Origin of the sequence: Mechercharimyces sp. CAU 1602 (genome assembly GCF_024753565.1) — a bacterium.
Lineage (GTDB): Bacteria > Bacillota > Bacilli > Thermoactinomycetales > JANTPT01 > Mechercharimyces.
The window spans coordinates 1-47,672 of sequence record NZ_JANTPT010000005.1; the positions used below are offsets into that span (position 1 = coordinate 1).

Genomic DNA, 47,672 nt, shown 5'->3' on the forward strand with positions numbered 1-47,672 from the left:
ACACGATCGTTAAGCCCTCCCGCGCCGATGGTACTTGGGACGCAGGTCCCTGGAAGAGTAGGTCGTCGCCAGGCTACATAAACAAACAAAGCCCTCACTTTAATCGAAGTGAGGGCTTTGTTTTTATAAGGAATGTAAAAGTATCGAAGTAGCCTGATTCCTATTAGGAAGTCAGGCTACTTCATTTACTTTAAAGAGACCATTGTCCTGACAAATACAAGCAAGCACCCAGTATAGCTTAGCCAGCCTGTGCTGAGTGGTTGAAGTTCGTATGAGGAGGCTACGTCACCAAAAAATGATTCTGTCGATAACTGCTAGTGAGGAGGCTCTCACAAGAGCGTACAGGATGTTTTCGTCTTTGCCTAAACATTTAGTAGGAACCCCCTCATTTGAGTTGTCTAGCTTGATCTTGTCCTGCTGTGTACAGTAGAAAAGTATTCTTTCTATCTATTGAGATGCTTTTGTCTCTAAGCTATGCCCGAGCTCTTGTGCCCGTTGCTTCGCTCGTAATACGGCTTCTTGTAAAACTTCTTTCCATTGCTTCTCTTCTAATGTTGCTATCCCTGCTTCGGTTGTTCCACCAGGCGAGGTTACTTGCTTGCGGAGTGTTTCAGGTGATTCATCAGCCTGTTCTAACATGTGCGCGGCTCCTAACAGCGTTTGTATCGTCAGTGTGCGTGCTACATCTGGATCCAAACCTACTTGTGTACCGGCTTCAGTCAACGCTTCCGCCACATAATAGATATAGGCAGGTCCGCTTCCTGAGAGTGCTGTCACCGCATCCATCTGTTCCTCTTCTATCTGGATGACGGAACCGATGGAAGTGAGAAGAGCTTCTGTATACTGTAGGTCCCGAGCAGAAGACCAGCTTCCCTTACAGATGGCTGTGGCAGATAGTCCGATCGAGCTGGACGTATTGGGCATGACGCGAATGACAGGGAGGCGGTAGGGAAGAGCCTTTTCAATGACAGAGGTATGCACACCAGCGGCAACGGAGATGATTCTTTGATGTTCTTGTAAATAAGGTTTCCAAGTCTTAATAGCATCAGAAATATCTGCAGGCTTTACCGCGAGAATGAGGGTATCAGCACTTTGAACGGCTTCTGCTTGCTCCCATGTCTCTTCAATTTGATGCGCCTGACAAAGACGTTGCAATTTCTCTTTATTAGAGCGATTGATGATACGCACATCCGTAGGAAGAATGACTCCCTTTTTTAAAAAGCCTTGGAGCAGGGCATTGGTTATTGCACCCGCGCCTATAAAACAGATGATGTTGTTTTGTTCCATTGTTCATGCTCCTTTTCAACACAAAAAACCCTTATTCGTATAAGGACGAAAGAGGGTTTTCTTCCGCGGTACCACCTTGGTTGGCACATTTGAGGTGCCCGGCTCAGCTGCGCTTTAGATCCGCATTCCTTGATAACGGAGAGTACTCCGGTGCGGCTTTGTCACCGACCGCTGTTGTAGGGTGGGTTCCGATTTCCTCTGTGGTAAACCTTCCAGCCACTGGGTTTACTCTCTGTTATACATAGATAGGAATCGTACTGGTCCTAGTCATCGCGTTTAGACCATCACAATTGTTATTTTTATAATTATGCATCTGTATAAGAAAGATGTCAAGAGATGATAACTTAAATATTATGTCTTTTCTTGTTTTAAAACTCTTTCGTTTTGGAAATAAAAGATAAGGGAGAGGAAAGGCTAGTGATGATGAGGTGATTGATGATGGAGCAGCCCGATGTAGGAGAGCAGGTAGGAATATCAAGTATGAAAAATGATAAAAGTCTATTCCGAATATGGGAAGATTCTGTTGTACTACATAGAGGTGAACCTTTGGTAGTAGCAAAGAAAAATATGAGGGTGACGGAGAAGAACGGCCAGCAGCAATGGGCAACAGAAGGATTGGCGATCGGCTTTTTTTCTCAAACCCAGTGGTACCATATCTGGCTTATGTTTAAAAACTCCGATCATTATCATTTTGTTGCTCATGTCGGCTCTCCATATAGCTACATAGATCAGAAGATTACTTATGTTGACTATGATGTAAGTGTGCTTGTAACGAAAGGATACCAGTATCGCTTCGTGGAGCAGGATGAGTTTTTACTCAATCGGGAGAGGCTTCACTATTCACCAGAGATCGTAGAACAAGTAAAAACTGCTTCTTATCAGCTTGAAATCGCCATTCTAACCCGTGAGCCGCCTTTTTCTGACAAGAGCGTGCAAGCGTGGGTTCATCAATATTTTCTTCAGAAACAATAACATGCAGGAGTGGGACGATGGGTTATGATCAAAATGGGAAGAAAAACGTTACCGTGGGTTCGCTCGCTCTTCTTTGCATCGCTGCTGGCTTTATTGGTTAATCAATTTGGATTTGTTCTCTCTGTGGTGAATGGTTATTCAATGGAACCGACACTGGAGGATGGGGATCGCTTGTTGGTTAACAAATTAGCGATGGTAGTAGATTCCCCTGAGTTGGGAGATGTGATTACCTTCGAAGATCCGGGGAAAGAAAACCGTTATCTTGTTAAACGTGTGGTTGGGTTACCAGGGGATCGTATAGAGGGTAAAAATGGAAGGGTATATCGCAATAATAAACCCTTGCGAGAACGGTATGTAGAGAGTACATTAGAAGATGGGGATTTCGGACCGATTGTTGTACAAGCAGGTACACTGTTTGTGTTGGGGGATAACCGGACACAGAATGCAAGTCGCGATAGTCGCTATGAAAGTGTCGGCTTAGTGCCCATGGATAAAGTGGATGGTAAAGTGATGCTGATTTTATGGCGACCATCACTCGCGGCATCATTATAAAAGGTTGACGGGGGACGCTACAAAATTTGGAATACTGAAAACTGTCAAAAACCGTTCACAAATTGGTTTTCCGACAAGCATTTTCATCCCGCATAATAGGAATGGATGGGGACTTGTCTATTATAAAACCAATAGTGTCCCAGCGCCACCCCCACCGGCCCATGTAATTTTTGCAATAACAACACACGAGAAACAATTTGAATTGGGGGATTTTAACATGGATTTGCTTAATAAAACGCGTCGTATCTCGCGTATCCTACAAAAAAACGTAGGACATCACTTGGTGGATTTTGACGAAGTTGCACAAGCATTATGCGATGTAATCGGAGCAAACATCTATGTGGTGACACCAGAAGGCAAGATTCTTGGACTGGCTGTTAACCATGAGATTGAAAATACACGCATGGAGAAGTATCTGAAAGAACGTCAATTCCCGCAAGAATACGCTACATTGTTGATGGAGGTTAGCAAAACTTCATCCAACCTAGCAGTGGATAGTCCATATACGGCATATCCAACAGAAATGAAAGATATGTTCCGTACAGGCTTTACAACTTTGGTTCCGATTATTGGTGGTGGGGATCACTTGGGCACATTGGTTCTCTCCCGCTTAAATGATCAATTTGTCGATGATGACTTGATTTTGGGTGAGTATGGCGCAACCGTAGTTGGAATGGAAGTTCTGCGTGAACGTGCGGGACAAATTGAAGAAGAGGCACGTAGTCGTGCAGTGGTACAGTTGGCAATCAACTCACTCTCGTTTAGTGAATTAGAAGCTGCTGAGCACATTTTCAAAGAATTGGATGGTCATGAGGGCTTGCTGGTTGCAAGTAAGATCGCTGACCGTGTGGGAATTACTCGCTCTGTCATCGTAAATGCACTTCGTAAGCTAGAAAGTGCTGGTGTAGTGGAATCACGCTCCTTAGGCATGAAGGGAACGTATATCAAAATCCTTAATCCACGTCTGCTGCCAGCATTGGAAAAAGCACGTCACTAAAAAAGTGAAAAAGCTAATCTCTCTTTTAAGAGGGGTTAGCTTTTTTGTTTTTTTCTTTTCCAGCAATGAGAAGTGGTTGAGTCTGGTATAATGATAAGGGTAGTTGTTTACGCACGTAGCGAAAAATCATAGTTGGCGGTCTTTTATGTACAAAATGCCCTATATATGTAAAAGGGATTAAGTACGCCTCAGATCAAACTTACTATTGTGGACATAGTGGTTATACAGTGGGGTGAATCATCGAACAATAACAGCCTTAAAAATGCTGAAATGCTTGCTTTAGCAGGAGTTGAGTCAATTGGACAGTATGAAACGATATATACGATTTGTGCGTCCGTATCGTAAAGAAATTGTAGTTACGATGATCATTGGAGTGTTTAAGTTTGGTATCCCTCTATTACTTCCTTTACTCTTAAAGGTGGTAATGGATGACTATCTATTAAGTGATATGCCAGCAGCAGAGAAGATCAATAGTTTACTCTGGTTGATGGGTGGAGCTCTCTTTCTTTTTACAGTGGTACGATTACCGATTGAATATTTTCGACAATATTTCGCGCAATGGACAGCAAGCAAAGTATTGTACGATATACGAAATCAATTGTTCGATCACATACAACGATTATCTTTGCGCTACTATCATAACCAAAAAGTGGGGCAAATCATTTCCCGGGTAATTCACGATGTAGAACAAACCAAGGAGTTTGTTGTTACTGGATTGATGAATATATGGCTCGACCTAACAACTTTGTCGATTGCAGTCGCAATTATGTTATGGTTAGATCCATGGATGACCTTGGTTTCGTTAGCAGTCTTCCCACTCTATGGTGTGGCGGTGAAGTATTTTTATCAAGGGTTGCGCTGGCGAACAAAAGAACGTTCACAAGCGCTTGCTGAAATGCAGGGTCACCTGCATGAACGGGTACAAGGCATTTCTGTTGTTCGCGCTTTTAATCTGGAAAAGTACGAAAACAATCAGTTTGAGAAGCGAAATCAGACGTATTTAAATAAAGCACTATCGCAATCAAGATGGAACGCACAAACGTTTGCTGTTGTAAATACCATCACCGATCTTGCTCCCCTTTTGGTGATTACCTTTTCCGCTTACCAGGTAATTCAAGGGAATTTATCTATCGGGGAAATGACGGCATTCTATGGTTATATGGGGCTTATCTATGCTCCAGTGCGTCGATTGGTCAACTCATCAACTACATTGACACAATCACTAGCTTCTATGGATCGGATGTTTGAGTTTATTGACGAACAGGTGGATATCCGTGATCATCCTGATGCGAAAGTGATAAAGAACTCTAAAGGTGACATCACATTAAAGCAAGTCTCGTTTCGTTATAGTAAGAGTAGCCCTTGGATCTTAAAAGAGATTAATATGCAGATGAAACCGGGCAGTACAGTCGCTCTTGTCGGTCCTAGTGGCGGTGGGAAATCATCGCTGGTTTCCCTCATCCCCCGTTTTTACGATGTAGAGAAAGGGCATGTATGTTTGGATGGTATCGACATTAAAAAGGTTTCCCAAAAGAGCTTGCGCGACCACATAGGCATGGTGTTGCAAGATAATATTCTTTTTAGTGGATCGATCATTGATAATATACGAATGGGTAAGACCGATGCAACGGAAGAAGAGGTTATAACTGCAGCACAAAAAGCTAACGCACATGACTTTATTATGAGTTTACCCAATCAGTATGCAACAGAGATAGGCGAGCGAGGTGTAAAGCTATCTGGAGGACAAAAACAGCGAGTTGCCATTGCACGTGTTTTTCTTAAAGATCCTGCAATCCTTATTTTAGATGAAGCGACGTCGGCACTAGATTTACAATCAGAACACCTGATTCAAGAGTCACTAGCGCGCCTCAGTGAGGATCGGACGACCATACTGGTTGCTCATCGCTTATCCACGATAACACATGCTAACTGTATCTATTACATTGATCAGGGTGAAGTGTTAGAGTTTGGTACTCATGAAGAATTGATGTCATCAAATGGGCGGTACGCACAATTATATAATATTCAAAATATAGACGGAGCCCAAACATCCATGTCTCGGTAACGATCATGGAGAGCTTGGTACGGGTGGAGGCGAAAAGCAATGCCACAGCATTTTCGGGTTAATTACGAATGGGACGTGGTAGCCATTCGTAAAGAAGTGAGGGAATTTGCGCGCGAAATTGGGTTTGATGAATTGGATCAGACACGCATTGTTCAATCGGTTTCGGAACTAGCGCGTAATATCGTTCATCACGCAGACGAAGGAACCATCTCGATTGAGAAAATCGAACAAGAGGGTAAGTATGGCTTACAAATACGGGTGCAAGACTGTGGGCCTGGCATTGGGGATATCGAGGAACTGATGCGGAAAATCCTGTCGCCTATTAACATGGAAGCATCAGGGCTTCTGCACGTGAAAGAGTTGATGGATAACTTTATTATCCGAGAAGAAGGAGAAGGAACTATTGTTGAAGTTGTCAAATGGCTTGAAATGACAAGCACGGCCACAGACGCCTAAGCACAGTGGATGGTTGACTGCAAGTGCAGACAAGCTATGGCTTCCTTTTTGTTGACATCTTATGAACCTTTTCTGCTATACCTTGACGCTTCAGATTGCGTTCAACTAAAATATATGTGATCATGAACCGTTTACGTTTCAATAGAGACCTTTGATGTCGTTAAGTCATCTGTATTTCTGTTGGAGCAGGCTTATTGTTATACGATACCACTGGAAAGGAGGGCAAGCCGTGGAACGACCACTTATACAAGACTCTACCACTCCCTTACTTGCAAGCGAGGGTGTTGGAAAGAAGGGTGAAACAGGTTTGATTGCGGATCTTTGGACCTTGACCAAACCAGGCATCAACGTTTCTAACTCCTTTGCTATGCTGACCGGCTTCTGGTTAGCCGGTCCAGGATTTCAAGATATCGGACTTTTACTGTTTACGCTGCTTGGTACCGCACTGGTGATTGCAGGTGGGTGTACGTTAAACAACTTTATTGACCGTGATATTGATCCATTGATGGACCGCACACGAACGAGGCCAATTCCAGGTGGGCGAATTACTCCTGCATTGGCATTTTGGTTTGGTACCCTATGCACCGTGTTGGGTTTAAGCGTGCTCGTAATATTGGTCAATCCAATGGCGGCCATGTTGTCGTTAGTTGGCTTCGTGGTATATGTATTCATATACTCACTCTGGCTAAAACGGACTACGACACTCAATACAGTGGTTGGTAGTATATCAGGAGCTGTTCCACCGATGATTGGTTGGGTTGCGTTGACAGGAACCTTGGATCTACCTGCATGGATCTTATTTTTGATTATGTTTCTTTGGCAGCCACCTCACTTTTTCGCGATTGCTATGCGGAAAGTGGATGATTATCGAGCTGCAGGAATACCGATGTTACCTGTAGTCAAAGGATTTAAAGAAACCAAATGGCAAACTCTTGGTTTCGTCCTACTGCTAGTTCCAGCTTCGTTGATGTTATTTTTTACTGGCGTGGTGAGCTGGATCTATTTAACAGTAGCAGGTGTATTAGGTCTCTTCTATATCATCTTCGCCGTGCAAGGTATCTTTACGAATGATGATCAGGGATGGGCAAGGAAAATGTTTATTTACTCGCTAATCTATCTAACTGGGTTACAGATAGTGATGTTGATTGATGCGACAGGCCCTTTCTCTTCATAACCCATAAGTAGGAAAGTATTTGATAGAAAGAGAGGTTAGAATGGTGATGATTAGGCGTCGGAGTTGGTTTAAATTACCACTCATCTTTGGCTTGTTGATGCTCGTGCTATCGGGGTGTTCAGATATTGATACACTCTCTACCCTGAAGCCGGCGGGACCAGATGCGAAAGAGCAACTAAACATGATGTACCTCAGTCTTGGAATAATGGTTATTGTTGTTGCGATCGTATTTGCGATTTTCACTTATGTTTTATTGAAATATCGTAGAAAGCCAGGACAGACAGAAATTCCGAAGCAAGTGGAAGGAAACCATAAGTTAGAAATTATATGGACGGTTATTCCGATTATTTTACTGGCCATTCTTGCTGTTCCAACGGTGAGCTCAATATTCAATCTCGCAGAAAAACCAGCAGAGGGAGAAGATGTGATCAATATCCGTGTGACCGGACATCAATATTGGTGGGAGTTTGAATATACCGATCTCGATATTCGCACCTCACAAGATTTATATATTCCAGTAGGAAAAGAAGTGCAGTTGGAGTTAACTTCTGATGATGTTATTCATGCATTCTGGGTTCCAAGCTTGGCGGGGAAACAAGATGCTACTCCAGGCAAGATTACACCTCTTCGGATTGAAGCGGAACGTGCCGGGACGTTCCAAGGGAAGTGTGCTGAGCTGTGTGGAGCATCACATGCGCTTATGGACTTTAATGTTGTAGCAACTGAAGAAGGTGAATTTGATGAATGGGTTGCCAACATGCAAAATCCAGAGTCAGAGCCGCAAACGGAACTAGCTGAACAAGGAAAAGAATTATTCTCTCAAAGTTGTATGGGTTGTCATGCTGTTCGTGGAACGGATTTCAAAACAGAAGGAATGTCTGCTCCTGACTTGACTGGATTTGGTGAGCGCAGTTCGATCGCTGGTGTTTTGGATCATGATGAAGAAGCTTTAAAAGAATGGTTAGAAGATCCAGAGGCAGTGAAACCAGAGACGATTATGCCTGGCTTTGACCATTTTACAGATGAACAAATGGACGCTATGAGCGAATACTTATTAAATCTAAAGTAAGATCGGAAGACGAGATAAAACCAGTGAAATGAGCGACTTGGATAGAGCGTGTCATTGATCACTGGAACAAGGGGAGGGATACCATGGCTACGTTTATAATTGTTACCGTACTAGTCTTATTTCTAGTTGCGATTTGGACAGGTGGTTACGACAATAACTTCCTCCAACGCGTACGCGGTAGCCAGGCGTGGGACTGGATAACAACAGTTGACCATAAGAAGATCGGTATTATGTATCTTGCAGCAGGTACGGTCTTCTTAGTGATTGGTGGAATTGAAGCGCTTCTCATGCGGATGCAGCTTATCATTCCTAATAACGATTTCCTGTCGGGAGATTTGTTTAACCAACTACTCACAATGCATGGCACGACTATGATATTCTTAGCGGCAATGCCGTTATTATTTGGTTTAATGAACTATATTGTGCCGTTACAAATCGGGGCACGTGACGTTTCATTCCCATTTTTAAATGCGCTAGGGTTCTGGTTATTCCTAGCAGGGGGAACTTTGCTTAACTTAAGTTGGTTTTTCGGTGGTGCACCGGATGCGGGTTGGACGAACTACGCACCTATTGCACTTAACGATTACAGCACAGGACCTGGAATTGACTTCTACGTTCTTGGACTTCAGATTTCAGGTATCGGAACGACCATGGGTGGGATTAACCTGATCGCTACGATCATCAATATGCGTGCACCTGGTATGAGCTTTTTCCGAATGCCGATGTTTACGTGGACGACTTTCATTGCATCTGCATTGATCTTGTTCGCATTTCCGGCGCTAACGATTGGACTGGCGCTGATGATGTTTGACCGCCTCTTTGGCACAGCTTTTTTCGATGCAACACGAGGTGGGGATTCGGTAATCTGGGAGCATCTGTTCTGGATCTTTGGTCATCCCGAAGTGTATATCGTAATTCTACCTGCATTTGGAATTATGTCGGATATTATTAGCACCTTTTCACGCAAGCGTTTGTTTGGGTACAGTTCAATGGTATTTGCAACCTCGCTTATCGGATTCTTAGGCTTTATGGTGTGGGTGCACCACATGTTTACAGTAGGTTTAGGGCCGATGACGAACTCAATTTTTGCTGTCGCTACGATGGCAATTGCGGTACCGACAGGAATTAAGGTGTTTAACTGGTTATTTACCCTGTGGGGTGGACAGATTCGTTTTACAGCGGCGATGGTATGGGCACTTGGTTTTATTCCCACTTTTGTGTTGGGTGGGGTAACTGGGGTGATGTTGGCCGTTGTACCCGCTGACTTCCAGTTCCACGATACCTATTTTGTTGTTGCTCACTTCCACTATGTACTCATCGGTGGTACTGTATTTGGTCTCTTCGCAGGAGGCTACTACTGGTGGCCGCGGATGTTTGGTAAAAAACTTAGCGAAAAGCTAGGCTTATGGCACTTCTGGCTATTTTTTGCCGGTTTCCATATGACTTTCTTCCCACAACATTTCCTCGGTGTTTTCGGAATGCCGCGTCGGGTATTTACTTATCAGGCCAACGAAGGAATGGATGCGATTAACTTTGTTAGCACCATTGGCGCTTTTGCGATGGCTCTTGGTACGATTATATTTGTTTACAATATTTATCGTACAACGCGCTTTGCAGAAAAAGCACCAGCAGATGCATGGGATGATGGGCGTACATTGGAATGGGTAATTCCTAATCCAACCCCAGAGTATAACTTTGCTCAATTACCACGTGTTCGTTCTAATGATCCACTATGGGCAGAAAAAATGGCAGGAAATAAAACAGTGGAAGCAGCAGAACCACTCGGTCCCATTCATATGCCGTCTGCTTCCTATGTGCCTGCACTAATGTCGCTCGGTTTCTTTATCGCAGGATTTGGCTTTATCTTGCGCGCAAATGAAATTGGTGCGCTCGGATTAGTAGTCGTGGTGATTGCGATGTTTATGCGTTCCTTCGATCAAGACCATGGTTATCATATTGAACAAGAAGAGGTAGAACGTGTGGAGAAGGAGGCGAGAGCATGAGTCAACTAGATCCAAATTTGGATATGTCACCAAAGATGCCAGATACGATCGAGTTTTCTACCATGGAAGGTAAAAACAAGATCTTAGGATTTTGGCTGTTACTGGGAGCTGAGACTGTTCTCTTTGCTTGCTTGTTCGGAGTTTATCTCGCTTTAAACGGAAGTACTGCAGGCGGACCTTCAGCCGAAGAGTTGTTTAGTCTGCCACTCGTCGGAGTAGCCACGTTCTTGCTATTGTTTAGTAGTTTAACCAGTGTGCTTGGGATTATTGGTATGCATCGTAATAACCTCAAGTCGATGTTGTTCTGGTTCGGAGTTACAGTTCTTTTAGGCTGGGGCTTTCTTGGTCTGGAGATCTACGAGTTTTACCACTATGTACATGAAGGACTAACTTTGTCCGGCAGTGCTTTCGGTTCTGCATTTTACGTGTTGTTAGGCACACACGGAGGCCACGTTTTATTTGGTTCTATTTGGATTTGCACACTAATGTTTCAGGCGCGTAAACAAGGAATCAATTCCTTTACTGCACCTAAATTTTACGTGGCCAGTCTCTACTGGCACTTTGTTGACGTAGTCTGGGTGTTTATCTTTACGGTTGTTTATTTGATGGGGAAGGTGGGGTAATCGATGGCAAAAGTAGAATCTGCTACGAATAGTGTCAGCAGTCATGCGGGTAGTGGAGAAGAGAAAAAGCAAATCTTATCCTTCGCTATTATGATCCTTTTGACAGTGGTCGCCTTTGCGATCGTGATGTTGGAGATAGTTCCAGCAGCGCTAATCATTCCCATTATCTTGTTTTTAGCAGTGATTCAAGTGTTTTTACAGCTCTTTACCTTTATGCATTTGAACCAAAAGGGAAGTGCGGCTGCGATTATCTTTATCTCTACTGGAATGTTTGTGGCTATTATCTCTGCTGTTGGGATAATGATTTTGAAGTAATGGATTCTTACAGGTCCCCGTCCTCTTTTCTAATAAAGGGGAGGGGGATTGCTTTTATAACTGTGTGAGATTTGAAGGAGAACAGAAGGGGGGAGAAAAAATGGCAGGCAATCCTTTTTTTGCTCAGTTTACCTATCTAGAGAATTGGGATGTGGTGTATAGTCTTATCTTAGTGGTAATTGGTATAGGTTATTTGTATTTAGTAGGCCCGTATCGAGTCTCTAATGGGAAAGAAGTTGTCGAAGGGGAAAAGAAGTTCTACTTTATATTAGGGCTATGGGTCTATTATATGGCACAAGGAAGTCCTCTTGCCATGATGGGACATGAGTTGTTTAGTGTTCATATGTTGCAGATGTCCTTATTGTATTTGGTGGTGCCCCCACTCATCTTAGCTGGGTTACCAGCATGGGTAGTGCGACCAATTGTAACACATCGCTTGATCAAGCCAGTGTTTCGCTTTTTCACGTCTCCATTAATTGCCTTGGTTTTATTTAATGGATTCATCTCTATTTATCATTTTCCATTTATCTTTGACAGTGTGATGTCGAGCAGCTTGCTCCATGTTATCTCCCATCTTCTATTGTTACTTGCATCATTTGCTATGTGGTGGCCACTTTTGTGTCCTATACCAGAATTGGATCGCCTGAGTGGTTTACAAAAGATGGGTTACATCTTTGCAGATGGCGTACTCCTTACCCCAGCATGTGCTATGTTAATTTTTGCAGGTACGCTCCTATATGATTCGTATCAGGGTTCACATGTGTTTCCAATGGTAGAGACTCTTGCTGACCAACAGTTGGGTGGCGTAATCATGAAGATCATGCAGGAAATCTCTTATGGAATTGTATTGGGTACTGTTTTCTTTCAATGGGTGGCAAAAGAGAAAGTGAAAAATGAAAAGGAGAAGATTGTTAAGCGAGACGAGTCTAATGAATACTCTTTTCAATCTACCTCTCTCTAGTCAAATAGGGCGTTAGTGATCGTTTAAAGAAACCCCTACTGTCATAAAGGACAAGTTCCTTTTTATGATAGTAGGGGTTTTTATTTGGATATTTATCCGTCAGGTTGAAAAGAATAGCAGTTGATGACCCGGTGAAAAGGAGTGAAGTGTTTGGATAAAACTTTTCCACAGGCGTCCCAGGGCCTGTCAGTCTCTGTCCCTTCGAATCGAGCTAGCTGGGGCGATTTCATAGAATTAACCAAACCGGGGATCAATCTCTCCAACTTGATTGCCGTATTTACGGGCTATTGGCTAGCAACTAGTGGAAATATCCAGGGTTGGACATTGGGCTTCACCTTACTAGGAGCTGCACTTGTGATTGCAGGTGGTTGTATATGTAATAACGTTATTGATCGCGATATTGACCCACTGATGTTTCGTACTAGTGAACGGGCAGTTGCGTGTGGGCGAATCTCGGTTGCGCTTGCGCTTACGATTGCTATAGGGATGACGATTACTGGATTGATCGTTCTTTGGAAGTGTGCTCACCCACTTGCTGCACTTCTAGCCTTACTCGGTTTTGTCGTCTATGTCGGGATATACAGTGCATGGTTAAAGCGAACGCATTGGAGTAATACCATCATTGGTGGTATGGCCGGGGCAGTTCCGCCAATGATTGGGTATGCAGCAGATGCAGGAAAGCTAGATGGTGTCGCGTGGGGATTATGCCTGCTCTTATTGTTGTGGCAGCCTCCGCATTTTTACGCCCTTTCCATGCGAAGAGTTAAAGAGTATCGTCAGGCAGGCATACCAATGCTTCCTGTAATCAAGGGCTTTTTATCAACAAAACGGCAAATCCTTCTCTTTGTAATCTTATTGTGGTTAGCCAGTTTAATGATGGCTTGGTCAACGGCATTGGGTAGTTTTTACCTGGGTGGGGCGCTTGTTTTGGGTGGTATCTATCTGTTTCTAGCTAGTAAAGGTTTTTTTACACAGGAAACAAGCAAGTGGGCACGTGTGATGTTTCGTTATTCGCTCTACTATTTGTTAGGGATATTTATCACAATTATTATTGATGTGTTGTAAGTAATGAGATGTATGTTGATCGGAGGAGGAAGGGGATGCGTCAAATGAAGAAGTGGCTCGTTCTTCTGTGTTCATTCTTAGGAATCAGTGTTAGCGCAGGTTGTACAGATGCGAACTTGTCCGTGCTAGACCCTGCTGGACCCGTAGCAGAAGAACAGTTATGGCTGATGAAATTAAGTATAGCGATTATGGTAGTTGTCTTTCTGGTCGTATCGGTCGTCTTTGTCTATGTGGTGATCCGTTATCGAGAAAAACCAGGTGATACTTCGATTCCAAAACAGGTGGAAGGCAGCACGATACTGGAGTTGACGTGGACCATTATCCCAATCATTTTGCTGGTGATATTATCTATACCGGCTTTTCGAATTACGTTCTCCCAAACAGAGATACCACCTAAAGAAGAGTCGATTACGATCAACGTGATCGGTCATCAGTATTGGTGGGAGTATATCTATCCTGATCAGGATATTCGATCCTCACAGGATCTTCATATCCCTACTGGGAAAAAAGTGAATCTAGTGCTTAGATCAGATGATGTTATTCATTCGTATTGGGCACCTAACCTGGGGGGAAAGCAGAATGTAATTCCAGGAAAAGACGTCCCTCTTGTCTTGCAGGCGGATAAGCCTGGTATTTATAAGGGAAAGTGTGGGAAAATATGTGGCTCTGGACATGCATTAATGAACTTTCGCGTAGTCGCACAGACGCCTGCGGAGTTTGATAGCTGGGTTCAAGGGATGAAAAACCCAAAGTCTAAAGCAACTTCTGAAAAAGCAGCGTTGGGTGAAACCTTGTTTAGTCAAAATTGTATGGGTTGTCATGCTGTAAGTGGAGGAGGCTTTAAGTCACAAGGCGTGGTAGGTCCCGATTTGACTGGTTTTAGTCAGCGTCTCCTGGTGGCAGGAGTAGTGGAAAATAACCGGGAAAATTTAGGGCTTTGGCTTGAAAATCCACAGTCAATCAAGCCGGGCAATCGTATGCCTGCATTTGAATTTCTAACAGATGAACAGCGGGATGGCTTGATTGAGTATTTGATGAACCTGAAATAGGAGGCGAACGATGAAGTGGCGACATTAATTATTGTCATCGTGTTGTTATTGTTCCTCACAGCGATTTTTTTGGGAGGATATAATTTCCGCCCTACAGAGCGGTTTGATGGCAGTACGATATGGGATTGGTTGACGACAGTCGATCATAAAAAAATCGGGATACTCTATGTCGGGTCAGGACTTATCTTTTTTCTGATTGGAGGCGTGGAGGCGCTCCTTATTCGACTACAGTTAATTGTGCCTGATTCGGGATTTGTAACACCCGAAACATATAACCAGCTGATGACTATGCATGGAACCACCATGATTTTCTTGGTGGCGATGCCCCTGTTGATTGGAATAATGAATTATGCGATGCCGCTACAGATTGGAGCGCGCGATGTTGCATTTCCGTTTTTAAACTCCCTTGGGTTTTGGCTCTTCTTCGTGGGTGGGTTGTTACTAAACTTAAGTTGGTTCTTTGGAGGAGCTCCAGATGCAGGTTGGTCTTCCTATACATCCTTAGCCCTTAACGATTACAGTCCTGGACCTGGGGTGGATTATTATGTGCTCGGATTGCAAATCTCGGGGATTGGTTCGTTGATTGGGGGAATCAACTTTATCGTTACGATTGTAAATATGCGGGCACCTGGTATGACGTATTTACGGATGCCACTTTTTACTTGGACCACTTTTGTTACTTCGGCACTGCTTCTCTTTGCGATTCCGCCGTTGACAGTGGCGCTCCTTTTGCTCATGCTGGATCGCTTGTTTGGAACGGGCTTCTTCTCCGTTGCTCTGGGAGGTGAAGTGGTCATTTGGGAACACTTATTCTGGATTTTTGGTCATCCGGAAGTGTATCTCGTGGTTTTACCTGTATTTGGTGTATTTTCAGATGTGATCAGTGCATTTTCCAAGAAAACCTTGTTTGGATACTTGTCTATGGTATTTGCGACGGTATTGATTGGCTTCATCGCCTTCATGGTATGGGTTCATCATATGTTTACAGACGGACTGGGTGCGATGGCCAACACGATTTTTGGAATTGCGACCATGGCAATTGCGGTACCGACAGGGATTAAAATATTTAACTGGCTGTTTACAATGTGGGGAGGTAAGATTCGTTTTACGACAGCGATGTTGTTTTCAGTCGCCTTCATCCCTACTTTTGTCATGGGAGGAGTTACAGGAGTGATGTTGGCAGTTGTTCCAGCAGACTGGCAATTTCACGATTCTTACTTCGTGGTGGCTCACTTCCACTATGTATTGTTAGGGGCAACTGTGTTGGGCCTGTTCTCCGCTCTATATTACTGGTGGCCCAAAATGACCGGGAAGTTATTAAATGAAACATGGGGAAAGTGGCATTTTTGGCTCTTCCTCTTTGGTTTTCATCTCACCTTTTTGCCGCAGCATTTTCTGGGTCTGTACGGGATGCCACGACGAGTGTACACATATGAATCCAGTCCGATGGTTGACAACATCAACATGATTAGTACGATTGGTTCGCTGGGAATGACATTGGGGACGATTTTTTTCCTCTACAATATTGTTGTAACACAGAAGCGTGGTCAACGAGCGGGTGCTGATCCATGGGATGGGCGAACATTGGAGTGGACTATTCCTTCACCGACACCGGAGTATAACTTTGCTCAGTTGCCGTTAGTGGAAAGCTATGATCCATTGTGGGAAGCAAAAATGAATGGGGATGGTAAAGTCCCTGCAGCTGAACCACTCGGGTCCATTCATATGCCTTCCTCTAGTTATCTTCCGCTCTTTATCTCTATTGGAATGTTTGTTGCAGGCTATGCTTTGATTCTTCATTCCTATTTTGTCGCTGTGATTGGAATGATTGTTGTCTTTGCTGTAATGGGAGTGCGTTCATTTGAAGTTGATCATGGATATCACCTTGAGGCGGAAGAATTAACAGGCTCATCTAATTTGAGTGGGAAAGGGGTTCATGGTCGATGAGTGTGATGAAGTTGTCTAAGCAAGATATGGATCCATCAATACGGTTGGAGACAGCTACTTTGGAAGGGAAAAATAAGATATTGGGTTTTTGGCTGTTTCTAGCGGCGGAGACGGTTTTGTTCTCCTGTTTATTTGGTACTTACCTCGCTCTACGAACGCATGCTAATGGTGGACCTACTACACAGGAACTTTTTCAACTACCCTTGGTAGCGATTGCTACGTTTATCCTATTGACGAGTAGTTTGACCAGCGTGTTGGGAATCGTGGCTATGCACAAACATGATGTGAATCGGTGTTTTAACTGGTTGTTCGTGACGGTCTTGTTTGGTCTTTCCTTTCTAGGGCTGGAGATCTACGAGTTCGCACATTATATTCATGAGGGCTTAACCATGTCAACGAGTGCATTTGGTTCTTCCTTCTATACATTAGTAGGAACCCATGGTTCTCATGTGCTCTTTGGTTCCATCTGGATCTCATTTATTTTGATCCAACTAAAGTCGCGCGGACTTAATACGGATACCGCTCCCAAAGTGTATGTTGCAAGCCTTTACTGGCACTTTGTCGATGTAGTATGGGTGTTTATCTTTACTTTGGTATATTTATTGGGAACGTTGGAGTAGGGGGAAGTAGCAATGACTTCGGTTGAGGTATGGCGGCAATTTTTAATGCCAGGTATGTGGGATCTACGTCTCAATCTTTTGCTCTTCCTGGTTGGTTTAGGGTTAACGATTCAGATGGTAATGGAAAGACGAAAGCCGGTGTGGGAGCGAAAAATTTCCGGAATGGAGGTAGCCTTCTCTCTAACTGCCCTTCTCCTCTTTTATATGGCGGAAGGGAGCCCCATTAAAGTGATTGGACATGAGTTGTTTAGCTTTCATATGGTAGAGATGTCTATGCTATATCTCGTGTTACCTCCATTTATCCTATTAGGTGTTCCGAAAAAAAGCTGGCGCTCTTTATGGAATAGGGGTGGTACTCGCCTTGTCATGCAGATGGGTACGCACCCGATTATATCACTCATTCTTTTTCACGCCTTTCTTTCTTTGTATCATGTACCATTAATATTTGAGCAAGTGATGGCAGTACCACTACTTCATGCTAGCGCCCACCTGATTTTGTTGTTGACAGCCATGTTGATGTGGTGGCCAATCATCTGCCCTATATCAGAGCTGGATCGCCTAAGTGAGATTCAAAAAGTAGGGTATATCTTTGCTGCTTCGGTTCTATTAACGCCGGCGTGTGCTTTGATTATTTTTTCACAACACCTGCTCTTTCCTTCTTATATGGGTTCATCGGTTTTTGCTGATGTAGTGGCGTTGGATGATCAACAATTGGGCGGAGTTTTAATGAAAGTGATTCAGGAGATTGCGTACGGATCTGCGCTCGGATATGTGTTTTTTTCATGGGCACGTAAAGAACGAGCACGAGATCGGAAAGAAGAAAGTTTACGTCAAAAAAACGTCCGCCGCGATCCCTATCCCAAAATGTAGATTTTTATCGTTGTTAAAGTAAGAGAAGATGGAGCAGAAGAAATCCCTATCCTGCACTAGGATAGGGATTTCTGGGTGAAAGGATGGAAGGTTATTTAAAGTACATGAGTGAAAAGGCGATAATAATACTGAAGAGAAAGCCAGTGAGAATAAAAATACGCTGCATCTGACTCCCTTTTTCATTGAGGTGCATAAACGTATACAACTGAAAAAAAACCTGGACCCAAGCAAGCACAAAGATCGTCCAAAAAATCCATGTGATGCTCAAGTTTTTAGTTGCAACGATTAAAAAGGACGCAACAGTTAAACCTAACATAATAAAGAAAGAGAAAATAAGCTTACCACTACTCGCTGAAGATGTATCTGCCATCTCTACTGTTCACTCCTGAAAAAAGAGGTTCGTTTTTAAGTATGTGTAACCAAAGAGACAAGTATCCGTCAGTGGCAATGTTTTATCTAATTAAAATATGGATATGACTCCATTCTGTTTGTCATCGTCAAACAATCGCCAAATCTTATGCATGAAAGTCGTTGCAACGAATGGGGTGGGTCGGTACACTCGAAAGAGAAGATTTATGATATAACATTAACCTTAATGGGAAGTAAGGTAGATAAATACGATGGAAGTAAAGGAGTGAAGTGATGCGAAAGGCGATCATTTTAACGAGTATCATTTTGATTATGGCAGCTGTCATTATGATTGCATTTGCCAATATAACAGCGCCCGACAAGCCGGTGGTAGAGAAGAAAGAAACAGAAGAACCGGTACAAGAGGAAGCGCTTAACTGGGAGGTTCCGGCTTTCTCATTAACTAATCAGATGGGGGAGACGGTTTCGTTAACTGATTTCAAGGGGAAAGTATGGCTTGCCAACATGGTGTTTACGCGTTGCCCAGATGTATGCCCTCCAATGACTAGCAAAATGAGTGGTGTACAGCAAACACTGAAGGAGAAAGGGTTGGATGTGGAAATTGTCTCATTCAGTGTCGATCCTGAGTATGATCAACCGAAACAGTTGCAAGAGTTTATTGAAAAGAATGGAGTAGACACAAGTAACTGGTCTTTTCTCACCAATGAAGGCGATTATGAAAAAATGAAATCCTTTTTAACCAGCACCTTTCGCTCAGCTGTGGAGAAACAAGAAACAGGTTCAGAGGATCTACCTGTTCTTGTTAGTCACTCGACCAATTTCTTCTTAGTCAACAAAGAAGGTAAGATTGTGGATCACTATGATAACCTGGATCCAGAAACAGAAGAAGTGATCCGTGCAGTGGAAAAACTGAAAAATAAGTGATAAATGAACCTCAGATTGTGTGCCCTAGTGTCAAGGCAATCTGGGGTTTTCTATTATATATATAATGTGTCTAAATATTGAACTTAATAAAAATTGGTAGAAAAATGGACTAAAAAATATGGTAACTCTCGAAATACTATATGTAAGGTTAAGGGATACATATAGATATATTTAGAGGGGGAAACAGTAGTGTTTAAACGTAGTATTGCAATCATGATGGCAGTCATGATGCTATTTACTCTCGCCATACCGTCGGTATTTGCTACCACGGAAGAGGCGAAATTGAAGGTTGCAGTAAACAACGATGGAACGATCACCGGAACTTTTGATAAGACAGTAAAAGAAGCAGAGGGTGTCTGGATAGTACGTGTAACGAGTGACGAAAAAGATTTGCGTATGCAAGAAGTGTCTCAAATCAAAGATATAAAAGGCATGTTGGATATGATGTCGGCTAGCGAAAATGTAGAAATTAGTGGAGATGTCGATAACACAACCACAGGTACTAGTTATACGTCTACTCAAAAGTTCGCTGAGCTTAATAAAGAAGGGAAACATTATATCCATATCAGCTTTGCGGGTCAAATTAATGGAGAAGAAACCGTTCGTCATTCTGAAATTCTTCCGTATGAAATGAAGCTTAACGAAAAAAAGAATGATGACGAAAAAAAGAAAGATGATGGGAAAAAGATCGACGCAGAAACCTTAATCCAAGCAAAAGTAAATGAAGAAGGTACAGTTACTGCCTCGTTTGTCGACTCTGTGCAAACAGCAAACGGTCGTTGGGCTGTCCGTGTAGCTCCTGACCTTGAAACACTCTGGTTAGAAGAAACCTATCAAGAGAATAATTTACTGCTGGATAACCTGCCAAGCGGAATGGCAACAGAGTTTTCTGCTACAGGACTGACTGAACTTTCCTATACTACTATTAAGACGTTTAACGAGTTTAATATAGTAGGTAAATACTATGTTCAGGTCACTTTCGGAGGAACTGTTAATGGTGAAACCGGAGTGATTCATTCTGAGCCAATGATGTATGAAGTAAAACAGAAGGAAAACGAGGAGAAAAGGGATCATAACTTCAGCATTTCAGCGGACCACGAATGGGATGAGGGTGTGTTTTACCTTTATGCCAACGTAATGGATCTCAATGCTGATCAAGTTGAAGAAGGTGAGTTTACCTTTGAAATAGAAGGCCTAGAGACAAAAAAAGTGAAGCTGGATGGAATGAGTGGTTCAGTTGAGTATGCCCTTAATAATGAGTTGATGGAGGGTACAAAGTATAATGCTCATATCACCTTTAAGGGTGTAGTCGATGGTAAAGAAGTGGAAGAGGAGACCTCATATGCATTTGGTGTTCAGGGTTTAAAAATCTCCTATGAGAAAAAAGATGGAAAGCATGTTTTTGCAGGTGAATTGTTAGAGGCGATCGGTGCTGAGGGTGACTGGTACATGGTGATCGCGGATGCAGAGACGAAAGAGGTAGTTGAGCAATATGAGCTATTAGATGCAGAGGGAATCAAGCAGGAAAATATTGTGGAAGAGTTGTCTCATGGGAAGTATGTAGCAGGTATGTACTTTGAAGGTCAAACCGAAGATGAATATGAAAACCTATGGGACGTTACCCATTACAGTGAAGTTGAATTCGAAGTATCGAAAAAAGGGGTAGAAATTATCCCTGAGAAAGAAGAGAAGTCAACGATTGTAACGGATTTAAAAGAAAAAGAAGAAATTAAAGAGCAGTTGAAAGGCGGTAAGTTGCCGAGCACTGCTACGGAAGAACCAAAAGGGATGTTGTATGGATTAATCGCAGCTGCATTAGGATTGTTTGTTCTTGGATTTGTATTTCGTAAGAAAATTGTAGGGATGTTCCGTTAAGATAGCAGTTAAATATACATGTAAGACTGGCTTTTTAGCCGGTCTTTTTTTGAGTGCGCTTGGCATGGGCGCGATCTATAGTGTGAAAGTCATGAAGCCATTCCGGTCTACTTGATTGGAGAGTCAGTCTATCATAAATGTGACTAAAATGTGAACATCATTTAAGATTGATAGAAAAGTGAACTAAAATTAATAGAAAAGTGAACTAAAAATCTTAGTATCTCTCGAAATACTATTATGTAAGGCTAAGGGATTAATATACTATATAGGTTTACTAGGGGGAAACAGTAGTGTTTAAACGTATAGTTGCATCTATGATGGCAATCATGATGCTATTTGCACTTGCCATCCCGTCTGCGTATGCGACTGCGGGAGAGGCAAAAATTGAAGTGACGGTTACAGAGGATAAAGTAGTAGCTCAATTGGCTACCGTAACGGGAGCTAGTGGGGTATGGTCACTCTCCGTAGCTGACAAAGAAGATGTTGAAGGATCTGTTCTTCAAACTTCTACAGAGGTTGGCGCGACAGAATACACTTTTGAAAATGTCGAAGAGTTAAAAGCAGCAGGTACGCACTATGTAACGGTTACATTTGCGGGAACTGTAGACGGCTTAGCAACAACACTTAACTCGGCTGTGACGGAAGTAAAGGGAGAAGTTAGTGCAGGAGAAGGTTCATCTGATGAGGAGAACCAAGATCCAACTGAAAACACTAACACCACTAACACGGATGAAACCACAACTGAGAACACTGATGGGGTAGTAGAAGAAGAGACCACCGCTACAGAAGAGGTAAAAGAAGAAGCAAAGGAAAAGAAGCTTCATATCTCCGCTAGTAGTGAAGAAATAATTGCTACTAAAGAGTGGGAAGATGAAGAGACCGGTGAAGTATTCGAGTATACGGATGCTGTCGCGCGGGTAAATGCACAGCTAGACGGAATTGGTGAAAACAAAAAAGGTAAGACGAAGAAAGTAAAAGGAACATGGACATTTGAAATTGATGGAAAGCCAGTGCAAACTGTAAAATCGACCAAAGATGGGAAAGGATTTGCGGATTACACTCTTTGGTATGAGGAAGATGACTTCTTTTTGCAAAGTGGACAAACCGTCAATGTTAAGATCTCGTTTGATGGTAAAGTAGGTGGCAAGAAAAAGTCGGAGTCGATCGACTATGAACTCGTATTACGTGATGTGATGGCTAGTTACGATTACGCAAACGGAAAAAACATTGTAACGGGTGAATTGCTAGAGTCCAAATCAGCAGCAGGCGATTGGCTATTTGAACTTATCAGAGTAGATGTAGCCGAAGGATTTGATGAGTTAATTGAAAATGGTGCTTCTGAAGAAGAGATTGATGAGTACTATGAAAAGTACTTTACTGAAGATGCCTATAAGCTTGTTACTTATGAGGGTGTAGAAGGCTTGACGAAGTCCCATGAGTTTGGAAATTTAGAAGAAGGAAGTTATATTTCTTATGTTAGATTTGACGGCACGATTGATGGCAAAAAAGCATCATATATAAATGTTGTTGAATTTGATATTGAAGGAAAAAAAGGAACAGAAGTTCCAAAGGGTGAAGATGAAGAAGTAGTAAAAATTGATCCGAAACAAGATGGAGATACGATTGTAGAACAAGTAGCAAAAGGCGGTAAATTACCAAGCACTGCTACAGAAGAACCGAAGGGGATGTTGTACGGTTTGATTGCAGCTGCTCTTGGTTTGATGGTTCTTGGCTTTGTGTTCCGCAAGAAGCTCGTTTCTATGTTTCGTTCATAGAGCTAAATAGAAGAGCAAAGAAGTAAAGAAAGAACCGGCCCAGAGGCGTGTGATTTCGCTGTGGCCGGTCTTTTTTTTCCAAAAATCGGGGCTGAAAATTAGAGTAAAAGTGTACTAAAAATTTGCTTCCCCTTCGAAAATATAATATAGGATAATATATTCACTATAAATGGTATGGTTTTAGGAGGCACATATGTTGAAACGAAACGTCGTCTTATCTACTGCTTTAGCGCTAGGATTGATGGTAAGTGCATCACCTGCTCTGGCTAATGAAGCAGATGATAAAGGAGTAACAGAGATTACAGAAGAAAAAAGTGTGGAAGTAGTTGTAGGAGAAGTAGCAACGGATGCTACTGAAGACGCAGGGGCAGTTGAAGAAGAGCTTAGCGTTTCAGAGCCAACCGAAGAGGCAACAGGTGAGAATGCGACGCAGACTGATAAAGAGCTTGAAAATAACGATGAAACCGTTCATAGTGAAGATAGTGGGACTACAGTAGAAGAGAATTCAGCAGCAAGCGTGACGGAGCAAGAAGAGGGTGCTGTAGTTGAACATGAAAAGAAAGCTGATGAGAAAGAAAAGAGTGTTGAAGCCCCAGCAGCCAAGTGGACGATTGCTAGCATGCACTCTTTTGAGACGATAGACGAAAAGACATATCTTCGCCTATCTGTAGCTATACAAGGTAAGGAACAAGCAAAAGTAGCAGGTTCATTTACGGTTACGATTCCAGGACAAGGAAGTAAAGTAGTGAAGAGCAACGCAGAAGGGATGGCCTTCGTCGATTACCTGCTGAATGAAGAAAGTTCTTTACTCATGGGTGAGCAATATCATGCACATATCACTTTTACCGGGACCATTGGTGAGCTTTCTTATGTGAATGCACCGCTTAATAGTCAACACCTCATCAGAATGCCTGGTTTGGAGTTGTTTTTTGGAGAAAAATCGACTGATACAGATGCAGAGTTCGGCGGTAAAATTATTCAAGGGGAAGAAGCAAGCGGTGACTGGACCTTTACAGTAGAAGAGGTTGAATCTGGTGAAGTGATCGCTCGTGAAACATTGTTAGGTGTGAAAGGCTTACAACAATCATATCTATTCCTTGATTTAGCCAATATGTTGACAACAGGAAAGAGCTATTGGTTTACTGTTAATTTTGAAGGTGAAGTGGATGGCGTGTTTTTGGCGATGGATAGCTCCTTTTCATTAGAATTGAATGAAGAAGAGGTTGAATTGCCAGCAGCAACAGAAGAGGAAGAGCAAGTGGAGCAAACAGAAACGTTGAAAGAAACCAAGAAGGGGATAGCGAAGGAAGAAAATCTTAGCCAGCTTACCGACGCTAAAGAGAAAGAGAGTGTAAAAGAAGTGGCTAAGGGTGGTAAGCTACCGGAAACAGCAGCTACAGAGCCACATCAGATGCTTTTTGGTGCACTACTTGTTATGCTGGGAGCTCTCCTACTCGGGTTTGTTTATCGCAGATTGTCGACTCATCCCCTTCGCTAAGAATCAGATCCAACTAAGATGAGGATGGGTGTGAATGAGAGCCGTATTAGGTTTGATTGGTTGTGCACTTTTGATCGGTGGACTATATCTATTCTTGAGCAATGGGCTCTCCTTTTGGGAACAGTATCAAGTGGCTGAGGTAGATGTGGAAGCGGCACGTAAGGTGGATCAGAACTGGGATGATCGTAAGCTGCTCCCTGTCATAAAGGGAGAGGACCAACAGATGAATCCACTGCGGGGCGAACAGATTGGGAAACTAATCATTCCGCGTGTCGGTTATAACCTGCCGATTGTGGAAGGAACGAGTGATGCGGATCTAAAAAAAGGTGTGGGCAGATATATAGGAGAAGGAATGGTTTTCCCCGGTGAACAGGGCCATGTTTCTCTAGCTGGTCACAATAATACGGTTTTTTCCGAGTTGGGTGAACTGGAGAATGGTGATCGCATCACGATTAAAATGAATAGTAAACAGTTTGTTTATCAAGTGCATAAAACCTATATTGTGGATGCGGACGATACCAACGTGTTAGTGCCGACAGAAGATGCAACCCTAACGCTTGTGACGTGCTATCCCTTTGGGTTATTATCCGAAGCAAAAGAGCGTTATATCATCGAAGCAAAGTTGATTGAAGCAAAGTAAGTACAAAGGCCTTTACATCGAAAGATGTGGGGCCTTTTTTATTTTTTAATCAGAAGGAGATGGTATTCACTTATTTCAAGGCTTATATGCAAATAAAAAAATAAAAATTAATTATAATGTAACAATTTTGCTAAAGTGAACTAAAAAGGGATTGTTGTTTCGAATAAGGTAATATAAAGGTTTTTTATTCCATCTATCAAGTATTTTATAAATGGAAATGAGGTTATGTGATGACGAAGAAATTGGTATCTGCTTTTATGACACTGATTATGGTGTTTACTCTTATGGTACCGTTGGCAATAGCCACACCTTCCGAGGAGTTGGAAGTAAAACTGGATTTGGTGAAAGGAAAGTTGAACGCACATGTTCTCCCGAGCGGACAGACCGATGGATTCTACTCATATTCGATTTATGAGAAAGGTGGAAACAGAGCTAGTTGTGACATTGATTGTACTCCCGCTGGTGGAGAGATTGCAGGTGCGAGGTTAGATGTGGATATTAGCACTGCGATTGCAAAAATGGATATGAAGAAATCTTATGAAATTTATGTTGAGTATAAGTTTGGTGAACAAGGTCCTGCAATCAGTAAAACGATAGATCTAGTCTTCCCAGATAAAATGAAGATCGATGCGAATTTTAATGAGAAGACCGGGAAGATCAAAGGTAAAATGATGAAACGTGATCTCACCTATGGTATGTGGAACGTGTTTGCCAAGAAGAAAGGCGAAGGGGAAAAGAAAATCTCATTGTTGCGCTCTGATAAGAAAGTTTGGAACAAAAAAGAGTTTAAAGCTGATATCAGTGATGCATTGTTTGATTTGGAAGCGGGAGAGTACACTCTCACTGTAAAGTTTACAGAGCTTTTCGCAGGTGGACTGAAGCGGGACTCTAATAAAGTGAAATTTAACTATGTGGTAGAGGAAGTACCAAACATCGATATTATGACCATTCCACTGTATGATGACCATGGAGGATTAGAAGGGTATGATGTGCGTGCTTCAATCAACGATGATCGTTTTACCGATCAAGTGAAGGGAACATGGTATTACAAATTTATTGATGAACAGAGCAGTATCGTTGTTGATGAAGATGTATCTGATCACAATACTGGGTACCAGTGGGTGAACATTTATTATAATACACCCGGAAAGTATACCGTACAAGTCGACTTTGCAGGAACGAACGATGGAAAGCCGGTAGAGCTAACTGGTGAAAAAGAGTTAATTATTCCAAACGACTCAGATTCATCTACGGTAGGGATTGATGCTTCTCACTCCTTTGTCGATTTCATGAATCCAGAGGGTGGAGTAGAAGATGTAATGGCAGTGATCGATGTGGAGTTATACAACTTGCCTGCAGGTGAAGTAGATGGGACATGGACTTTTGAAGTTGTAGACAAAGATAATTTCAAAACGTATAAAGGTCAGGAAAAGCAATCCGTTCAGTATTCTTTGGAACAATTTAAGGAATTGGAAATGGGCAAAGGCTACGAGATTATCATCACATTTTCTGGGAAGGTTGGGAAGGAGCACGATATCGAAGTAAGTACTTCGTATGTGTTGCCGATACCTGGATTTGAAACTAACTATGAGTGTAAAGATGGCAAGATAACGTTAAGTGGTGCTGTTCTTAATGGGAAGTACATCGAGGGAGATTGGTACTTTAATCTTTGGAAAGATGAGAAGCACGTTGCAGGGGGTGAACTGCTAGATCATAGCGGACAATTGCAGGCATCGTATACTTTTGATCAATTAGGTGCTGCTGATTTAGCTACGATTACATTTGAAGGAATGATTGATGAAGAAGAGATTGTTCTGTGGTCTGTACTCCCAGTGAATGAGGGATGTAAAGCGGATCCTGGAGATAGTACTACTGTTATTACCAATCCAGATGACGGAAAAGAGATTGTGGATGATATTAAGGGAGGGAAGCTGCCAAGTACTGCAACAGAAGAACCGAAAGGAATGCTATATGGTTTGATTGTCGCAGTGTTAGGCTTGATGGTTTTGGGATTTGTCTTTCGTAGCAGAATCGTGGCCTGGTTTCGGTAAATAAAGAAAATAACGCAAGTGATTCAGTGTAAATAGGTAATCTAACCTCTTCATTTTTGGTGAAGAGGTTTTTTATTAAGTATTGAGTAAACTTAGTGATATTTTCTATTTCTTTTCACTAAAGTACACTAAATAATTTTTTGGTTACGAATAACTAGATGATAAGATAGAATTACTACCTTGAAATCCAAAATAAAGAAGGGGATTACACAATGTCGAGAAAATTTTTAGCTAATTTTATGGCAGTAGTCATGGTGTTTACATTACTAGCACCGATGACTTTTGCTACACCAAGTGAAGAGTTGAATGTCGAGGTAGATTTAAAGAGTGGAGAATTGAAAGCGGCATTGCTCACGGGTGGACAAGCAGATGGTCTTTACTCATACTCTATATCTGAAAAAGGTGGCAACCAAATTGCTTCAGCTGAGCATGTCTTTGAAGGCAAAACCCTCCATGAAAATATTAGTGATGTGCTCTCTGAGATGGATCTAAAGAAATCTTACGAGATTCGGGTAGAGTACCAAGCAGGTAAAGATGGGGATATGATTAGTAAAACCATTGATTTCCAATTCCCGGACAGGGTGAAGATTGAAGGGATATTTAAAGCAGAAGAATCTATCATTACGGGTGAATTGACAAATCGCGAGTCAGCGTATGGCGGTTGGTATATTACTGCCAAGAAAAAGGGTGAGCAAGAGGAGACCTTACTACATACCTCTGACAAGATTTCCTGGGGTGATGATAAGGGGTTTAAAGCTGAAATTCATGATGCGCTACGTGAACTTGAGGCAGGTGAATATACCTTAACCTTAATGTTTACGGAGAATGTAGCTGGATTAAAGAGAGATTCCAATAAGTTGACATTTGATTATGTGGCGGAGGAAAAGTCAATATCACAACCTAAAGTGGAGGTCGAGACGCTTCCGTTGTATGATGCTAACGAAGAATTAGAAGGCTACGATGCGCGCGCGACCATAAAGGGTAAAGATTCTACAGCTGAAGTACATGGAAAGTGGAACCTTCAATTCGAGGATGAGCATGGGGAAACATTATATCGTAAGGAGATAGATAGTAAGGATGGCATGAATTCAATATCATTGAAGGCTTACATGGAGGATGCTAATCTAGCGATCAATGTAATAGTAGACTTTAAAGGAAGGGTAGATGGAGTCCCAGTGGAGTTAAGTAAGATACAAGAGATTACGATACCCGACAACACTATGAGTGTAGATATTGAGTCCTCTCATTCTTTTGAGTATATCTCTAGCCCAGATGGAGAAGAGGAGCGCTTGTTGGCAGTAGTCGATGCCAACCTAAAAAACCTACCCGAGGGTAAGGTTGAGGGGAAATGGGAATTTAGTGTTGTAGATTATGATGTTTCAAGAGGAATGCAAGGTTCAGATCAACAGTCGGTAGAGTTTGATGAGCTTGGTATGGGTATGACTTATAATGTTCTGATAAGTTTTAAAGGTACGGTAAATGGCGAGAAGATTAATGCGGAAACCATTCACATTTTAGCGATACCAAAATTTGAAGCTGGTTATGACTGTAAGGATGAGAAAGTAACACTTAACGGTGAGGTATACATCGATACGACAGCCGAGTTCCTTAACGAAGATTGGTCACCTGAAATGGCTGAAGGAGATTGGTATTTTTCTCTCTGGAAAGATGATGAAAATATCGCTAGTGGAGAAAAATTAGGGGTGAGTGAGTGGGGAAGTTCGTATACTTTCGCTAGTATGGGAGAAGCAGATACAGCTGCTGTAGTGCTTGAGGGAACGGTTGATGAGCAAGAAGTTATTATGTGGTCAGTGTTCCCTGTAAATAAAGAGTGTAAAAAAATCCCGGGTAGCGGGAAAACCGTGATCGACAACGCAGAAGATGGAAAGAAAGTTGCTGAAGATATCAAAGGGGGCACATTGCCGAAAACTGCAACAGAAGAACCGAAAGGAATGCTATATGGTTTGATGGCAGCAGTAGCGGGTCTAGTTTTGCTTGGCTTTGCTTTCCGTAAGAAGCTGGTCTTACTTTTTCGTTGAGCTGTATGTATAAGCGATAGGAAATGCTGAAGACGGATGAAAAGAGTAACCCCCTCATTCTTGAGGGGGTCTTGTTTTGTTCTGGTATTTTATTCTGTCGAGATAGAAGGATCAGCCTGTACGCTATCAGGAATGACTTGCAAGAAGGAGGAGTCTAAGGCTGTTAATAGTGCAGTAATTTTCTCCGCTTCTTTAGCTTGTTCTGCTTTTCCTAATTCCTGTATATATAGAGTGAGCAATTCATTTAGATCTTCTTTTCCTTTTGCCGATAGGGGTTGTAGGCTTACTTTCGCGCCTTTGGCGATACGACGTTGGAGGGCCTCTTCATCCAACCCCAATTCAGGTTGTAGTCGCAAATAGACTACTCCTCCAGTCATTCCTGCACAAATCCACGGGCCAGGGTCACCTAGTACCACAGCTCTTCCCTCCGTCATATACTCAAAAGCGAACCCTTTGATGTTAGCACGATTACCGATCATTCCAAGAGAATCGGTCAAGGGCTGTTCGATTTGACCACCGATGATGATATCGGCACCTGACAGACGGATTCCGGCACGAGAGTCCGCGTTTCCTTGTACGATGAATAATCCTTTTTGCGCACCATAGCAGAAGCTTTTTCCGACGGAACCGTTAATCAGTTGTCCGTTTGCATTTGGAGATTTTAAGATAGAGACTCTACCTCCGAATGAGGTTTTACCAACTCCATCTTGCGCACCTCCCTGGACGATGACGTTCATTCCCTCTGCTTGGAAAGAGGAGAACCCATTACCAGGGACAGAACCCTCAGTAAATTGCAAGTTGGTTTCAGGGAGTTTGCGATAGCTGCCATCCAACCGATTGCGTACTCGTGCGCCGGACAAACTACTGACCAGGACACGTTCAGCACAGTGGGCACCAGCATAGGCGTAAGTTCCTCCTGCCTCGATGACGACACTGTTAGCTAAGGTAGCTTCTGCTTCTCCTCCAGCAGCGATCAACATATCTGATTGAATTGTTGTAGCTGCAACTTCGGCTCCATCTAGTTCCTTCCAGGTATCAGGTGTGGGATGTAAGAGGTCGTCTAAGCTCAAACGGGTGAGAGCTCGCTTCTGTACCAGAAGGTCAGAGCGTCCTACAAGGTCTTGTGTCCGCTCGAAGCCGAGTTGAGCCGTTAAGCGCTGTACTTCGCTACCTAGTGCGGTAAAGAGCGTCATCAAGCCTTGCACAGCTGCTTCTGACTGGCGTGGGACAAAGCGACGTAAGCCATGCTCTTTCGCCTCTTCCTCTGATTCGATTTGGGTCGCGATTCCGACATGACAAGTATCGAGATGACAGCCGCGGCAGGCTGTACAACCAATGGCCATCATGGCAAGCGTTCCAAAACCGATTCGGTTTGCACCTAATAATATCAGTTTGATGACATCGAGTCCGCTTTTAACCCCTCCGTCAGCCCAAATCTCTACTTGGGTGCGGAGATTGGCTTCTACTAATGCAGTATGAGCTGCTTTGACTCCGATTTCTGCGGGCAGGCCTACATGTTGCAATGCATGGATACGGGCTGCACCCGTACCACCATCAAACCCACTCAAGGTAATGATGTCTGCTCCTGCTTTCGCTATCCCGACAGCAATAGTTCCGATATTAGGGACGATAGGTACCTTAACGATAACTTTGGCTTTATTGTTGGCGGTTTTTAATTCAGTGATGATTTGGGCTAAATCTTCAATTGAGTAGATGTCATGATTATTGGAAGGAGAGATAAGGTCTACTCCCGTATTGGCATTACGTGCGGCTGCCACTTTGGCAGATACTTTTTTCCCTGGCAGGTGTCCTCCTTCACCAGGCTTGGCCCCTTGTCCGATTTTAATTTCCAGGATATTGGCCGAATTAGCTAGCTCCACATTAACTCCGAAGCGACCGGATGCGATCTGGTGACCCCGTGTGCGTGGATATTTGCCCAGCATATCTTTGATCTCTCCACCTTCACCGTTGAGACTCACCATATTTAAACGATCAGCCGCTTCTGCATAGGCACGGAATGGGATCTCGCCTTGCGAGCCGAAAGACATTGAACTGATGGCGAAGGGAAAGGCATGATCACCGATAGATAGATCAACGCTGTCTGGTGTTACGGTCGTCGGACCATCATTCTTTAGGTCAAGGACATGACGTAAACTGATCGGAGTCTTCTCTTCGATCTCAGTTAGTTTGGTAGCAAACTCCTGATAGTCAAGGGTGCCAGCGGCAACTTGGGTGAGCGGCTTCCACAAGCGTGGCCATGCGTGAAACGTGCGTGCAGGTCGTACTTTCTCCTTGTGATAATCCTCATAGCGCATGAGAGCATCTGTGTGAAAATCGTCCCACGATCTACCTGCCTCGTTTGTACCTGCGTAATTTACAATCTGCAGTACATCTGCTACTTCTTGATGCAAACCAATGGCGGAGAATAGGCGTGCGTAACCCCGTAATTCATGGATACCAATAGTGGAGAGAATCTTCTCCAGTCCTTTGTTGATCGCTTCAAACAGTTGGGTCTCCGATTTTTCTTCTTTGTCAGCGATACTAGCAAACATAAGTGATGGCGAAATCGCATCAGCTCCCAACCCTAAAGCGATAGCAATATCGTGTAGATTGCGGATAGCTGATGAACGAAGAACCAGGCTGGTACGACGACGTAACGTATCTTCACCCTGAGCAACGGTTGCCAGCTTTAATGACTGGTCAACTTTAGAAATTGCTAAATGAGGATCTAAGAAGAGGCGATCTTGTGTATGACAGCCCTCATCACTGAAGATTAAGCATGTCATCCCTGCTATAACGGCTTTCTCTGCTTCTCGAGCGAGAGCATCTAATCTCTCTGGAATGGTCTCTTCTTTGCTATACGTAAGAGAGAGTGTTGCTACCTGACCTCGTTGAAAAAAGTAGTGGAACACTTGCTCATAAGAGAGTGTGGCAAAGGATGTAACAACCTCACTTGCATGTGGTCCTTCTATTAAGAGTGGTGAAGGGAGTTCCAACTGATCGAGTGCGTGTTGATCAGCCCTGTTTTGCAGGGAAGGGCGCCGACCTAGATAGACACGAGTAGAAAAATGCTCCTGCTCCCGTTCACGATCAATAGCAGGGTTGGTAACGACTGCAACACTTTCTTTGATAAAGTCAGGGATATTTTGACGAGAATCTGCCAAGCAAGCCAGTGGTCCATCGTGTCCTAAAGAACGGATGGGATCACTACCTGTATCGGCCATTTGCTCCACCATCTGAATATGTTCGCGATCCCAGCCAAATGCAGCGTATGCTTGATCTGTTGCTTGCGGAAGGGCTGGGATTTGTGGTTTGGTTAAGTTGGTTCCCGAATCCTCTAGTGTTGATGCAAAGTATTGATGCAAGTTGATCCGTTGTTGGCACCGTTGTAACACTATTTGTTGTAATTCATGGTGCTCAAGGATTTGTGGTTGCGGTGTTAGTGTTACCCCGATTGTCTCTCCTGGGGCGAGAGGCTTTGGCTCGCGTACCATTTGATGGACAGGAATAACACCTTGCTCAGAGGAGAAATAAAAAGATCGATTGCTTTCAACAAGCCACAGGGGCCGTAGACCTAGAGCATCCACACTAAAAGCGCACTCATCGCCGTAACGAGAAACAATGCCAGCAGGGCCTTGAGCAAAAGGTCCCCACGCCCTACGGTAATAGGTATAAAGGTTTTGTAATGGTAGTGGAAGTTGTTCGATCTCATGTTTGATAACTGGAAAGACCATCTCAATCGCTTCAAATAGAGAAAACTGATGATGATGGATCAGTGTTTCAATCGTGCGGTTGAGGTCTTGCGAGTCACTGCCAAAAGAAGTGATAGGAATGTCTAGCATATGCGCCTCGTCACGTAGTTTGGAGATCGTATTAATTTCACCATTGTGTCCAAGTAGAGAAAAGGGCTGTACACGCGAAAAGTTAGATAAGGTATTGGTTGAATAGCGGTTGTGTCCGATAGAGGCCGCCGTTTTAAATTCTATATTGGTTAAGTCTTCGTAGTATTTAGGCAGTAAATTTGCTGCACCCATTGCTTTATAAACAACGGTACGATTACTAAGTGAAGAGATGTGGATTGGAAACTGTTCTTCCAGTTGGACTGCCAAGTCGAAACAGAGGCGCTCTATTTCATCTACCTGTGGGGATTGGAGCGCTATTTGCCAGAAGTGAGGTTCATCTGAACGTGCATGGTTTCCCAAAACATGGCTATGAACATGATCCAGTTCTTCATGCATAATAAAAAATCCTTGCCGGTCAAATAACTGCCGAATGGAAGCTTGGATCGAAGTGGCATGCTCAGTTTTAGGAATAAAGATGTGAGCAACAACAAAAGTGTCATCATTTACAAAGTCTGCATTTTTACCTTGTAACGATATCTTTTGTGACCATAAAGCACGGGGAAGATCTGTGAGTAGACCCGTTCCATCCCCTTCTCCAAGAGCAAAGCCGGAGCGGTGTTCCATTTTGACTAAAGCATCAATTGCATCTTGCATATTTTGATAAGTAGGGTTTCCATCTTTTTCAATAACGGCAACGATACCGCAACTATCATGTTCGTCTGCTAATAAATGTTGAAATCGTCCGATATGTTCATGTCTATTCATACGTAACCATTCACCCCTAATCGCAATAATTTAATAAATTTTTTAAGGGCACGCTTTTTTGTGCAACATACGTACAGTTAAGTAAATATAGAATACCATGAAAATACACGAGAAACAAGATGAGTAGATTGATGTTTATTCAATTTTGGTGATTGGAGAGGAGAAAAGAGTAGGAGTTTCCTCAGTTAATCTGTATTATAACAGAGTTGCTATATCAATGTTTATGTGTTGCATACAGCAGTGATGATCATTGAAGAGGTGAAAGCGCTTTCGTTTATTATTTATAAATATACAAAAAAGCTTATTAAATTCTATTTTTTGCGGCATATGAAAAGGAGCGAGCAACCGCTCTTCTCCAATCTTTAGAGCGGTTGCTCGTGTGGGTTATTTACGATGGTGGTTCGGGGGTGTTGATCATATGGCGTGCCGTCGCAAGCAGTCGTCCCCATAACTCTTCTCGCACAATCCCTGTGAGTTGAATCTCATCTAAGGCTTCATACATACATTGTAGCCATGCTTCTGCGCGAGTAGGGGTAACCTCAAAGGGGAGATGACGAGCTCGTAGCATCGGATGACCATGCTTTTGTGAGTAAAGCCCTGGTCCACCGAGGAATTGAGTAAGAAATAAGGTTTGTTTCTCCATTACAGGTTGAATATCTTCGGGAAAGAGAGGGGCTAAATCGGGATGTGCCTGTACCCGTGGATAGAAGGCTTCTACAAGTTCTTTAATCGTTGCTTCTCCTCCCATGCGTTCATAGAGGGAAAACGCTGTTTCGGCCACTCTAAATCACTCCTGCTCCATGGTTTTCATTTGTTTAAAGCATCTTTCTACAGCGAGTAAAGTAGTGTCAATATCATGGTCGGTATGAGCTGTAGTTAAAAACCAAGCTTCGTATTTTGACGGAGCAAGGTAGATTCCTTCTGCCAGCATCAATCTAAAGAAGAGCGAAAAGGCTTCACTGTCTGTGCTTTGTGCGGTTTCATAATTAGTGATGGGGTGATCACTAAAATAAACAGTAAGAGCTCCGCCGATGCGATTGATTTGGATTGAGATCTCATGTTTTTTTGCGGCTGCGGTGATGCCATCTTCTAATCTGCGTGCCAGTCGTTCCATGCGTTCATATACTCCTGGTTGTTGTAAACATTCTAGACAAGCGATACCTGCTTGAATAGAAAGAGGATTGCCAGCCATAGTACCTGCCTGGTAAGTTGGACCAGTTGGTGCAATTTTATTCATCAATTCCCGTCGTCCTCCATAAGCACCAATGGGTAATCCCCCTCCGATGATTTTGCCTAACGCAGTTAGATCTGGCTCTACTTGATAAGCGCTTTGGATTGCCCCGTAGTGGAAACGGAAGGCAGTGATCACCTCATCATATATGACAAGAGAACCATAATGATGTGCAAGGTCATTAACACCTTGTAAAAATCCTTCATGTGGAGCGACGATACCAAAGTTACCGACCAAGGGTTCAACAAGCACCGCTGCTACTTCTTCACCCCAGTGCTCAAGGGCTTCTTTTAGCGCGTCTAAATCGTTGTAGGGGACGGTGATTACTTCTTTAGCAATACTTTGTGGGATGCCTGCACTGTCTGGAATACCCAACGTTGACGGGCCTGACCCTGCTTGTACAAGTACGAGATCAGAGTGTCCATGATAACAGCCGGCAAATTTGATAATTTTATTACGTGAAGTAACGGCACGTGCCAAGCGTATCGTGGTCATAACGGCCTCAGTACCGGAATTAACAAAGCGAATTTGTTCCATAGATGGAATAGCATCGCGTAGCATTCTTGCAAACTTCACCTCTTTTTTTGTCGGTGTTCCATACAAAGTTCCATCGGTAGCTGTTTGAACGATGGCAGCTGTGACAACGGGGTGGGCATGACCGAGGATTATAGGACCAAAAGCCCCTAAGTAGTCGATATAGCGACTACCATCCTCATCCCAAAAGTAGGCTCCCTTAGCTTTTTTCATAAATACGGGGGTGCCACCTCCAACCCCTTTAAAAGAACGTGACGGGCTATTTACTCCGCCGACGATTACATCTTGTGCTTCTAGATATAGTTGTTCTGAGCGATGTCGTAACAATCGTGCTCCTCCTCAAATGTGGTTCCATGTACTCTTATCCATTCTAGAGGCTCTCTTCCCTTATCTGCAAGATATAATCTCAAAGGGGGAGAAGTTTTGTGTGCAAATAGAGGAAAAACATGCTTAAAAGCCTGTGAGAAACAGCGGAAATGTGGTATTCTGACAAGGAGCTAACCTTATTTTGCACATTTTCGAGAACCCACTGTAGTGTCTTATTTTTAGAATGTGAGTTTTATTGGAGGAGAGAGTCCAATGGCTTTCTTTAAAGCGGGGGACCGTTATAGAGATTATCTAGTTGAACAAACCTACCCTTTCTTCAATGGAGAATGGGCAATTGCGCAAAAAAACAACGAAAAATGGCATTTGCATCAAATTCCTTTAGTTAAACAGGCGCCACCCAGATCGATCCAGCAATATTTAGCTTTGCGGGATGAGATTATGCTTCCAGTAGTAGAAGCGTTTACGGAAGAGCGATCCTTGGTTTTGATTCATCCATATGAAGATTTGCAGTCGTTCCAATCGATTGCCTCTCACGAGCCTGTAAAGGAAGAACAGGTGATAGAGTGGGCAAAGCAGTTGTTAAGAATGGATGCCAAACTACGTAGTCAAGCTTTGCCTATGTATTTCTTACTAGATCCTCGCAATATAGCGTTAACAGTAACAGGAGATCTCCGCATCTGTTTCTGTGGTGTTCATCGCGTGACAGAACAGCAACAGAAAAACGATTGGGGAACTTTTTTTTACATAATGGTTACTGGCAAGCTAAATGCAGAGAAGGTTGATAAAATACCTGATTCTATTTCAGTAAGTAAATATATGGTTCGACTAATGCAAAAGTGTCTGCGTACAGAATCTGTGGATGAAGTTTTATCACAAATTGAGGCATATGAGCGGAAGAAGTATTCAAAAGGGTTCTTAAGTAAACTTTTTGGGGGCTCAGATCAGAACAAAGAGGAAGAAGAAAGCGTTGATTCTCACCAAGGCGATGAAAAAAAGTTTACGCCTGATTCAACAGCATTAAGCGAAATTCAGCAACATAAGACCGAGGTAGATGTAGAGACGGAACGACTTCAACGAGAGCGCTTAGAGCGAGAGCGTCTGGAACGAGAACGTCTCGAACGAGAACGTCAACGCCGGGAAGCGGAAGCAGAGGCACAGCGCATAGAAGAAGAACGTCAACGCCGGGAAGCGGAAGCAGAAGCAAGGCGCCAAGAAGAAGAGCGTCAACGCCGGGAAGCGGAAGCAGAAGCACAGCGCATAGAAGAAGAGCGTCAGCGCTGGGAAGCGGAAGCAGAGGCACAGCGCCAAGAAGAAGAGCGCCAGCGCCGGGAAGCGGAAGCAGAGGCAAGGCGCCAAGAAGAAGAGCGTCAACGCCGAGAAGCGGAAGCAGAGGCACAGCGCATAGAAGAAGAACGTCAACGCCGGGAAGCGGAAGCAGAGGCACAGCGCATAGAAGAAGAACGTCAACGCCGGGAAGCGGAAGCAGAAGCAAGGCGCCAAGAAGAAGAACGTCAGCGCCGGGAAGCGGAAGCAGAAGCACAGCGCATAGAAGAAGAGCGTCAGCGCTGGGAAGCGGAAGCAGAGGCACAGCGCATAGAAGAAGAACGTCAGCGCCGGGAAGCGGAAGCAGAGGCAAGGCGCCAAGAAGAAGAACGTCAGCGCCGGGAAGCGGAAGCAGAAGCACAGCGCATAGAAGAAGAGCGCCAGCGCCGGGAAGCGGAAGCAGAAGCACAGCGCCAAGAAGAAGAGCGCCAGCGCCGGGAAGCGGAAGCAGAGGCACAGCGCCAAGAAGAAGAGCGTCAACGCCGGGAAGCGGAAGCAGAGGCACAGCGGATAGAAGAAGAGCGTCAACGCCGGGAAGCGGAAGCAGAGGCACAGCGCATAGAAGAAGAGCGTCAACGCCGGGAAGCGGAAGCAGAAGCACAGCGCCAAGAGGAAGAGCGTCAACGCCGGGAAGCGGAAGCAGAAGCAAGGCGCCAAGAAGAAGAACGTCAGCGCCGAGAAGCGGAAACAAAGCGCTTGGAAGCAGAGCGCTTAGAGCGAGAACGTCTTGAGTTGGAGCGATATAAGGCTGAGCGCTTGAAATTGGAAAAGAAAGCGCATGAGGAGCTAGCCAATCAATTTAGAGAATATAACGATCATATGGGGATGGACTGATGCCGCTCATCCTGATTTGAAAGTTATGTGAAGTGAACAAGTGGGAGGAGGTGTCTTACCATGCTGCAAAAAGCTTTGGCTAGCTTTGGTGTGGGCACAGCAAAGGTGGATACCCGTTTAGAGAAGAAACGGTATTGTCCGGGTGAGGTTATTGATGGTGAGGTCTTCATTCGTGGTGGACAAGTCGCACAGCGAATTGACGATATTTATCTATATCTTGTTACGCATGTAGAGAAAGAAGAAGAAGTGGTTCCTTACGTAATGAAAAAGTATTGCTTGTGTGAGGTCTTTACAATAGAGCCTGGTGAGTATAAGATTGTCCCTTTTAAAATACGTCTTCCGTATGAAACCCCTATGTCAACAGGGAGATTTCCGGTTTACTTTAAAACGGGATTGGATATAAAACTGGCCGTTGATCCAAGCGATATTGATCGAGTGGAAGTAGAATTACACCCTGCAGCTGATCAGATGATTAAAGAGATTGAAGAAGCTGGGTTCATCTTAAAAAAGGTGTTTTGTCAGAAAGAAAAAGGGCCACAGGAATTTGTGCAGGTTTTTCACTTTCGTCCTGCTGGCCGCTATCACGGGTATGTAGACGAACTGGGAGTGGTGTTTCATTTGGACGCTGACACAGTTCGAATGGAAATCGATATATTGCGCGGTTCCCTTACTTTAACAAGTACATTTATGTGGGCGATTGATCATCCCGAAGATTCATTTAGAGTAAATAACGAATTGCAGGAAGGACAACGTTCTAATCCGTTTGAAAGCATGAAGTCTTTACTGCGGCAAGGGATTCCCATTAGAGGAGGAAGTTAAGAATGTCATTTTTTTCAAAAGCACTCGCCAGTATGGGAATTGGTGCTGCGCGTGTAGACTCACGCTTGGAAAAGTCGGTCTACCATCAAGGGGAAACGATATTTGGGGAGATCTATATTCAGGGTGGGCAAGTTCGACAAAAAATTGATGAAATATATCTTTATCTCATCGTCCGTTACCATGAGGGAGATGCAATGAAAGAGTATAAGATCGATGAATATCGGATCTCAGAAATCTTTGAGATTGGCCCGCAGGAAAATCGAGTCGTTCCATTTGAGATTCAACTGCCGTATGACACGCCTTTAACTACTACTGATACCCTGATTTACTTGAAGACGGGCTTAGATATTCAAATGGCTATTAATCCCAATGACGAAGATGGAATAGAAGTACGTGCCCATTCAATGGTGGAGAGAATTGTGACTGCGATTGAAAGTGTTGGGTTTCACTTAGAAGAAGTGGAATGCGAATTAAGTAATCACTACTCGCGGTATCCGTTTGTACAAGAATTTAAATTTGAGCCTAACTATGGGTATAAGCAAGATATTGATGAATTAGAAGTTATTTTCCATGTTGGTGAACATCAAGTAGAGGTGGACATGGAAATAGATCGTAAGGCGAGTGACTGGATGGGTTCACTTGAAGAAGCTTTAGCATTAGATGAGCGAATTGTTCGTTTTACGGTTTTAAGAGAAGATGTGGAAGAGCGTTCTAACAACCTCGAGTTAAAAATCCGTGATATATTAGAAGAACATGTGTGATTAAGGAAAGCGACGAAGACTCTAGTATCACAGTCTCGTCGCTTGTTTTACAAGTAAACCTCTTACTTTTTCTTTTTTTGTTCTGCTCCTAATCCACCTAGCTGTAAATCTGCATTTCCCCCTTCTCGTATGTCTTCCATCATACGTTCCATTCCTTCAGCATCTCCTTGAGTGGTTAGCCCTACATTTAAGGTTCCACTTAATGTATCTACATTTAATTCTTGGATTTTATATTCTATATTTTCAATTACTAAGGGCTGGATTTCACTGAGTTTCGTTCTTAACTCAGCATTTTCTTTTTTTACTCCCTCAATTTCTTTTTGTAGTTGATTGATACAGTCCCATAGATAGGCATACATATATTTTCCCTCCGCTGAAGTGATATTGTTAAAGTATATGGGAAATCCAATATATTTGAACCGATAGAACGAAGGATGGCACTTTTTTTGTGTGGGCGAATAAAATAGGGGTAGGAGCATATAGATTTGTGTGAAATCGAGAAGGGAGAGAGCATCGTATGTATGACCCTCAATCCTTTCAAAAGTGGAGTGTACTAGCTAAAAAATTTTTTGGAGAAGAGTTTTGGTCTGAGACGATGGGCGATACAGAAGGGGCTTTTTCAGGACCTAAGGTAGATGTGTATCATACACAATCAGAAGTAATTGTGTTGATCGATATGCCAGGGATTGAAGATGTTTCGCAGGTTACTTCCCGGGTTCAAAATCAAACACTTCATCTAAAAGGTGCATACCGCTCTCGTTATCCAGAATACGAGGCAGTTCTAAGAGAACGTGACTCAGGCGCGTTTGAGCGGGACATCGATTTAAATGTACCAGTTACTACTAAGAACAGTTCGGCATCGTACAAAAAAGGTATTTTGGAAATACGACTACACCGGTTAGATCTGTAGTTAATGTTCACATGATTTTGCTTCCCCACATAGGATACGTTAGCAGGCGGTTGACGTAGGAGGGGTGAGCAATGGCCACTATTAATAATATTTTCAATTTAAAGATCCAAAGTGTTTCCAGTGCTGGTTCTGTCAACTTTGGGAATACCATTAATATTGGGGCGGAAAGTAACAGTAAGTCGTTGGGCGGCTCATCCCCAATCGGTGATTTTGCGAAAAATATTGACTTTGAAAGGAACTTAGAGATTGATCCGGATGTATTCGATCAATCACGTTAGTGGCAAGGTGAAGGGGTGCTTCACTTGATTCGAATCATGATTTTTTCCGTTAATGTGGACACTGTAAGCGATGCGGGATCGGTTAACATCGGCAACACAATGAACCTTGTCAACAAGTCACCTCAAGGCTCTTTACCCCCACCTGTAGATCAAGATCAGCCAGCTCCTGAACAACCTACCCCGGCATTGCCAGGAGCTGAAACCCCGCAAAGTCCTGGTACGATCACTCCTCCTCTATCAATGCAGGAGCAGATGGTATCTGCATATTCTTATACTCAAACTTATCCATACAATACGGATAAATGTATTCACTTAGGTAACATGAGTGTGCCAGGAATCGCAAATATAGCTCAATTGTTCGATGGTAGTGAAAAGGAGCGGTAGATAGAAAGTAGATGGGGAATCATGGTTTTGAACGGCACCTTTTGTGGTAAACTTATGGGGATCATGCTATGGAGGTGCTTATTGTGATAAAAGAAGGAGATATCGCTCCATCCTTTTCCTTGCCTGCTTCAAATGGCGAGAAGGTTTCATTGGCAGACTTTAAGGATGAAAAAAATGTTGTTCTCTATTTTTACCCTAAAGATATGACACCGGGATGTACGACAGAATCATGCGAGTTTCGTGATCAAACAGAGGCATTTGCTGATTTAGATACGGTTATTATAGGTGTTAGCATGGATGATCTCGATTCTCATGAAAAGTTTATTGCTAAGTATAACCTTCCTTTCTTGTTATTAAGCGATACTGATGCGGAAGTGAGTAAAGCGTACGATGTGTATAAAGAAAAAAATGTATTTGGAAATAAGAAGTTAGGTATCGAGCGTTCCACCTTTATTATTGATAAAGAGGGCAGGATCGCCAAGGCATATCGGAAGGTGAAAGTGGACGGTCATGTGGACGAGGCGTTAACATTTGTAAAAGAACAGCTAACCTAATAAAAAGAAATGTACATATTGAGATGGTGCAGTGTGAACAGCGCACCGTCTTTCTTTTTGTGTATAATGAGGGATAAGAGAGTTTAGTCATGAGAAAGGTGTGTAAGGAAAAAGATGACAGCTAAACCGAAGCGAGTTCAGACAAGAAAGATTTTAGATTCGCTTGCACAGATGTATCCGGATGCTCATTGCGAATTAGACTACCGCAACCCGTTTGAATTACTAATTGCCACAATCTTATCTGCCCAATCAACAGATCGACAGGTTAATAAAGTTACAAAAACATTATTTACCAAGTATCCGACGCCGTCTGCGTTTTGTGAAGTAACGGATGTAGAAATTGCAGAGGAGATCAAAGGATTAGGTTTATATAGAAATAAAAGTAAAAATATCCTGAAAACATGTCGGATTTTAGTGGAAGACTATAATGGAGAGGTACCTGCGAACCGAAAAAAATTAGAGCAACTACCCGGTGTAGGACGAAAAACAGCCAATGTTGTCTTAAGCAATGCTTTTGATATTCCTGCCTTGGCGGTCGATACTCATGTACTGCGAGTAGCTAATCGTCTTGCCCTAGCCGATAGCGATTCGCCACTTCAGACGGAGAAACAGCTAATTCGGCGAATTCCACGTAGAGAGTGGACAGATGCACATCATCGAATCATTTGGCATGGACGACGTGTTTGTTCAGCTAGAAAGCCAAAGTGCTCCTCCTGTGAGTTGTTGCCTTACTGTTGGTATGGGAAACAAGCGATCCATTGACAAAAGGTTGATTTCGCCTATACACTATTGATAGATATTCTAATTAAAGAATCATTTTATAGACTGGGATGCAAAGTGGGTGATGTAGATGGCCATGATAGATATGAATGGTCGGTTAAAACGGGCGATCACAAGGTTGAAAAATAATAGCGTACGCATCACACCACAGCGGCATGCGATTCTCGAGTATCTGTTGGAAACATCAGGGCACCCAACTGCAGATGAGATATATAGAGCGCTTGAGGGGAAATTCCCCAACATGAGTGTTGCAACAGTGTATAATAATCTGCGGGTGTTTAAAGAAGCAGGGCTTGTACGTGAGTTGAACTTCGGGGATGCATCCAGTCGCTTTGATGCAGACATGAGCGATCATTACCATGTCATCTGTAATGACTGCGGAAAAATGGAAGACTTTGAGTATTCATTGCTGCTGGATATGGAAAAAGAGGCGGCTATAAAAACAGGCTTTATTGTAGACTCCCATCGATTGGAGTTTTATGGATTATGCCCCGCTTGCCAGAAGCGGGAATAGAAACCCCCCTTTGCCAACTTTGCAAAGGGGGGTTTTCAGTGAGTCCAGCATGGGAGTTTATAGGCTTATAAGTTGAGTACGATGAGGGAGAGGGTAAATGCTATTCCAATTATGCTTGTGCAACAGGAGTTAAGTGCGCCCCTTCAAGTGGATGGTCAGATGAGTGATATAGGGTAGCGATGGTATCTGCATAATTTTTCTCCACTTGAGAGATACGGATCTTGAGAGTAGGGGTAAGTTCTCCTTTATCGGCTGAAAAAGGCTCTTTCAAGATCGCAAATGTTTTTGGTTTTTCGTAGGAAGCAAAATCTTTTAGTAAACGATCCATTTCCTGCTGGATCAGTTGTGAAAGTGCAGGGGATTGATTCCACTGCTCAGGAGTGGTTTCTGACCAGCCGTGCTTTTCTGCATGCGCTTTCAAAACTGAAAAATCAGGAACAATCAGAGCCGATACATATTTGCGGTTGTTGCCGATTACGGCAGATTGCTGTATAAAGCGGCTCATGGAGAGCCTTTGCTCTACTGCTTGGGGGGAAACATTTTTACCTGTAGATAAAACGAGAATACTTTTTTTGCGGTCTACAATTCTGATACAGCCATCTCCGTCCATCTCTGCAATATCCCCAGTATGGAGCCACCCATCTGTAATCGTCTCTGCAGTTTTTTCCGGTAAGTTGTAATATCCCATCATGACGCTCGGGCTTTTCGCAAGCAACTCGTTATCGGCACCTAAACGAACCTCTGTACCAGGCGCAGGTCTACCGACCGTACCAGGACGTGGTTCTGTTAGTCTTGTACAGGCGATGAGGGGGGCACATTCTGACATTCCATACCCTTCAACAATAGGAATGCCGATTTTTGTAAAGAATTTGCAAATCTCTGCGTTTAGCGGAGCGCCACCAGAAACCATCAGACGAATTCGACCGCCCAGTTGCTCATGGATTTTTGTAAAAATAATCTGTTTTGCAAGAAGGTATTTCCATTCGAGTGAAGAAGGCAGCGGGTTATTATACGACTTAGCCGTGTGTTGATAGCGTTGTTCTGCAATGGACAATCCCCAGTAAAAAAGCTTTTTCTTTAAGGATGAGCCCTGATGGACCTGTTCAAATATACCTTGATAAATTTTTTCGAATAAGCGAGGCACACTGACGGCAAGCGTGGGTTGTACTTCTCGCAAGTTTTCCGATACAGTGTGGATACTCTCAGCATAGGCAATGGTACCACCTTGGTATAAGAGGCCAAAATGAGCAACGGTTCGTTCGAAAATATGAGATAATGGTAAGAATGACAATGTTCGGTCACGATAGCTTACATCTACAAATTGTTGCATAGATTCAATGTTGTTTAGGATGTTGCCGTGTGAGAGCATTACACCTTTAGGTTTTCCTGTGGTTCCTGATGTAGGGACGATGGTAGCTAGCTGTCCCCGCTGGCATTCTTTCCATGAGGTAAGAGATTGTAAGTGATTAGAGCGCTCTCCTTCTTCTAATAACTGTGAAAAATTAAGGATGCGTTCATCACTCGTATCTACTTCATCACTCATCAACACTAGCTTCGTTAGCGATTGAGGCCAGGAGGAGACCTGTTGGAGCCGGTTGCGATTCTGAACAAAGATAAGGTTGACATCGCAATCTTCCAGAATATAAGTTACCTTTTCCCCGACGAGTGTAGGGTAGATTGGGACAACGACAGCTCCTAAGCTTAAAATAGCAAAATCAGCGATTGCCCAGGCGGGGGAATTGTCGGATAAGATTGCTACCTTGTCATTGGGACCCACTCCTAGTTTTTTAAGCCCACTGGCAGCGTGAGTAACTTGCTTCCATAACTCTGCATACGTACAAGACCGATAAGCCCCGTCTTCTTTCCACATCAGTGCCTTTTTGCTAGGGTAGCGATGGGATGAACGATGTAACATATCCACTAGATTTTGTGGTAGCACAGTTTAACCCCCTTTTAAAAGAAATGATAGAAAAAGCAAAGAACTTCAGAAAGTACAGTTTTAACAGAAATGAAATCGGTTTCAATTTGGTGTAAACGATTTCAAATAAACTCTTACTCGTATTATAACGAATGATAGCGAAAAAAAGAACACTCTTTGACGATAAATTGTCATTTTTACTCTCTAAAATCAAAGGAGATTCCAATTTAAAATGATATGAAGCTTTGCTTTTGCAATATTCTATCGGTCAGAAAAATATAGCTTTATAACCATTTACAACTCTACATTTCCATAATATAATCAAAGATGTACAAGCCCAACTTACGCCTATCAGAGGAAAGTTTATAATATAGTGTATACTTATGGATGTTATAGTGTGCTATATGTACAACGTTATGAGCAGTTATTCTCGTGGGTAGTAAGGCAGTGTAGGAACCTAATCTACTATATAGTATGTTTCATTTTGTTGCTACACCCGATCGTTGATTCTATGAAACGAGAAGCTGGTCATTCCGATGGTAGAAGTTAGTATGGGGTATATTTGAGTAGGGTCTAGAGGAGGAAACAGTTTGAAAAGAAGAACACTCACTACTTTGCTATTATTAGCGGTATTTGGGTTTATGACAGTCGCTGGATTTTCGTTAAGTGTTACGACATATGCAAATCCAGCTAATGATCCAGGGGATCCACCAACGGATCCAGAGGATCCACCAACGGATCCAGATAACCCACCAACGGATCCAGAGGATCCACCAACCGATCCAGAGAATCCACCAACCGATCCAGGGGATCCACCAACTGATCCAGGGGATCCACCAACTGATCCAGGGGATCCACCAACGGACCCAGGGGATCCACCAACGGACCCAGGGGATCCACCAACGGATCCAGAGGATCCACCAACGGATCCAGAGGATCCACCAACGGATCCAGAGGATCCACCAACGGATCCAGAGGACCCACCAACTGATCCAGAGGATCCATTAACTGAGCCAGATACGGGTAACTCCGGCGATGGGGAAGCCAATGTAGGTAACGATAGCGGATATTCCCAAGGTGAGCAGGGTACTTCTAATGAATCGATCGTTAATACTCAAGCAGGGATAGGTTCAGATAGCATTTTACTAGCCGATAGTTCAGCTGCGAGTGATGGTGAGTTAGATAAGAATCAACCTAAAACAGAGGATGGCGGTAAATTAGCCAAGACAGGTGCTAGCCCACTTCCTTTGTTGCTCATGGGTTTTGGGATGCTTGGAATGGGCGCTACTCTGTTTCAACATTACCGCAAAGTAGTATAGAGGATGCGTCAGATTGGCTTGCTGGTTAGTGTTTGGTTGATGTTGTTAGGCGGCTTAGTCGTATTTGACCAAGGACAGCAGTGGTTAAACCAACAACAAGCGATCAGTGAGTGGCGTAAAGCTGGAATCAAGGAGCCCCAACCTAAAGCAACTGTGGTTAATTTCACGCTCAAATTAGCCCGTCAACTGCAACACAAGAAGCTTATTTTTTCGCCACAGGGGATACGGTGGGAACAGAGGCCGCGGAGCGGAGAAATATTTGCGCAAATCTTTATTCCTAAGTTGGGTGTAAAAGTTCCCATTGTTGAAGGGACATCAGAGAAAGAGTTAGAGCGTGGGGTAGGGCACCATATAGCATCTGTACTGCCCGGAGAAGGAGACAATGCGGTGTTAGCAGGACATAATAATACCGCTTTTACTGGACTGGGTAAACTTGTCGAAGGGGATCAACTCATAGTGGAATCAAAAGAGGGTGTGTTTACCTATATTGTAGAGAAAACCTGGATTACAAGCATGGATGATCGCACGGTAATCGTCTCACACGAACAACCTCTTTTGACTGTTTATACATGTTATCCATTCGATGAGATAGGCTTTGCAGAAGAACGTTATATCGTACAGTCACGATTAATTGGAATAGAATAACTTTTGTACCCATCTATTTTAGTAAAGGGATATAAGGGTTTGGACCCTTATATCCCTTTTTGTTTATTGCTTTACGTCATGATCAGACATGGGCGCGTGTTTTGGATCAACCGATAAAATAGCTTTACAATACATACACTCATCTGTTTTCCCCAGAAGTTTTGTCACGCGATGACATTGAGGACATTTTACCTTAGGGGCATTTGTGGAAAGGGTGCCAATCCAGAAATAGATCCCAACACTTGCAAATACAGCGAGCATGCCAAAAATAAAGAAGATCGGCATTGCTTTTGGCCATAGGAAACCAAGGTACATGATTCCGAAGCCAATAAAAATGAGCAGTAGGGCAAAGGTACGAATTTTATTTAATTTGCCGGATAGCATAGAAAAACCTCCATCATGAAATGCGATTATGAATGTAGTATATCATGCTGTGGTTATAGGTTAAAAGAACGATTAGTGAAGAATAAAAGGGTGGAAGTGTGTAAAAAGTTTGCCATGAGGGTTGACTCCACGAGATTATAATGCTACCATAGTACTTGTCGCTACAATAGAGTGTAGCACGAAAGAAATGATAGAAAACGTTCCTTGAAAACTGAAGAGCGAAAGATAGATCCAAGTCAGTGAAATTTGAGCAATCAAATTCTTTTATGGAGAGTTTGATCCTGGCTCAGGACGAACGCTGGCGGCGTGCCTAATACATGCAAGTCGAGCGGAGGAAACACCTTCGGGTGTGGA

The 47,672-nt window shown here is 43.2% G+C and carries 42 protein-coding genes and 1 rRNA gene; 35 read left to right on the top strand and 8 right to left on the bottom strand.

Annotated elements, in window-relative coordinates:
- Positions 1-447: 447 nt before the first annotated feature.
- A complete protein-coding gene (gene proC, locus NXZ84_RS14515; RefSeq protein WP_258841069.1) occupies positions 448-1,287 on the bottom strand; it encodes a pyrroline-5-carboxylate reductase in 840 nt (279 codons plus the stop codon).
- 435 nt (positions 1,288-1,722) lie between these two features.
- On the opposite strand from proC, the gene NXZ84_RS14520 reads away from it, so the two are divergent.
- The 16 genes from NXZ84_RS14520 to NXZ84_RS14595 all read left to right on the top strand — a co-directional run bounded on the left by NXZ84_RS14520 (position 1,723) and on the right by NXZ84_RS14595 (position 18,025).
- Positions 1,723-2,259: a DUF402 domain-containing protein gene (locus NXZ84_RS14520; RefSeq protein WP_258841070.1), complete on the top strand. Its 537-nt coding sequence runs from the start codon at positions 1,723-1,725 to the stop codon at positions 2,257-2,259.
- Between the two features lie 24 nt (positions 2,260-2,283).
- Entirely contained in the window at positions 2,284-2,811 is a 528-nt protein-coding gene (lepB, locus tag NXZ84_RS14525) for a signal peptidase I (protein ID WP_258841071.1), read from the top strand.
- A gap of 217 nt (positions 2,812-3,028) precedes the next feature.
- Positions 3,029-3,808, top strand: coding sequence for a GTP-sensing pleiotropic transcriptional regulator CodY (gene codY / locus NXZ84_RS14530; protein WP_258841072.1), 780 nt, complete (start codon positions 3,029-3,031; stop codon positions 3,806-3,808).
- A gap of 307 nt (positions 3,809-4,115) precedes the next feature.
- Entirely contained in the window at positions 4,116-5,873 is a 1,758-nt protein-coding gene (locus tag NXZ84_RS14535) for an ABC transporter ATP-binding protein (protein ID WP_258841104.1), read from the top strand.
- A gap of 39 nt (positions 5,874-5,912) precedes the next feature.
- Positions 5,913-6,329 (top strand): ATP-binding protein, encoded by a 417-nt coding sequence (locus tag NXZ84_RS14540; protein WP_258841073.1) that lies wholly within the window; start codon positions 5,913-5,915, stop codon positions 6,327-6,329.
- Between the two features lie 229 nt (positions 6,330-6,558).
- Positions 6,559-7,503 (top strand): heme o synthase, encoded by a 945-nt coding sequence (gene cyoE / locus NXZ84_RS14545; protein ID WP_258841074.1) that lies wholly within the window; start codon positions 6,559-6,561, stop codon positions 7,501-7,503.
- Between the two features lie 40 nt (positions 7,504-7,543).
- On the top strand, positions 7,544-8,572 hold the full coding sequence (gene coxB, locus NXZ84_RS14550) for a cytochrome c oxidase subunit II (protein ID WP_309495968.1): 1,029 nt from the start codon (positions 7,544-7,546) through the stop codon (positions 8,570-8,572).
- Positions 8,573-8,655: 83 nt separating this feature from the next.
- Positions 8,656-10,575, top strand: a complete 1,920-nt coding sequence (gene ctaD / locus NXZ84_RS14555) for a cytochrome c oxidase subunit I (RefSeq protein ID WP_258841075.1) — start codon at positions 8,656-8,658, stop codon at positions 10,573-10,575.
- Positions 10,572-11,198: a cytochrome (ubi)quinol oxidase subunit III gene (locus tag NXZ84_RS14560; protein ID WP_309495970.1), complete on the top strand. Its 627-nt coding sequence runs from the start codon at positions 10,572-10,574 to the stop codon at positions 11,196-11,198. Before ctaD (NXZ84_RS14555) ends, NXZ84_RS14560 begins: the two co-directional genes overlap by 4 nt.
- 3 nt (positions 11,199-11,201) lie before the next feature.
- Positions 11,202-11,513, top strand: coding sequence for a cytochrome C oxidase subunit IV family protein (locus tag NXZ84_RS14565; protein WP_258841076.1), 312 nt, complete (start codon positions 11,202-11,204; stop codon positions 11,511-11,513).
- 100 nt (positions 11,514-11,613) lie between these two features.
- Positions 11,614-12,474 (top strand): cytochrome c oxidase assembly protein, encoded by an 861-nt coding sequence (locus NXZ84_RS14570; protein WP_258841077.1) that lies wholly within the window; start codon positions 11,614-11,616, stop codon positions 12,472-12,474.
- 150 nt (positions 12,475-12,624) lie between these two features.
- Positions 12,625-13,539, top strand: a complete 915-nt coding sequence (gene cyoE / locus NXZ84_RS14575) for a heme o synthase (protein ID WP_258841078.1) — start codon at positions 12,625-12,627, stop codon at positions 13,537-13,539.
- A 35-nt stretch (positions 13,540-13,574) separates the two neighbouring features.
- Positions 13,575-14,588 (top strand): cytochrome c oxidase subunit II, encoded by a 1,014-nt coding sequence (gene coxB / locus NXZ84_RS14580; RefSeq protein ID WP_258841079.1) that lies wholly within the window; start codon positions 13,575-13,577, stop codon positions 14,586-14,588.
- 69 nt (positions 14,589-14,657) lie between these two features.
- On the top strand, positions 14,658-16,535 hold the full coding sequence (gene ctaD / locus NXZ84_RS14585; protein WP_258841107.1) for a cytochrome c oxidase subunit I: 1,878 nt from the start codon (positions 14,658-14,660) through the stop codon (positions 16,533-16,535).
- Positions 16,536-16,540: 5 nt separating this feature from the next.
- On the top strand, positions 16,541-17,155 hold the full coding sequence (locus NXZ84_RS14590) for a cytochrome (ubi)quinol oxidase subunit III (RefSeq protein ID WP_258841108.1): 615 nt from the start codon (positions 16,541-16,543) through the stop codon (positions 17,153-17,155).
- Between the two features lie 12 nt (positions 17,156-17,167).
- A complete protein-coding gene (locus tag NXZ84_RS14595) occupies positions 17,168-18,025 on the top strand; it encodes a cytochrome c oxidase assembly protein (protein WP_258841080.1) in 858 nt (285 codons plus the stop codon).
- A gap of 91 nt (positions 18,026-18,116) precedes the next feature.
- On the opposite strand, the gene NXZ84_RS14600 is transcribed toward NXZ84_RS14595, so the two are convergent.
- On the bottom strand, positions 18,117-18,395 hold the full coding sequence (locus NXZ84_RS14600) for a cytochrome C oxidase subunit IV family protein (RefSeq protein WP_258841081.1): 279 nt from the start codon (positions 18,393-18,395) through the stop codon (positions 18,117-18,119).
- A 272-nt stretch (positions 18,396-18,667) separates the two neighbouring features.
- Between NXZ84_RS14600 and NXZ84_RS14605 the strand changes: the two genes are divergently transcribed.
- The 7 genes from NXZ84_RS14605 (at position 18,668) to NXZ84_RS14635 (ending at position 29,196) form a co-directional block, all read left to right on the top strand.
- Positions 18,668-19,318, top strand: a complete 651-nt coding sequence (locus tag NXZ84_RS14605) for an SCO family protein (protein ID WP_258841082.1) — start codon at positions 18,668-18,670, stop codon at positions 19,316-19,318.
- Positions 19,319-19,507: 189 nt separating this feature from the next.
- Positions 19,508-21,193 (top strand): hypothetical protein, encoded by a 1,686-nt coding sequence (locus NXZ84_RS14610; RefSeq protein ID WP_258841083.1) that lies wholly within the window; start codon positions 19,508-19,510, stop codon positions 21,191-21,193.
- Positions 21,194-21,483: 290 nt separating this feature from the next.
- A complete protein-coding gene (locus tag NXZ84_RS14615) occupies positions 21,484-22,968 on the top strand; it encodes a hypothetical protein (RefSeq protein ID WP_258841084.1) in 1,485 nt (494 codons plus the stop codon).
- A gap of 196 nt (positions 22,969-23,164) precedes the next feature.
- The gene (locus tag NXZ84_RS14620; RefSeq protein WP_258841085.1) at positions 23,165-24,466 is read left to right on the top strand and encodes a hypothetical protein; all 1,302 of its coding nucleotides are present in this window, start codon (positions 23,165-23,167) and stop codon (positions 24,464-24,466) included.
- Between the two features lie 34 nt (positions 24,467-24,500).
- Positions 24,501-25,106: a sortase gene (locus tag NXZ84_RS14625; protein ID WP_258841086.1), complete on the top strand. Its 606-nt coding sequence runs from the start codon at positions 24,501-24,503 to the stop codon at positions 25,104-25,106.
- A gap of 230 nt (positions 25,107-25,336) precedes the next feature.
- Positions 25,337-27,157 carry a hypothetical protein gene (locus tag NXZ84_RS14630; RefSeq protein WP_258841087.1) on the top strand — a complete coding sequence of 607 codons (1,821 nt, stop codon included), beginning with the start codon at positions 25,337-25,339 and terminating at the stop codon, positions 27,155-27,157.
- 212 nt (positions 27,158-27,369) lie between these two features.
- On the top strand, positions 27,370-29,196 hold the full coding sequence (locus NXZ84_RS14635; protein ID WP_258841088.1) for a hypothetical protein: 1,827 nt from the start codon (positions 27,370-27,372) through the stop codon (positions 29,194-29,196).
- A gap of 89 nt (positions 29,197-29,285) precedes the next feature.
- On the opposite strand, the gene NXZ84_RS14640 is transcribed toward NXZ84_RS14635, so the two are convergent.
- From NXZ84_RS14640 to NXZ84_RS14650, 3 genes are all read right to left on the bottom strand, one after another.
- Positions 29,286-33,803 carry a glutamate synthase-related protein gene (locus tag NXZ84_RS14640; protein WP_258841089.1) on the bottom strand — a complete coding sequence of 1,506 codons (4,518 nt, stop codon included), beginning with the start codon at positions 33,801-33,803 and terminating at the stop codon, positions 29,286-29,288.
- 388 nt (positions 33,804-34,191) lie between these two features.
- Positions 34,192-34,584 carry a globin domain-containing protein gene (locus NXZ84_RS14645; RefSeq protein WP_258841090.1) on the bottom strand — a complete coding sequence of 131 codons (393 nt, stop codon included), beginning with the start codon at positions 34,582-34,584 and terminating at the stop codon, positions 34,192-34,194.
- Positions 34,585-34,590: 6 nt separating this feature from the next.
- Positions 34,591-35,895, bottom strand: a complete 1,305-nt coding sequence (locus tag NXZ84_RS14650) for a glutamate-1-semialdehyde 2,1-aminomutase (RefSeq protein WP_258841091.1) — start codon at positions 35,893-35,895, stop codon at positions 34,591-34,593.
- A 252-nt stretch (positions 35,896-36,147) separates the two neighbouring features.
- Between NXZ84_RS14650 and NXZ84_RS14655 the strand changes: the two genes are divergently transcribed.
- The 3 genes from NXZ84_RS14655 to NXZ84_RS14665 are packed head-to-tail and all read left to right on the top strand — an operon-like array spanning position 36,148 to position 39,632.
- Positions 36,148-38,052: a hypothetical protein gene (locus NXZ84_RS14655; protein WP_258841092.1), complete on the top strand. Its 1,905-nt coding sequence runs from the start codon at positions 36,148-36,150 to the stop codon at positions 38,050-38,052.
- Positions 38,053-38,112: 60 nt separating this feature from the next.
- A complete protein-coding gene (locus NXZ84_RS14660; RefSeq protein WP_258841093.1) occupies positions 38,113-38,871 on the top strand; it encodes a sporulation protein in 759 nt (252 codons plus the stop codon).
- Positions 38,872-38,873: 2 nt separating this feature from the next.
- Positions 38,874-39,632 carry a sporulation protein gene (locus NXZ84_RS14665; RefSeq protein ID WP_258841094.1) on the top strand — a complete coding sequence of 253 codons (759 nt, stop codon included), beginning with the start codon at positions 38,874-38,876 and terminating at the stop codon, positions 39,630-39,632.
- Positions 39,633-39,694: 62 nt separating this feature from the next.
- On the opposite strand, the gene gerPC is transcribed toward NXZ84_RS14665, so the two are convergent.
- A complete protein-coding gene (gene gerPC, locus NXZ84_RS14670) occupies positions 39,695-39,991 on the bottom strand; it encodes a spore germination protein GerPC (protein ID WP_258841095.1) in 297 nt (98 codons plus the stop codon).
- Between the two features lie 158 nt (positions 39,992-40,149).
- On the opposite strand from gerPC, the gene NXZ84_RS14675 reads away from it, so the two are divergent.
- The 6 genes from NXZ84_RS14675 to perR all read left to right on the top strand — a co-directional run bounded on the left by NXZ84_RS14675 (position 40,150) and on the right by perR (position 43,052).
- Complete coding sequence (locus tag NXZ84_RS14675) at positions 40,150-40,542, top strand: Hsp20/alpha crystallin family protein (protein WP_258841096.1); 393 nt, start codon at positions 40,150-40,152, stop codon at positions 40,540-40,542.
- Between the two features lie 71 nt (positions 40,543-40,613).
- Positions 40,614-40,820: a spore germination protein gene (locus tag NXZ84_RS14680; RefSeq protein ID WP_258841097.1), complete on the top strand. Its 207-nt coding sequence runs from the start codon at positions 40,614-40,616 to the stop codon at positions 40,818-40,820.
- Positions 40,821-40,856: 36 nt separating this feature from the next.
- Complete coding sequence (locus tag NXZ84_RS14685; RefSeq protein WP_258841098.1) at positions 40,857-41,204, top strand: hypothetical protein; 348 nt, start codon at positions 40,857-40,859, stop codon at positions 41,202-41,204.
- Between the two features lie 80 nt (positions 41,205-41,284).
- Positions 41,285-41,758 (top strand): thioredoxin-dependent thiol peroxidase, encoded by a 474-nt coding sequence (bcp, locus tag NXZ84_RS14690; RefSeq protein WP_258841110.1) that lies wholly within the window; start codon positions 41,285-41,287, stop codon positions 41,756-41,758.
- A gap of 114 nt (positions 41,759-41,872) precedes the next feature.
- Positions 41,873-42,520, top strand: a complete 648-nt coding sequence (gene nth / locus NXZ84_RS14695) for an endonuclease III (RefSeq protein WP_258841099.1) — start codon at positions 41,873-41,875, stop codon at positions 42,518-42,520.
- A gap of 94 nt (positions 42,521-42,614) precedes the next feature.
- Entirely contained in the window at positions 42,615-43,052 is a 438-nt protein-coding gene (perR, locus tag NXZ84_RS14700) for a peroxide-responsive transcriptional repressor PerR (protein ID WP_309495974.1), read from the top strand.
- 109 nt (positions 43,053-43,161) lie between these two features.
- Here perR and NXZ84_RS14705 read toward each other — a convergent pair whose 3' ends face one another.
- On the bottom strand, positions 43,162-44,991 hold the full coding sequence (locus NXZ84_RS14705; RefSeq protein WP_258841100.1) for an AMP-dependent synthetase/ligase: 1,830 nt from the start codon (positions 44,989-44,991) through the stop codon (positions 43,162-43,164).
- A 569-nt stretch (positions 44,992-45,560) separates the two neighbouring features.
- Here NXZ84_RS14705 and NXZ84_RS14710 point away from each other — a divergent pair.
- Both NXZ84_RS14710 and NXZ84_RS14715 read left to right on the top strand, forming a co-directional pair.
- On the top strand, positions 45,561-46,289 hold the full coding sequence (locus tag NXZ84_RS14710; protein WP_258841101.1) for a hypothetical protein: 729 nt from the start codon (positions 45,561-45,563) through the stop codon (positions 46,287-46,289).
- A 3-nt stretch (positions 46,290-46,292) separates the two neighbouring features.
- Positions 46,293-46,934 carry a sortase gene (locus NXZ84_RS14715; RefSeq protein ID WP_258841102.1) on the top strand — a complete coding sequence of 214 codons (642 nt, stop codon included), beginning with the start codon at positions 46,293-46,295 and terminating at the stop codon, positions 46,932-46,934.
- Between the two features lie 63 nt (positions 46,935-46,997).
- Here NXZ84_RS14715 and NXZ84_RS14720 read toward each other — a convergent pair whose 3' ends face one another.
- Entirely contained in the window at positions 46,998-47,318 is a 321-nt protein-coding gene (locus tag NXZ84_RS14720) for a YgzB family protein (RefSeq protein WP_258841103.1), read from the bottom strand.
- A gap of 263 nt (positions 47,319-47,581) precedes the next feature.
- Between NXZ84_RS14720 and NXZ84_RS14725 the strand changes: the two genes are divergently transcribed.
- Positions 47,582-47,672: ribosomal RNA gene (locus tag NXZ84_RS14725) — 16S ribosomal RNA — on the top strand; the annotation flags it as partial.

Excerpts from the sequence above, each read along its gene's own strand:
- NXZ84_RS14685 (WP_258841098.1), top strand. The coding sequence starts at position 40,857 with ATGATTTTTTCCGTTAATGTGGACACTGTAAGCGATGCGGGATCGGTT.
- NXZ84_RS14605 (WP_258841082.1), top strand. The coding sequence starts at position 18,668 with ATGCGAAAGGCGATCATTTTAACGAGTATCATTTTGATTATGGCAGCT.
- NXZ84_RS14635 (WP_258841088.1), top strand. The coding sequence starts at position 27,370 with ATGTCGAGAAAATTTTTAGCTAATTTTATGGCAGTAGTCATGGTGTTT.
- NXZ84_RS14590 (WP_258841108.1), top strand. The coding sequence starts at position 16,541 with ATGAAGTTGTCTAAGCAAGATATGGATCCATCAATACGGTTGGAGACA.
- NXZ84_RS14665 (WP_258841094.1), top strand. The coding sequence starts at position 38,874 with ATGTCATTTTTTTCAAAAGCACTCGCCAGTATGGGAATTGGTGCTGCG.
- NXZ84_RS14680 (WP_258841097.1), top strand. The coding sequence starts at position 40,614 with ATGGCCACTATTAATAATATTTTCAATTTAAAGATCCAAAGTGTTTCC.
- nth (WP_258841099.1), top strand. The coding sequence starts at position 41,873 with ATGACAGCTAAACCGAAGCGAGTTCAGACAAGAAAGATTTTAGATTCG.
- perR (WP_309495974.1), top strand. The coding sequence starts at position 42,615 with ATGATAGATATGAATGGTCGGTTAAAACGGGCGATCACAAGGTTGAAA.
- ctaD (WP_258841075.1), top strand. The coding sequence starts at position 8,656 with ATGGCTACGTTTATAATTGTTACCGTACTAGTCTTATTTCTAGTTGCG.
- proC (WP_258841069.1), bottom strand. The coding sequence starts at position 1,287 with ATGGAACAAAACAACATCATCTGTTTTATAGGCGCGGGTGCAATAACC.
- NXZ84_RS14595 (WP_258841080.1), top strand. The coding sequence starts at position 17,168 with ATGACTTCGGTTGAGGTATGGCGGCAATTTTTAATGCCAGGTATGTGG.
- lepB (WP_258841071.1), top strand. The coding sequence starts at position 2,284 with ATGATCAAAATGGGAAGAAAAACGTTACCGTGGGTTCGCTCGCTCTTC.
- NXZ84_RS14540 (WP_258841073.1), top strand. The coding sequence starts at position 5,913 with ATGCCACAGCATTTTCGGGTTAATTACGAATGGGACGTGGTAGCCATT.
- coxB (WP_258841079.1), top strand. The coding sequence starts at position 13,575 with ATGCGTCAAATGAAGAAGTGGCTCGTTCTTCTGTGTTCATTCTTAGGA.
- NXZ84_RS14625 (WP_258841086.1), top strand. The coding sequence starts at position 24,501 with ATGAGAGCCGTATTAGGTTTGATTGGTTGTGCACTTTTGATCGGTGGA.
- NXZ84_RS14535 (WP_258841104.1), top strand. The coding sequence starts at position 4,116 with ATGAAACGATATATACGATTTGTGCGTCCGTATCGTAAAGAAATTGTA.
- NXZ84_RS14660 (WP_258841093.1), top strand. The coding sequence starts at position 38,113 with ATGCTGCAAAAAGCTTTGGCTAGCTTTGGTGTGGGCACAGCAAAGGTG.
- coxB (WP_309495968.1), top strand. The coding sequence starts at position 7,544 with ATGGTGATGATTAGGCGTCGGAGTTGGTTTAAATTACCACTCATCTTT.
- NXZ84_RS14600 (WP_258841081.1), bottom strand. The coding sequence starts at position 18,395 with ATGGCAGATACATCTTCAGCGAGTAGTGGTAAGCTTATTTTCTCTTTC.
- NXZ84_RS14675 (WP_258841096.1), top strand. The coding sequence starts at position 40,150 with ATGTATGACCCTCAATCCTTTCAAAAGTGGAGTGTACTAGCTAAAAAA.
- NXZ84_RS14715 (WP_258841102.1), top strand. The coding sequence starts at position 46,293 with ATGCGTCAGATTGGCTTGCTGGTTAGTGTTTGGTTGATGTTGTTAGGC.
- NXZ84_RS14640 (WP_258841089.1), bottom strand. The coding sequence starts at position 33,803 with ATGAATAGACATGAACATATCGGACGATTTCAACATTTATTAGCAGAC.
- NXZ84_RS14570 (WP_258841077.1), top strand. The coding sequence starts at position 11,614 with ATGGCAGGCAATCCTTTTTTTGCTCAGTTTACCTATCTAGAGAATTGG.
- NXZ84_RS14520 (WP_258841070.1), top strand. The coding sequence starts at position 1,723 with ATGATGGAGCAGCCCGATGTAGGAGAGCAGGTAGGAATATCAAGTATG.
- gerPC (WP_258841095.1), bottom strand. The coding sequence starts at position 39,991 with ATGTATGCCTATCTATGGGACTGTATCAATCAACTACAAAAAGAAATT.
- codY (WP_258841072.1), top strand. The coding sequence starts at position 3,029 with ATGGATTTGCTTAATAAAACGCGTCGTATCTCGCGTATCCTACAAAAA.
- NXZ84_RS14565 (WP_258841076.1), top strand. The coding sequence starts at position 11,202 with ATGGCAAAAGTAGAATCTGCTACGAATAGTGTCAGCAGTCATGCGGGT.
- NXZ84_RS14655 (WP_258841092.1), top strand. The coding sequence starts at position 36,148 with ATGGCTTTCTTTAAAGCGGGGGACCGTTATAGAGATTATCTAGTTGAA.
- NXZ84_RS14720 (WP_258841103.1), bottom strand. The coding sequence starts at position 47,318 with ATGCTATCCGGCAAATTAAATAAAATTCGTACCTTTGCCCTACTGCTC.
- NXZ84_RS14630 (WP_258841087.1), top strand. The coding sequence starts at position 25,337 with ATGACGAAGAAATTGGTATCTGCTTTTATGACACTGATTATGGTGTTT.
- NXZ84_RS14560 (WP_309495970.1), top strand. The coding sequence starts at position 10,572 with ATGAGTCAACTAGATCCAAATTTGGATATGTCACCAAAGATGCCAGAT.